Source organism: Haloarcula sp. JP-Z28 (assembly GCF_011440255.1).
Lineage (GTDB): Archaea > Halobacteriota > Halobacteria > Halobacteriales > Haloarculaceae > Haloarcula > Haloarcula marismortui.
The window spans coordinates 1-52,671 of the sequence record NZ_JAAOHT010000020.1 but is presented as its reverse complement, the minus strand read 5'-3'; the positions used below and the strand labels follow the sequence as shown (position 1 = coordinate 52,671).

The following is a 52,671-nucleotide window of genomic DNA, read 5'->3' as shown; positions in this document are numbered from 1 at the left end:
GGCTCCGCGAACCACGCCGCGCCGACGAGTTCCGATTCGTCCACATCAAGGCTTCCCTTCTTGTACTCCGCTTCGAGGTAGATGTCTAGCGTGTGCACCGACCCCTGCGTGTCAGTGTCGGGATAGTACTTCGAATGGACGACTTCCGCGACGCCGGTAACTGTGCAGCGGATGCCAGTCTGTTCGTTGACACGGCGCACAGCAGTCCCCTGAACAGACTCGTACTCGTCCCCCTTGCCGCCGCCCGGCAGCGCCCACATATCAGCGCCGCGGCCCAGCACCAGCAAGACCCGGTCGCGGGTGTCGCCGGCCGCCTGGTCGGGTATCTGGTCGCTCAGTTCCGGGAAATCGGTGCCATCACGCGTGACGAACACGACACTGTTCCCGGAGTAGCCAGTCCCGCGGGTCGCAGCGAACACATCAGCGTATTCATCGGGCGATAGCTCGAAGGTCTCCTCGGTGACCGGCACCTTGTCGTAGGCCGCTTCCAGACTCGAAATACGTTCATCAACGTTCGTCTGATTGATTTTCTCCGTGAGGTTCACATCTCCCGCTCCAGCCTCAGGGCCGTCAGCGTCGTCAGTCATACGAGGTTGTACTCCGGGCCACCGATAAGTGCCGTGGTCCAGTCGATGAAAAAGAACTTGTATTCTGGTTGTCTCCTTCCGGACATGAAAGCGATTGTCCTTGCAGGCGGGTACGCCACCCGGCTCTGGCCTGTCACTAAGAACCGGCCCAAGATGCTGCTCCCTGTCGGTGAAACAACCGTCATCGACCGGATTCTCGGGGAGTTAGAGGAGGACGATCGCATCACTGACGTGTTCGTCAGTACGAACCAGCGATTTGCCGGCGATTTCCGAGACCACATCGCTGCAAGTCGCTTCGAGAAAGCATCCCTGACCGTCGAGGAAACTGCCGAGGAAGACGAGAAGTTCGGCGTCGTCGGTGCGCTTGCCCAGCTAGTCAACCGGGAAGGACTCGGTGACGAGGACCTGCTCGTCATCGCCGGCGACAATCTCATCAGCTTCGACATCGCCGAGTTCATCGATTACTTCGAGCAGTACGACGACCCCACGCTTGCCGCCTACGATGTCGGGTCCCTAGAAAAGGCCAGCTCCTACGGCCTCGTCGAACTCGACGGCGAGGAAGTCACAGACTTCCAAGAGAAACCTGACGACCCTAACAGCACCCTCGTCTCGATTGCCTGCTACGCGTTCCCAGCCGATGCGATCCGCTTCGACGAGTACCTCGAAGACGGGAACAATCCGGACGAACCGGGCTGGTTCATCCAGTGGCTCGTCAACGACGGTCCCGTTCGTGCGTTCACCTTCGACGACGCCTGGTACGACATCGGGACGCCCGAAAGCTATCTGGAGGCCGTCGCGTGGGAACTTGACGGGGACAACGTCGTCGCGGAGGACGCTACCATCGAGAACACTACGCTCGGCGAGAACGTCCACATCCTTTCCGGGGCTGAGGTCGTCAACTCCAGTCTCGACGGCACCATCGTGTTCCCGGACACGACTATCCTCGATTCGGATATCCGTCAGTCCATTATCGACCGGGATACACAGGTCGAGAGTTTAGACCTCGCCGGCGCGCTCATCGGTGCGCACACGCAGTTGACGGACGAGAGCTGACGGCCGCCGATTCCGCACGCTCCGCAAGTCACGCCAGCCACGCGTCTTCGATCTGTACCGTCCCGCGACTGCCGTCCCACTCCGTCTCGTACTCAATTTCGATCCGGCGGTCCATGTGCGGACCATCGGTGACGAGCGTCTCGAACTCGCCGCCTTCCCCGAGGATGTGGACGCCGTACTCGTCGTTGAGCGCCTCCAGTTCGTCGAGCGCGTCGGCGTCGAGCGTGCGACCCAGCCAGGACTCGTCGAGGCCGTAAGCGGCCACGCGGATGATCTGTATCTCGAAGCCAGCATCCAGCATTGCGTCGGCGAGGTCACGGGGGTTCTCCTGCCACAGCGGCGCAAACACGTTGGCTTCGAGGCGGTCGGCCATCGACTCGATGCGAGTCGTCTGGTACTCGCTTTCGACAGCCCCGGCGGTGACACCGCTGATACCGCCGTCAAGTTCGGTGTCGAGTTCGTGCAGTGCTGCTTCCAGCGGTTCGAGTTCGGCATCGCCCTGCTCGCCCGAGTCAGGCACGTCGTCGGCCTCGAAGTCATCGGGCTCGATTTCGACCAGTTGGATGCCGATACTCTCGGCGGCCAGGCGGGCTAACCGGGTCGCCGGAACGTGGTACATGTAGGAGTCGCCCTCTGGGTGGACCGTCACCAGACGCTCGACGGGGTGGCCCCGCTCCAGTGCCCGGTACAACGCCCACGAAGAGTCTTTGCCGCCGGAGAACAGCGAAACCCACGCGCCGTCTGTCATAGCCGCCGGTAGCCGTCGGCGGCGTAAATCGCTGTCTATTCCACCAGTTCGTCCTCGATATCGGTGTGGCTGACGTAGGTCGCCACCCGGACGCCAACGAGGCTGATGAGAATGCCTGCGAGGATGAACAGCGCGAGACGGGTGCCAGCCTCCAGCGAGAACCCCTGAATCTGTACGATGCCGAGGTTCGTCTCCGGCACCTGAAACGGCTCGAACACGCCACCGCGTTCGAGGAAGTACGCAGAAAAGCCGCGAACGACGAGCCCGACCGCGACCGCACCGAACGGAAGGTTCACGTACGCGCTCCGGACCCCCTCTTGCTGGATGAGTTCGTCCAGCAGGCGGCCCAGCGAGGCGGCCAGTGCCGCGCCGGTCAGCCACGGGACGGACGCGAAGGCAAAGCGGTTCGCAAGCAAGAAGGGACTGATATCGCCGACCGCAGAAACGCCCAGCACGCCGGCGAAGACGCCGACGAGCGAGAGGCCGGCCGCGACGACGTAGGTCACAAGCGACACCTGCCCCGAGTACAGCGCTTCCCGGGTCTGACTGGGGAGTCGCGACAGGTACGCGTCGATACCCAGTCCCTTGTAGATGAGGAAGACGCCGATGGCGGCCGCGATAGCGCCGACGGCGATGGTCGGGCTGGTGACGACGAGCAACAGCGGGAACGCGAGCATGATGATGCCGACGGGGACCAGCACCGTCTTGCGCAGTTCCTCGTCAGCCAGAAACTGCTTGAGCAGGTAGTACGTAGATTCGATGTCACGGGCCTGGCGAACGACAACGCGGTCGACGGCATCGACCTGAACGCGGCTCTCGATGATGGGAACCAGCCGCTCGTCGTCGGCGCTATCGACGACGACGACCGCGGAGTCCGGGTTGTGCTCGGCGACCAGACTGTCGATCTGGCTGGCGATCTCCCGGTCCGAGCCGACGCTGTCACTCCCGCCACCGACGACGGCGAGGACCGGCGCAGACTCCTCGGCTTCGAGTTCATCCGCGACTGCGAGCCCTTCGAGGAGGCAGTTGACCCGGCTGTCTTCCGGGTCAACGACTCCTGTCTGCGTGATGAGTGACTCGACGGCGTCGCGGCCGACGACGGGACACGCGGCTGTGGCCGGACTGTCCCTGTCGATACACACCACCAGCGTGGTCACACTACCGCGAAGGCGGTCCCCGGATAAAAAACCTCCCGAGGCTATCGACGGAAGGAGAGGCCCTCGACATCGCCGTCAGCGACGCCGGCGATACCTGCTCCCAGCGCGAACGCGACCTGCTGTGCGCCCCCGCGGAGCTTGCCCGTCAATCCGCGCTCGGGCTCGTACTCCTTGATCGTCACGTCCTCGCCAAGGCGTTGCTCCAGGCTCGCCTCGACATCGTCTCGCGTCCCGAGTCGGTCGACGAGCCCACGTTCTTCCGCCTCATCGCCGAGGAAGATGCGCGCTTCGGTGTCTTTGAGCGCCTCGGCGTCCATCTCGCGGCCTTCGGCTACGGTGTCGATGAACTGGTCGTAGTAGTCGTCGACAATACTCTGGAGATACTCGCGCTCGTCCGCAGTCATCTCCTTTAGCGGGACGCCGGCGTCTTTGTACTCGCCGGCGGTGAACTGCTCGTAGGAGAGGCCCAGGCGGTCGGCCAGTTCCTTGGCGTTGACCCGCGAGCCGACGACGCCGATAGAGCCGACGATAGAGCCCTCGCGCGCCCAGAGCTCGTCACAGCCGGCGGCGATGTCGTAGCCGCCGCTGGCACAGACATCCGTCGCGTAGGCGATAGTCGGGCCGTCGAACTGCTCGGCGGCGATGCGGATGTCCTCGCTGGGGACGATCTGGCCACCCGGTGTGTTCAGCTTCAGGAGCAGCGCATCGGAGCCGCGGTCGCTGTCGGCGCGTTCGATCTGTTCGACGATGTCGTCGGCCGACGCACCGACTGGCGGACTGGTGATGCCGCCACCGCCGTCACGACTGATCGGCCCTTCGACGGCGACTTCCGCGACGTTGTGTGCTGGGAGGAGGGAGCCGGCGATGTTGCTGCCGATACGGGCTGTAGCAACGGCGACAGCAACGACCAGCAGAACGCCGAACAACTGAGCAAGGTTGTCGGGTGTTCTGACAAACAACACCCACCCCAGGACCGTGCCGATACCGACGACAAGCACCACCAGCAACCCACGAACGATGTCATCTGCGCCCGCCATTACTGATACATCCCGAGCGGCTGTGCGCTCGTGCTTTCCTCCTGGTTTTCCTGGAGTTGCTGTGCGAGCTGTGCCTTGGCGCGACCGATTTCTTCGGCCTGCTCGACCAGTGCCTCGGTATCGATATCAAAATCGGCCAGTGGGCTGATCGCTGTCTGCAGCAGGGCTCGCGCCGCTTCGGGGTCGGGGAACCGCTGGTCGGCTTCGACGATGAGTCCGACACTCGTCAACCCGGTTCGCTGTGATTCATGGACTAGCGCGCCGGTCGGCCCGGTAATCGCGCCGTTCTCCGAGGGCGGATCTACGTCCGCCTCCGCAAGCATTGCCGCCCCGTCGCCCGTCGAGATGCCGTACACGTCCGGAACGCCGTCTTTCTCGGCGGGACGGCCGCTGAGGTAGACCGGCGTTGCATCGTTGGCCTCAAACCAGCCAACCATACAGCCGGCGAACTCCGTCGCGCCGGACGGGGAGATCGGGGCATCGCTCTGGAGGACGAGCAGGTCGCGGTCTTCGTCCGCGTACAGCCGGACCGGCGGGCGAACCTCTGGGTCGTCCGTTCCGTACACGGCGATTTCTGGCAACCCTTCGCAGTGGGCCGACGCGTAGTACTCCATGTCGTAGACATCGACAAGATGGTCAGCGGCTATCTTGCCGACGAGTCCGACCCCTGGGAGTCCCTCGATCAGTGTCGGTGAGTCGAGGGACATATCCTCGCGGTGGACCTGTATGTGTGCCATACCTCGGATATCGTCCGCCGACGGCTTGAAAGCCATGGGCCGATGCCGTTCGAAACCCACAAACCGACCGCCAGCGAACGCCGGACAATGGAACCACTCGACCGCTACCGGCCCATCATCGACGACTTCGAGGCGTTCATCGACGCGTGTGAACGCCCGCTGCCGTCGGCTATCAGGGTCAACACGATCAAAGCCACCGTCGAGCGGGTCCGGACGGCGCTTGCGGATGCAGACATCGCCTACGACCCCGTCGACTGGCACGACGGCCTGTTCGTCCTGCCCGAGGACTCTCCCGGCGCGAACTGGCCGTACTTCCACGGCTGGATTCACGGTCAGGAGGAAGTATCCGTGATTCCAGCGACCGTACTGGACCCCCAACCCGGCGAACGAGTCTGGGACGCCTGTGCGGCACCGGGGAGCAAGACGACCCAGCTCGCCGCCCTGATGGAGGATACCGGCGAAGTCGTCGCAACCGACAACAATCTCGGGCGGATTTCGGCGCTGCGGACCAACACTGAGCGGCTGGGTGCGACGACGGTCGCCGTCACCCACGAGGACGGGCGCAACCACTCGCTCAAGCCCTTCGACGGCGAGGGATACGACCGTGCGCTCGTCGACGTCCCTTGCTCCTGTGAGGGGACCATCCGCAAGAACCCGGATACGCTGGAAGACTGGTCGCTCTCGCACGTCGAGGGCATCTCCGGCGTGCAGAAGGGTATCCTCAAGCGGGCCGTCGAAGTGACCGAGCCCGGGGGAACCGTCGTCTACTCCACCTGTACGTTCGCCCCGGAGGAAAACGAGGCCGTGCTGGACTACGTGCTTGACGAGGTGGCCTGTGAAATCGTGGACTACGACCTCCCGCTCAACCACGCACCGGGAATCACCGACTGGGAAGACGAGAGCTTCGACCCCAGCGTGGCAGACGCCAAGCGCATATACCCGCATCACAACGACACGGGCGGGTTCTTCTGTGCGAAACTGGAGGTGCCCGCAGAATGAGCGACCAGAGCACGGAGTTCACGCGGCTCCCGGAGACAGATGAAGAGCGAGACGACCCCGAGCGAGCGACCCGCGAGGAAGTGCTCGACTTCTGGGCGGACCGCTTTGGCGTCCCTTCGGAGACGTTCGAGGGGTGCACCTTCTGGGAACGGGGCGCTGGCAAACTGTGGCTGTATCAAGGCAGCCCGCCGTCGCCGGTAGACATCGAAGGGCTGGGAATGACGTTCCTGCGAACGCGACAGGAACACTGGAAACCGACGCTGGAGGCCGTCCAGCGGTTCGGCGAGCACGCCAGCCAGAACGTCATCCATCTTGACGAGGACGCTGCCCGGGCGTTTGTGGCCGGCGAAGACCAGGAACTCGACTGGGACGGCGACTGGGGGTATCTGGTCGTCACCCACGATCTTGCTGGTGCGGCTGAACCGGTCGGCGTCGGCCTGTACGTCTACGGCGAACTCAGGTCACAGGTGCCGAAAGGGCGCCGTCGAGACGTCTAACCCGAGGACCCACCCGTCCCACTGAGAACCGATTAGCCACTGGAAGACTGTGCGGCTGCCGTTCCCTGCATCGCGTACAGCTCCGCGTACGTCCCGTTGTCGTTGAGCAGCTCGGCGTGGCTGCCTCGCTCTGTGACCTGCCCGTCCTCAACAGTGTAGATCCGGTCGGCGTTTGAAACCGTCGAGAGTCGGTGGGCGATCGCGATCACAGTCTGGTCCCCGTCAAGCGTCTCAACGGTTCGATGGATTTGCTGTTCCAGATTCGAGTCGAGGTCGCTGGTGGCTTCATCAAGCACGAGTACCTCCGCATCGGCCAGAAGCGCGCGGGCTAGTGCGACGCGCTGGCGCTGCCCGCCGGACAGTTTCACGCCGTCGTCGCCCAGTACCGTGTCGAGTCCCTGCGGAAGGTCGTCAAGGAATTCGAGGATGAGTGCCTTCTCAGCGACTCCATAGAGCGTTTCCTCGGTGATATCCCGACCGGCAGTGAGATTGTACCGCAGCGTATCGTTGAAGATATGCGGGTCCTGTCGAACCATCGCAACAGCCTCACGCCATTCCTCAAGCGCATAGGCCGAAATTGGCGTCCCGTTCGTCAGAACCTCACCGCTATCCGGGGTATAGAGTCGCGTGAGCAGTGAGACGACCGTCGATTTGCCGCCGCCGGACTTGCCGACGATGCCGACGAACTCCCCTCGGTCGACGGCCATCGAAAAGTCCGCAAGCACTGGCTCGTCCTCGTAGGCGAACGAGACGTTCTCAAACGCGATTTCCTCAATGCTGTCCGGGACCGACTGCCCGTCAGTTGGTTCCTGCTGGGCTTCGAGGCGGTCGATGAACTGGTGAGTTCGGACCAGATGTGGGAGTTCTCCCTCGATCGCGTAGATGGTGGAGCTGAGCGAACTCAGCCGGGGGGCGAGTCGGAGCATCGCGAACAGGAACACGCCGAGTTCCGCGATAGACAGCGCCCGGAAACTGATGGCGACGTAGACGAGGCCAAACAGGAGCAGCGAGACCGAGAGCCGATAGAGGCTTCCGATTGCAACCTGGTTCCGGCGAACGGCGACGCTAGTCGAAGTGTACCGGTCGAGTGTGGACCGGAACTCGGCAAGCAGCCCGTCGCGCATACCAAACAGCTTCACGTCACGGATGCCTTGCGTCCCCGCCTGTGTTGTCTCCTGTAGCTGTTCGTTTGCCGTCGCCACACGGTCGCCAACGGCGTACCCGGGCTCGATGCCGTATCTGATGATCGCCGTGACACCGCCGAGAGCGACAGCTGCACCGACTGCCAGCACCGGAGCGATAGTGAGTGCGATCCCGATATACACCAGACAGAGGATTGCCTGCTGGAAGAACTGGATAATCCGGCCGATGACACGCCCGGCGTAGCGGGTCTGTGTCAGAATCGTGTTCATGATGTCATCGGACCCTTTGTCGTCGTAGTAGGCGACCGACGCGCCCATCGCCAGTTCGTAGGCCCGGTCTTTGAGGTCACGCTCGTACGTCTGTGTGAGTTTCGCTGCGAGCCATTTCACCGCAAACGACGCCGTAAACCGGATGACCATCACGCACGCGAGGCCGACCAACAGGAATTCGAGTGTGAGCGGCAGCCCTGCAGCGACGTACACGGAAAGAAACCGGCCGGTGACGCCGTTTGCCTGAAGCGGAAGGCTCTGCCCGGCCTGTGCGGCGTCGAGTATCGGAAACAGGAACGAGAGGCCAACACCTTCGAGTAGCATTACAAAGAGGCTGGCGGCAACGATACTCCCCGTCAGCGCCGGCCGATACAGCGCCACGCGGCGCAACGATGCGTATTTTTCACTGACGGAAGGAGTAGCAGCCATTGTTCGGCATGCGGTTTCTATGGGGCATAGTTACCGACTTACTACGGTCGGTTCGTTCTGGAACGAAGGGCACGTCTAACGGCAGTCAGAGTTACCACGGGGGCGAAAAGAGGCTATAACAAATAGTACGAGTATCGCCGATAGCCACATGGTCGCGATAGATTTCGAATCGGCTGTTGTCGCAACTGAGGACTGTGTCACTACGACTATCGACGGGGAGATCGTGTTGCTCAACAACGAGACGGGGCGGTATCAGGGCCTGTCAGGGGTCGGCCCAGATATCTGGGAGCGAATTCAGGAACCGACTGAGCCAGTGGACATCGTCTCGGCGCTGGTCGGGGAGTACGATGTCGAGAGAGACCGAGTGGCAAATGATGTGGAACGCTTTCTGAAAACGCTTGCCGCGGAGCAACTCATCAAGGTCGATGCGAACCCGACTCCGTGAGTTCAGGGCGTTGTCACGGGCGCAGAAGCTATTACTCTGTGAAGCAGTGGCACTGATCGTTGCGAGCAAAGTACTGCTTACAGTCGTTGGGCTGGAGGACGCAGAGCGCTGTTTCGGCACGCTCTCTCAGTTCCTCCCGTGTCATCGTCAGCCTGAAGCACCGAAGTCAGTACGCTGGGCGGTTTTAACAGCAGGGTCGCGTCTTCCGGGCACTTACGATTGTCTTGAGCGAGCACTCACCGGGAGTACCTTGCTGGAGGCGAGTGACTTCCCACATTGTCTCCGCTTCGGTGTGGATACACAGTCCGATACGTTCGAGGCTCATGCTTGGGTCGAGTCAAACGGTGATGTCCTTATCGGGGATGTCGACGACTTTGGGCGTTTCCGTGCACTCACGGAACGCGAAGTACGTGGCTAACAGATAGTAAACACCACATTCTGTGGAAATTCAAGAGTAATAGATAATATAACAAATACAATGATATCTGAAAGCAGGCGTGGAGGTAACCAATGAAGGAATACGAAACGCCGTCGGTCGAAACGTACGGAACTGTTGAAGAGAAGACGAACTGGTGGGACCACGACGACGGATACGGGAAGTGGAGTTAACCTCCACAGCCGGTTCACACATCTAACTGATCCCTCTTTTATCGGTCCTCGACACTGGTACCGTGCAGTGGATACATCGCGATGGTTTCGTGGCTGTGTGATGGAAGTAGAGAGCGCATTCTTATCCACCACAGCAGTCAAGCGCTCTGGTATGAATCAGGGGTGTCGTAGATGGGCTGTGTTTCAGGATGGACGGAATAGATGGACAACTACGCAAGGGGGAAACTAGCAGGATGGCGACGGCAAACACAGCCACGTACGAAGCCTTTGGATTGACAGTCCGCTCGGCCTTCGACGTACCAGAGCTTCCGTCCGCTGAGACAGCGCCTGACGGGCGGGCTGATGTCACCATCACTGAGGAACGGATTCCTCGCCCACTGTCTGCTGCGTCCGGGTCGACCTTTCACGCGGTAACCGAGCGCGAATACTACCTTCTATACGACGCCGCAACGGTCAGAATTCTCGACGGCAAATCCATCGCTGTAGACCCGGCTCCGGACGTGCCAAGCGAAGTCCTCCGCCACGTACTGGTCGGCCCGGCGTTGAACCACCTGCTGGATCAACGGGGCTACTTCGTGCTGCACGCCAGTACCGTCAGTATCGACGGGCGTGCAGTTGCCTTCGTCGGAGAGTCGGGGGTCGGAAAAACGACGACTGCGATGGCCTGCCTGCTCGACGGACATCGTATCCTGAGCGACGACGTGGCTGCGATAGCGCTGGACGATTCGGGGCCGGTCGTCCGGAGCGGCTACCCGTCGATGAAACTCGATCCGGAGGCAGTTGAAGCATTTGACCCTCCGGTTGAACCGCCGGAACAGGTCCACAGCGGACGCCCTCGACACTTCTACGGACTCAGGCACGACCAGCCCGCAACCCCGGTGCCGCTAGAACGGATTTACCTGCTCGAAGACGGCGAGACAATCGAGGTGGACGCAGTCAGGCCGGACGAGCAGGTCATGGCGCTCGTGGATAATACGTACACGCTGGGCGCGCTGGAGGCCGACGGCCAGGCCGTATCGAATTTCACTGCCTGCGGTGAGATTGTCGATATGACCGAAATAAAACGGCTCCGCCGGCCGCGCACTCTCGATATGCTTCCGGATGTCGCAGCCCGAGTTCAGTCTGAACTCAAGAGTGAGTCATGCTGACGGAGGCTGAACCCGAACTTCAGGTGGTGGCCGACTGTGCTCGTACCGCGATCGTCACCGACGCCGCTCCCGACCCGCCCCCGCTTGATGACGCGCCAGACTGGGACCGTGTCGTTGCACTCGCCCGGTATCACGGCGTCGTGCAACTCCTCTACGAGGGACTGGAAGCAATGGCACGCGAGAGTGGTGATGAGTTCACCGTGCCGGCAGCCGTGTTGACACGACTTAGCAGCATCGTACAGGGAAAACGGATGCGGAATCTCGCGTTCACGACCGAGCTACAGGAGATACTAGAACGCTTCGAGACACGTGGTGTGCGTGCGGTACCGTTCAAGGGACCGGCGCTGTCCGCCGCTGCTTACGACGACGCAACGGTGCGTGAATATAATGACCTGGATCTGCTCGTCCATCCGGAAGATATCCCCGCCGCTGCGGATATTCTTGAAGAGCGAGGATACGAGTGGCGCGGGGGCACGCCGCGGTTGGATGACGCCGCGCTGTTAGGCGGTCCTGTGACGAAGGCTATCGTTCACGAGTACGAAATGCGCGGTCCGGAGTTCGACGTGGAACTTCGCTGGCGCGTTGGCGATGCCGAGCGACCGTTCTCCACATCCTTCGGTGAACTCTGGGACCGCCGCGACACCGTATCGGTCGGCGGCCAACCGCTTCCGGCGCTTGCACAGCCAGATCGGCTACTCGTATTAGCGTTCCACGGCACCAAGCACCGCTGGTATCTCCTGAAGTGGCTCTGTGATTTCGTTGCGGCGCTGGAGTCGACGGAAGCCGACTGGTCACACGTCCTCGCTCGGGCGCGGGAAACTGGCGTCCAGCGGAACCTACTGCTCGGGGCCGCGCTCGCCCGTACTGTCTTCGGGTATGCCCTCCCAACGCCGATACTGGATCGCCTTCGCACGGACGGCCGCATCTCCGAATTAGCTGAGGCCGTCGTTGAGTCGCTGGCCGCTGGGACGCCACAGGCACCCACGCAGTTTGAGGCCGCTCGGTTTTACCTAGCGGCCAGCGATTCGATGACTGCGCTGGGACCGCTCCTACTGTTGCATTCGTCACTTCACCCGACCTACTCGGAGTACCAGTTTTGCCCGCTTCCCGGCCCGATGCACCCGCTGTACTACGTCATCTGGCCGCTCCGACTCCTCCTCGAAACACCACAGTGGCGGCGACAGCTTTCCGAGGAGCGACGTGACGAAGCGACCTGAACGACGATTGCTCGTTTGATAGCGATGTGGAGATGCTGTATCTGAAACCGGGTTCCCCACCGTTTCTCACAGACCACTCACTCCCGTGGCTGGATTGTCCCCTTCCCAAGTCCTTCCCAGGCGACGCGGTAGCCAAGGTGTGCGAGCGCAGCGCTGTCGTCCTCGATTCCGTGCGCGGAGAGTCGGTCAATCGCCGCCTGATACGCCATTTCGGGTTCAATCTCCTCGGCCAGTTCGTCCAGGACAGCTGGGTCGATAAGCGTGCGGCCGACGCGCTCGTGCGCCGGAAAGGCCACGTCTTCCAGCGCATCCTCGCTGACACCGTGCTCCGCGGCGAGGTCGGTGAGCGAGATAACGTCAGCGTCCGGCCGCAGTTCGTCGGGTATCTCCGCAACGCTCTCACGCACGAGTCGCTCCTCGTAGGGTCGCAGGGCGTCCCGCACATCTTTTACTCTGACTGTGCCGGAGTACGGAATTGCCCGGTTGTCTGTCGCCTCGATTTCCTCGCCGACGCCAAGCGATTCGTCGACGGCGACCAGCATCTCGACATCCTCCAGTGCGTCGAGGCGGGTGAGTTTCTTCTCGACATACTCCGGCGTCCAGAACCCCATAATTTCGAAGAAGATGCGGAAGGGTGTGTCGCCGTCGGTCCGGTCTGTGCTCTCTCCACGTCCCGTGTCTTGAACACCGGTGTCAGCGCCGGGCCGCCACTCAAATGCGAAGTCCGGAATGACGACGTGTTCGCCGGCCGCCAGCGGCTCCGGTTCGCGTATCAGGTCCCAGTCGAGGTCCAGCGCGGCAAACCGGCCGGCGAAGTCGGCTTCGACGCCGCTATCGTAGCTGACCTCTGTTACGGGCTCGACGCCCGGCACGGAGACATCTCCATCTGAGAGCGTGAGGTTCCGCTCGGTGCCCCGGTCATCGACGGTCGCCGTCAGCTCCCACTCGTTCGCGGTCGCGACTGTTCGCAGGAGGCGAGCGAAGCGGGTGCCGTACCGGCGCGTGTTCGAGAACAGCGCGTCGGGTCCTGTAACGACGACTTCCCGGCCGTTCCCTGTCCGGCGAATCTCGTACATCAGCCGGCAGCGTTTGACCGCCGAGACGAGCGCTTTCGGGTCCGACGAGCGGACTCGTACCTCGGTGGCATCGAACAGCGCTGTCTGCGCCAGTGAGAGGTTGTACTGGGTCCGCAGTTCGGCCGGCCCCCAGCGAGAGTCCACCGCAGTAAGGACCTGTCGAGAGTCCCGGTCGGCGTACAGCGTGTCGGCTAGCGACGCGGCGTCCGTTCCGAAGTGATCGGCTGCCTCGGCGAGTGCCTGCTCGCGTTCGGCTTCGGTCACGACGCCAACGTCCGAAGCGGCTTCGAACACCCGCCGACGGGCTCGAACAGGGTCGATCGGGGCTTGTGTCTCAAATGTTGCCTCCCGTTCGACGAGTTTCGCCAGCCCGCGGACCAGCTTGAAATCGTCGGCCTCCCGTTCGACATCCGCGAGTGCCGTTTCCAGCATCTCTCGGGACTCACCGACGTGGCCCTGATAGATACCGAGCACGCGGGCCGCCAGTCGCTCCGCGTCGGCGTCGGCGAACTGCAGGTGATAGCCGCCGCCAGCGCGGGACACCCGCAGGAGGTCTTTCGTCAGCACGCGCCTATCTCCGCCACGGAGCAACAAAAACACGGGGAGTGACGACGCCCCCGGTCGAGACGCCCGTAGCAGCCAGCATCATTCCGTCGGATGTCTGTCCTCGAAAGTGACTTCGACAGTTGTGTCGTCCGCTATCGACCGGTCAACGGCACGTTCAAGGTCGGAGACCAGAGCCGGATACGGCCGGTCGGCGGGCCGACTGACCGTAACGGTGACCACCCGGTCAAGCCGGTACACCGAGACGCCGCCGAACCGGGTCTGGACCGACTGTAATCGGAGCCGTTCGTATGATTCGTCGGATAATGCTTCGGTAACAGCGTTGTTTACGGACGTTTCGACCTGCATCTGTTGGGCGGTGACCGTCCCGGCACCGGCGAACGCGACCAGCAGCGTCAGGACGGCGACGACGGTCGGTGCGTACGTCCGGACCGTCTCGCTCGGCGGGCGGTCAGCCGCCCAGTTTAGCGGACGGAATCCGAGCCCCCAGAGGACGAGAACGCCGGTGAGGTTGATTGACGCGACGTTGACCAGCAGGAGAATACCCGCCCCAAGTGCGACGGCCGGCAGTCCCCAGGCGATACCGACCCCGATGGCCGCGGCGGCAGGAATGAGCGCGGCGGCAATCATCACACCGACCAGTGAGACCGGTAGCGCCGTTGCCAGTCCAAACGCCCCGGCGGCTCCCGCACAGAGGCCGACCACAAGCGAGAGAAACCCCGGTGAAATACGCTGGGCGATCTGCTGGACTGTCGTGACACGGAGCTGTCCGGGGACAAACCCGCTGTACCGGATGAACAGTCCGAACAGGGCCGCGCTCCCGATGGCGACAGCGAGCCCGAGCAACTGGTCGCGGACGCCATCGACAATGAGCCGGCGGTCGCTGAGCGTCGTCCCGACGCTGGCGATGAGCGCGGATCCGACCTGTGGTGCGATGACCATCGAGCCGACGACGATAGCCGGAGAATCGAGGAGCAGACCCGCCGTTGCGACGATCGCACTCAGGACAGTCATTCCGTAGTATGTCCCTTGTCCGGGGTTCATGCCGACCGCACGACCGCGGAGTTCGTCGTGGGAGATGCGGTCCTCGTGGCGGCGGGCGGAGTTCGACTGGTCTGGCCGGGCGGTCTTGGCGTTCCCGACAACAGTGTACCGGTCGGCGTCGAGCCCGGTCGCTTCGAGGTCGTCGAGTACCTCGTCGACGGCTTCCGGCGGGAGCGGAAACTGCAACAGCCACGCCGCCTCGTCGTCGCTCGTCTCCTTGGTCTGAACGTAGCTGATGTCACGGTCGTCCAGCACGTCGCGGACGCTGTCGAGGACGGAATCGGGAACACGGATGTGTATCAACCGCACTTGGACGCACCTCGCGACCCGCAACACTGGCGATTAGCATCGAACATTTCTCCGCTTCTCGCCGGGGAGAGCCATAGTTATCAAGGAGGTAATCCCGCTCAGCGTGGGAGAACGCTTGGACAACGACGGACCGCCTGCTATCTGCGTCGCCTGGCGACTCGCTCCTCCGCGGTTTCCTCAGTCACAAGTTCGTACAGCAGTGCCCGCCCGCCGTCGGCTTTCGGTCGGAGAACACGGCCAAGTCGCTGGGTAAACTCCCGCTCCGAGCCGCTCCCAGAGAGGAGAACGGCGACGTTCGCGTCGGGCACGTCCACTCCCTCGTCGAGGACGTTCGCGGTTACGACCCGGGAGTACGTCCCGTCGCGGAACCGCTCTAGTATCTCCCGGCGCTCGCTCGCGCCGGTTTCATGCGTTATCGCCGGAATGAGAAACCGCTCGGAGAGGCGATACACGAGGTCGGTGTGGGCGGTGAAGACGATGATCCGGTCCTCGCGGTGGCGGTCCAGAATCGTCGCCAGCCGGTCAACCTTTCGCTGGGCATTCATCATCACCTCGCGGGCGCGCTGTTTCGCCAGCAGCGCCTCGCGGGCCGCCGGGTCGTTGCCGGACCGCTTGACGAGTTCCTGATAATCGCTGCCGGACCGGAGCTGGATGTTGGATTGTTTGAGGTAGTCGGTGAACGTCCCCTGATGCTCTTCGTAGCGGTCCCGTTCGTCTGGCGTGAGTGAAACTTCGAGTCGCTTGATATCGTAGTCAGCGAGGTGCTCGCCAGCCAACTCGTCGACGCTGACCCGCTGGACGAGCGGTCCAACGAGGTCCGCAATGGCTTCGTGGGCCCCGTCCGGCCGCTCGAACGTCGCTGTCAGTCCGAGCCGCGACGGCGCAGCGAGCAGTCGAGCGATATCCCGATACCCTTTTCCACCAAGATGGTGGACCTCGTCGAAGACCACGAGTCCGAAGCGGTCGCCGAGTTCGTCGGCCCGCAGGTACGCCGAGTCGTACGTCGACACCGTGATATCCTCGACGCGCTGCTCGCCCCCTCCCATGCAGCCGACGGGCCGGTCGAACTCCCGCTGTAGCTCGCGCTGCCACTGCTCCAGCAGGTCGATGGTCGGGACGACGACCAGCGTTGGCGTCCCCAGTGCGACCATCGCCGCGATGCCGATGACGGTCTTGCCGCTCCCGGTCGGTAGTTCGAGACAGCCCCTGTCCTCGGCTTCACGCCAGGCGTCCAGCGCTGCCTGCTGGTAGTCTCTGAGGTCGTACGCCGTCGAGAGCGACAGTGACGGGAGCGAACAGACGTGGTCCTCATACGCCACCTCACGATCGTCAAGCGCGCTTCGGAGGTCGGCGTACCGGTAGGCCGGCGCTCGCCCTGTCTGTGAACGCCGGTCGTACTCGACGCCGGGCAGGTCCGACGGCAGGTCTCCCGACACGCGAATGGTCCCTGACTCGTACGTCAGCTCCAGCACACTCCGGGGTTCGCCGGTCCGGCCGATAACGCTTTCGCGGGCTGTATCGCTGTGTGTCGCCGGGACTCTCAGCTTCATCTCAGCGTCACGTCGCCAGCAGGTGAATAAACACTACAGTTTACATCTATTCGCCCCCTACACCTCCAACTATGGACGACGCCCGAACGACATTGCCTGCCCTCTTGCTGTCGCTAGTGTTGACGCTGGCTGTCGTGCCAGCCGGCGTGGCCGGAACACAGACGGCGCAGGACACACTGACCGTTGATAAAGGCGGGAGTGCCGAGTACCAGTCAATACAGGCCGCTGTGAACGCTGCCGACAGCGGTGACACCGTCGAGGTCCGGCCGGGCACCTACCGCGAAGAAGTCCGAATCAACGAGAGTATTACCCTCGCCGCACCCGACCGGGCGATACTGGACGGTTCGCGGTTCGTCAACGGAACCGGCGTCACGGTGGCCGGCGCAGCCGACGCGAACGTCACCGGATTCACCGTGCGTAACTACCGCTTTGGCGTCGCCGCCAACGAAACCAGCGGCGACTGGACCATCACTGAGACGACTGTTATCGCTGCCAATGTCGGGGTCTACGCGCCGAATACGGCTGGAAACTGGACTATCGAGGACGCCGCCGTCGCCAGCACAACCTACAGCGGCGTGTTCGTCCGCGGCACCAGCGGCGACTGGACGATTCGCGACACCCGATTCGTCAATGTCGGTGGCGACGGCGTCGATGTCCGCAAGTCCTCCGGTGACTGGACAGTCGCAACGGTTGTCGTCGACCGGTCCGGCGCAGACGGCGTCGACGCCTCCGGGACAACTGGCGACTGGACGGTCCGGAACACAGAGGTCCGCCGAAGCAACACCGGCGTCAAAGCCATCGACAGTGGCGGCAACTGGACGGTGACTGACCTGACGGTCCACCGAAGCGACACCGGCCTCGTAACCGCCTTCTCTGGAGGTGCGTGGACAGTTGAAGATTCTACCCTTGAAACCCGAGACATCGGTGTCTTCACCGCTCGAACGACCGGAGCATGGACTATCCAGAATACGGCCATTGAGAGCCAACAGCAGGGAATCCACGCCGTCAACACGAACGCGTCATGGACTGTCTCCGAGTCGACTATCTCCGTGACCGCAGAGCAAAATGCCATCGGTGTCGACGCCCGGTCCGCGACCGAGGGCTGGTCGCTGACCGAGGTCACCATCGAAAGCCCCGGTATCGAAGTCGCCGAGTGACGGGACCACGCTGGCAGTGTCTTCCCCGTCACAGGCTGCCAATCTCGTCACCAAAGCGAAGCCCTTAATTAAAACACCCCCCTCTCCCAGAGTGCGGGACCGTGGGGTAGCGGTATCCTCGGCGCATGGGGTGCGTCGGACCTGAGTTCGAATCTCGGCGGTCCCACTCAAGCTTTTACCAGATGCCGACACCTGTACGCTTAGGTGTGCGAGCGGTCAACTTCCTTCGCGGATTCGGCTGAAATTTAGTCGTTCTTTAAATACCGCTGAGAACCATAAGAAGTCTGTCAAGAAGCTACGGCTTCTGATCGAAATTCGGCGTCGTCAGCAGTGGCCGTATCCACCCTGTGCGTTTGTCCCTGCAAGCCGACTCGTCGAGGATGGCGCGACTGATGCAGAGGTGCGCCGTGCAGTCCAAGAGGTCGACGACGAACTCGCGCGAGGTGGTTCCGATGAGTGACGCTGAGCGCCACGTAGATCCCGCTGAGGAAAGCGACGAGAGCGAGATACCGAACTCTGGTCCAAGTCCAGCAAGACGTGGCTCAACTCCTGAAAACCTGCCAGAGGAACACAGGCCGGACCTCCCACACGTCGCGGATGGCGAGAGTACCGACTGGTCGCAGTACACGGCCTATCGGTGCTGCATCTGCCAAGACAACTGCATCAACAAGATCGACTCGGATTACGCCCGGGCGAGAGAGTGCCGCCACTGCTACGCAGTTCCGGTACTCGACCGACACAGCGTCGACGATCCGGCGCTTGATCGGTAACTCCTCTGTCCGACGATGTGCCGAGGAGAGGACAGGGGAGTACCCGCCGTAGGTAGCCGACCCACCGTCCGACCAACCCAGTGTGTCGGCGGCTCGACCCCACAGGTTCGCGTTCCGGGAGAGGAAACCCCCCTTGCGGGGGTTGACTCGACCTCTCAGCCGCGCGTCTCTGCCAGCCCCCACAGCCCACCGAAAGCGAGGGCGCGGGAGAGCTGGCACGCCCGGCAGCGCAGCGGAGCGAGCAGCCCGGACCGGGCCGCGAGCGCCAATCGCGGCCCGCACCTGCTCGACCAGCCGGAAGCGACCCTTCACGGGTCGACCCGGAAGCCCGAGCGTTTCCCCCGAACCCGGCGGGTGAGGGGAATCGTTACCGCGTTCATCTGTCCGACCAATGCTGTTCCTGCCTGCGCGGGGTCCCACGCATGACGAGCCGCGTGGAGCCGCCGGGACACCTGGGCGGCCTCGACCTCGCTGATAGATGTAACACTCCCGTCTTAGCGGACCTTCTGGAAGAGCGTGATCTCCTCGGCCACGGCCAGTTGCTCGACGGAACACTGACCGAACGGGACGAAGATCGCGTACGCATTGCGAAGTTCATCGCGGCGCATCCAGAGGGTACGCCGCTGTCGCACGTCGTTTCGTACGCAGTGAAGGGAGTGTCACCTGAGACGTGCGAGCGCGTCGACGGTTCGGATCCGGACTACCAGTTTGCATACCGCTTCGTCGACGACCTTGTAGCCGATGACGACCCGTACGTGCGGAAATCTCGGTCGTCAGGCGTTCTTTTCGTGACCCCGACACTGCGGCTTCTTGACTTGATTACAGAAGGCATTACTCAAACAACCCAGACAGAGGGCCTGACGTATGATCGTGAGTTCCTGCGTAATTACCTCTCTCGTGTCGATTCTGTGGGTGATGACCTGCGGGAGCTACTGAAAGACGGTTTTACATCCTACCTGAACCGCATCAAAGATTACAAACTGCTGTTCGATGTCCACTTCGTCGACCGACGCGGCGGCGAGTCCACACAGCGGATGACGAAAGACTACAAGACCCGCTTCAACGACCAAGGCCGCGTTTCCAAGCAGTTTGCCCGGTTCAATGACGCGCTGGAATACGGTTACGAGAACGCTGAAAACGCCGTGCTGGTGACGTTGACGACCGACCCGAAGCGCCAAGACTCGCTGCTCGACGGGATAGATTCGATAAACGAGAACTTCAACCGGTTGTTGTCGTATTTCGACTCGGACCCGTCGACGAAAGCCGATACCCGCGACCCGAGCGTTCCCGGCTGGCGTCCCGACCTCGACGACGACGTGACCGGGCGACCGCGCGACCGACCGGACTACATCAAGGCGCTGGAGTTCACCGAGAAAGGATACCCGCACCTGCATGTGCTGTTTTTCGACGTGCCGACCCGCCAGCAAGACGGATTGCCGTGGCTGTGCGATAAACCCGAAGTAGCCGCGAAATGGGCCGACTACGGCCAAGGCGAGATCGTCGACGTGTACCCACTGACATACCGCGACGACCTCGACGAGCTGGAACCAGAGTTCCAGAGCGACGAGGGCTTCGTCGACTGGTACAGGTTCGGCGACCACGATCACGGCGAAGAGTGGGTTCGAGAACGGACCCGCTCGCACGAGTTGATCGAGTTCGGCGACGACGGCCATGAAATGGAGTCGACGGCTGGCGCGTATCTCGGGAAGTACCTGAGCGCGACGTTCGGCTCACTGCTCGACGCGACGGAGTCCTTCGAGCAGGGCGATGACGACCGAGAGACGTACGCTGACAAAGCGGCGACGTGGAAGCTCGCGCTGTACTGGGCGACGAACCGACGGTTCTGGTCTTGCTCGGAGTCGATTACGGAAGGAATCGACCCGAACGACCACCTGCAAGACCCGGACGTGCGCGAAGCCGTCCGCTGGTGTTCGCTCGACTCAGTACAGGCCGCGAGCGAGCGAGAGATACGCGACGACCTGGCGCGTCGGCAATGGGACGACCTCGACGATCTCGATGCCGCCGTAGAACGGGCGATTTCTGATGTGGAACAGCCGCAGGTGCGTTCGACGTTGCCCGAAGAAGCCTCATTCAGGTGTATTGTGGATTATATCGGTGCCTATGCGTATTGGGACCTCCCGAGTAGCGAGTTCACTGGTAACTCGTGTAACCTCGAAACTGCTGAAGACAATGTTGTTGGTGTCAATAGTGTACCAGCGGTTGATCGTGAAAACGACCCGCCGATCCTTTCGATATGGAAGTAGAACAATCCATCCGCCGATAATGTAATCTATATTTAATTTTGTGCGTGCGTTATAACTTAAATATCATTTCGGCGTTATTGTCTGGAGTTAGTTAATATCCAAACACGGACAAGATATTTAACCGATGGTTATCATAATTACTGATATGCCAAAACTCAAACTAAGGTTTGGTGAGGTCGAAACGGATGAAAGCATCCCTTCGATGGATGCTATTGCTCAGGAAATTGATAGTAATGGTATCTTCGGATATGAAGGTGAACGACGAGGTGTATCTACTGAAGCAGATGATGCGCAGTATGATGTTGGAGATGACTACATTTTCGCGAGGTTTGTCGGGGAAGTGACGGAGGAAAGAAAGGAGATCTCAGACGGTATAGTTTCAATTGGTGAGAGCAACATCGCCCGTGTAATGCGATTCTTGCTTACAAGAGATGGTTCATATGCTTTTGAAACCACTTCTGGTGTCTATGACGAGGATGCGCTGGATTATCTGATTGGTGAAGATTCGTTCGATATAGACTTCCAGTGTAACCGCTATAATCGATTTACACGAGAGCAAATGAAGGAATTCTATACCTCCTCTTTCCGAGTCCGTGGCGTGCAAATTGAGGAAATTGGGGACCGTCAACCAGATAACCACTCTGTTCAACAGGACGTTGCGGAATACGTAGAAAATGCTGGTGAGAATGCTGTTCGTGCTGTGTTTAGTACTGGGTCGCAAGACAACAATCTGAAAGGTGCTGAGATTGTCGACGGATTTTCTCGACTTTCAGATGTCAATTACATCCGCATGAAAGATTCTGAAGGACAAATCAGCGAAGCAAACAGTTCTGGCCGATATGTGATGAGTCATCCTGCGGACCTAACGATCCCCGAACAAGGCGAAAGAGTTCGTGACGTTATGTCTACGGTAACGTCTGGACTCACTCAGGACGACGAATAGATCAACCGGTTATTTGAATCGGTTCCGGTGAAGCATCCGTTAAATGAGTCTCCGATGTACTGACGGTGACTGGGTCCCCGATAGGAGAACGTTGCTCTTGCTGTGTGAACGTCCGATAAGTGAGTCCCCGACACGCCATCGGTGACCGAGTCCCCGATGGGAGAGTGAATCCCGGCGCTTCGGGTCGTGTCTGTAGAGTGCTCGGTGAACGAGTCCCCGACGTGAAACCGACGACCGAGTACCCGATGGGAGAACGGAACCAGCGATACAAAGCGACCGTCGAACGAGTCCCCGACGTGCTGACGGCGACCGAGTCCCCGACGGGAGAGCGTACTATTCGTCGTCAACCCACCAGACCCAGCTACGACCGGCTTGCTTGCCGTTGATGCGGCCCTCGTCGTGGAGTTCCTTAAGTCGCCGAATCGTGGCCTTATCCTTGATTGGCAACTGCTCCGAAACCTCGATAGTCGATAAAACGTGTTCGGACGTATCGCGTAGGACTTTGACGATCTCGTCGTCAGTTACGTCTGGTTTCCGTCCAGCCATTACCGTATTCAATCGAATGTTTTGCTTATAAAATCCCACTAGAGCCGTTGTACGTATATCCCTCATTACATCTTTAGAAACTATTAATAGATTTCAGTATGACTATCCATTACGGAGGTCACCCGGACTGCTGGAACAGTTCGGAAAACGCGGACCCGGTGCTGGAACACCGGCCCGCTGTGGCTTCCGTGCTGGCTCACGGAAGCATGTTAGCGAACACAACCGCGAGGATTAAACCCCTCGCTCGACCCCGCCGGAGGTTATCCGCCAGTCGTGTTAGTTTCTCAAGAGTGGATTCAGAAAGCCGGATAAACGCAGTAATCAGTGGGCCTAGCCCCACGGTTCCACTTTCACCCTACCGAGACGGTCCGGTTTATACGTGCAATCAGCAGTCAGGAGTGGATGACTGCCCCGTCAAAGCTGATATCGGATTCGCTCGTCCGCCCTCGAAACAGAACCGGATGCCCCATCCGAGAGGGACACCGATGAGTGACGATCTCCAACCGCTTGCCCCGCGGCAAGCACTGGAGATGTGGATAGACCGGCAGAAAGCCGAGAAAGCCGACGAGACGGTCCAGAGCTACTACTACCGCGTTCGGCAGTTCGTCGACTGGCTCGACGAAGAGGGCATCGACAACCTGAACGACCTGACCGGGCGCGACGTGTTCCGGTACGACTCCGAGCGGCGTGCTGACGGGCTAACCAAGAACGCCCTGAACACGCAACTCGGGACGATCAAACTGTTTCTGGACTTCTGCGTCGACGTAGAAGCTGTTCCGCCGGTACTGCCCGCGAAAGTCGACGTGCCGACCCTCTCGAAGGCAGAACGAGCGAACGAAGAGAAACTGACGGCGAACCGTGCCGAGACGATTCTGCACAAACTGGAACAGTTCGACTACGCCAGCCGCGACCACATGCTGTTCGCGCTGGCGTGGCATACCGGCGCTCGACTCGGTGCGCTACGTGCGCTCGACCTGGAAGACTGCTACCTCACCGACGACGATCTCGACCGACTGGCCCACCGGGACGGACTCTCCGACGAGGAACTCGAACAGTTCGACGTTCCGTTCGTCTACTTCTGCCACCGGCCTGAGACGGATACGCCGCTGAAGAATCAGGAGGATGGTGAGCGACCGGTCGGCCTGTCGGAAGAGATCGGGCAGCTGCTCGAAGACTACATCGAGGTGACCCGCGTCGAGGTCGAGGACGAACACGGGCGCAAGCCGCTGTTCTCCAGCAAGCGCGGGACCGGTCGGATGTCGAAGGGCGCTATTCGCTCGCGGTTCAACATCATCACCCAGCCGTGCCGTTTCGGGACGTGCCCGCACGACCGCGATACGGAGACCTGCGAGGCGCTGGAACACGGCTACGAAGCGCGCTGTCCGTCGGCCCGATCTCCACACCGGATTCGGACTGGCTCGATCACGCATCACCGCGATGAAGGATGGCCGCCGGAGGTGCTGGCCGAGCGTGTGAACGCGACCCCGGAGGTCATTCGCACGCACTACGATCAGCCGGACCTCCTGAAGCGGATGGAATCGCGCCGTAGCTACCTCGACTAACAGCAGTTCACAGATCACCCATGAGTCACAACCACGCGTACCCACGGATGAACAGCTCTAGAGACGAATCGCGGCACTCGGCGGTCCCACTTTTCACGAAGCGAAACGAGCGACGGAGTCGTTCAAACAGGCAATCAATGAAAGCTGCCACGCGTCACTTCCAGGTGAAGTACGTCAGCACGCCGATACCAATCGTTTCGAGCATCTGGAGCACCATCATCACCTGAACGGCAATCGCGGGCATCGCCGGTGCGGTGAAGTAGAAGTACAGGGCAACGGCGTTTTCGGCCAGCAGGAACGATGCGAACACGATAGAGCCAAGCGTCAGCGGGGCACGGATCTCCCGGTACGTCTGCACCCAGATGCTGATGAGGACGCCCAGCAACAGGATGTTGACTGCGGCGGCGATACGAGCCCCGTTCAATACAAGACTCATGATGCGGGCTCCTGTCGTTGGTCAGTGGCCAACTGTCGGCGATGTGGTGTCGTGCTCATGTCAATCGTCCACCTGTGTGAGGATTTGTTCGACCGTGTCCCAGTGGGTTCTCGCGCGCTCGCTGGGGAGATAGATAACGCCGTAGTCGGCATCGCTGCTGGTGATGACGCCGTTGTCTTCGAGGACATCGAGATGGTACCGGACTGTGTTGTACGCGAGGTCAAGGTCATCAGCGAGCTGGTTGGCGTTTCGCGGCTGGTCGGCCAGCGCGCGAAGCACGCGGGCACGGTTGGGTCCTCCGCGGGTACCTGCAAGCGTTTGCCAGAGGACCGTCTCCATTCTGGTTCCATTTCCGGACGGGGTGGCAAGAATCCACCGACATGGGGCACGACCGGCCGCGCACGCCCGGAGATTGCGCCCCACGGCTGAGTGGGCGGCAGCCAGGGTGGAAAACACCACCGTTTGGCCCGGGTCTGAGAACCGTCGCCGCACCCAGCGCGAGAAACCTGTTGTCCATGTTGCAAACGTCCGGGAATGTTCGATAAAACAGTTTCGGGAAATTCGAGCAAACGGCGGGCTCGAACTCTCTAGCCGGATTTGAGAGAGAATTGAGAGAGAGTCACGCCCGAGTCACGAAATGTACTATTTAGCTGACAATCCCAGCAGATGATGGATGTCATCAGACACGACCCGACGACGGATCTTGCTCGGTATCGGAACCGGTGTGACAGTCGGCATCGCTGGCTGTAGCGGCGGCGGTAACGGCGGTGCCGAAGAGCCAGACACCGAGACGGACAGCGGCATGGACACGCCGATGGAGACCGAAACAGACACTCAGACCGAAGCGGAAACCGATCCGGGGACTGCGGCGGTCCGAGTGGCGCACATGTCGCCGAACGCCCCGAACGTGGACGTCTATCTTGAGGGCGATGCAGTCCTCGAAGACGTTCCCTTCGGTGCGGTGAGTCAGTACCTCGACGTGCCCGCGGGAGAGCGGTCGGTCGAGATAACCGCCGCTGGTGATCCGGACACGTCGGTGTTTTCGGGGCGTGTTCCGGTGGAAGCAGACACAGCGTACACCATCGCCGCAGTCGGTGAAATCGGCGATGACGCCGACCAGGCGTTCGAACCGCTGGTACTGGAAGACGACAACAGCGACCCCGGCGGCGACACCGCACGCGTCCGCCTGGTCCACGCTTCGCCCGACGCGCCGGCCGTCGACGTGACCCTCGCGTCGAACGGAGATGCGCTGTACGACGGCGTCGAGTACGGCGGCTCCGGCTACATTGAAGTGCCTTCGGGGGACTATACGCTCCAAGTGCGTGGTGACACGGAGAGCAACGACGGCGACGTCGCCGCGGAGTTCGACGTGAGCCTGTCCGGTGGCGAGGTGTACACGGCATTCGCAGCAGGCTATCTCACGCCGGACGACGACCCGGCGGACGCGCCCTTCGACCTGCTCGTGACACAGGACACTGGCGGCAGCGCTACGGAAACTGAAACAGAGTCCGAGCCAGCGAATGTCCGGGTGGCACACATGTCGCCGAACGCCCCGAACGTTGACGTGTACGTCGACGGGTCGGCCGTGCTCGAAGACGTGCCCTTCGGCGCTGTCAGTGACTATCTGGAGGTCCCCGCTGGCGCGCGAACGGTCGAAATCACTGCTGCCGGCGACCCGGACACGTCGGTGTTCGAGGGTGACGTGACCGTTGAGGGCGGACAGGCGTACACCGTCGCAGCGGCCGGCGAAATCGGCGACGATACCGGTGACTCCTTCCAGCCACTCGTGCTCGCCGACAATCTCACCGCACCCAGCAATGGGACAGCCCGCCTCCGACTGGTTCACCTCTCGCCCGATGCCCCACAAGTCGACGTGACAGTCGGATCGAGCGGCGACGTGCTGTTCGATGCTGCCGACTTCCGGGAATTCGACAGCGTCGAGGTGCCAGCGGGTGAGTATACGATACAGGTCCGCGGAGCGACACCTGACAACGACGGGGACGTTGTCGCGGAGTACGACCTTAGCCTGGCTGGCGAAACCGGGTACACCGCCTTTGCGGCGGGCTATCTCACGCCGGACGACGAACCGGCAGACACACCCTTTGATCTGATTGTCGCACAGGACACCGGCGGAATGTAGCGGCCCGCGGGACGCCGTGGGCTCCCCGCAGGTATCGACGCAGTCGACCGTGTCGGAACGAGACCGATTTCCTCTACACTTTTGTGACGCCACTAGCAAGCGGGGGTATGGGAAAGGCAAACGACGTAGACTACGCTGACCTGCACGACCCGAACGCAGAGTACACCATGCGGGAGCTCTCTGCGGAGACAATGGGTGTCACCGCCAAGCGCGGCGGCGGTCGCGACGTGGAGATCACCGACGTTCAGACGACGATGGTCGACGGGAACTTCCCGTGGACGCTCGTCCGAATCTACACCGACGCAGGCATCGTCGGCACGGGCGAGGCCTACTGGGGCGCTGGCGTCCCGGAACTCATCGAGCGGATGAAGCCGTTTGTCGTCGGCGAGAACCCGCTGGACATCGACCGCCTGTACGAGCACCTCATCCAGAAGATGAGCGGCGAGGGGAGCGTCGAGGGTGTCACCGTGACGGCCATCGCTGGCATCGAGGTCGCGCTACACGACCTTGCGGGCAAGATCCTCGAAGTACCGGCATACCAGTTGCTCGGTGGGAAGTACCGCGACGAGATGCGCGTGTATTGTGACTGTCACACCGAAGAAGAGGCTGACCCCGAGGCCTGCGCCGAGGAGGCCCGTCGCGTCGTCGATGAACTGGGTTACGACGCCCTCAAGTTCGACCTCGACGTGCCAAGCGGCCTGGAGAAAGACCGCGCGAACCGACACCTCCGCCCGGGTGAAATCCGACACAAGGCCGAGATTGTCGAGAAGGTCACCGAGGAGGTCAAAGACGAGGCCGACGTGGCCTTCGACTGTCACTGGACGTTCTCGGGAAGCTCCGGCAAGCGCCTCGCCGACGCCATCGAAGAGTACGATGTCTGGTGGCTCGAAGACCCCGTTCCGCCGGAGAACATCGAGGTGCAGGAGGAAGTCACAAAGTCCACAACCACGCCGATCACCGTCGGCGAGAACCGCTACCGCGTCACCGAGGAGCGACGGCTCATCGAGAACCAGGCCGTCGACATGATCGCGCCGGACATGCCGAAGGTCGGCGGCATGCGCGAGACGCGCAAGGTTGCCGACGTGGCGAACCAGTACTACATCCCGGTCGCGATGCACAACGTCTCCTCGCCGATCGCGACGATGGCGAGCGCACACGTCGGGGCTGCAGTCCCGAACTCACTGGCCGTCGAGTACCACTCCTACGAACTTGGTTGGTGGGATGACCTGGTCGAGGAGACCGTCATCGAGGACGGTTACATCGAGATTCCGGAGGAGCCGGGTCTCGGGCTGACGCTCGACCTCGACGCTGTCGAAGAGCACGTTGTCGAGGGCGACACCGTCTTCGACGAGGCGTAAGGTTCGACCCCCATCGTTGGTGTTGACGGGGGCGGCACCGGGTGACGTGGTGGTCACCCGATAGTACTCACGACGGCACAGTTACGCCGTCTCGAACTCGACGCCGGTGATCTCGAAGCGAGCACCGCCGGCGTCGCTTTCTGTGACCGTTATCGACCAGCCGTGGGTATCGACGATCTCATCGACGATTCTGAGGCCAAAACCGGGACCCGACGCCAGCGAGTAGCCACCCTCAAACACAGTGTCGCGCTCGCCGGCCGGAATCCCAACGCCGTCGTCCGCGACGTAGAAGCCGTCGTCCAGTTCGCCAACAGTAAGCGTCAGGTCAGCGGCTGGTCTCTGCGACTGTGAGAGAGAGGTCGTCGCACGCTGTTCGCCGGCGTCGTCTTGTCTCTCGGTGTGTGGCGTCTGTCCGTGTTCCACGCTGTTGCGGATCAGGTTCCCGAAGAGTTGCCGGAGCCGGCTTGGGTCCGCCCGCACCACGGCCGAGGTCTGTAGTTCCAGTGTCGCGTCGCCGGTCTCGACAGTTTGCCAGCACTGCTCGACGACTGTCTGGAGCGGCACCGGCTCGCTGTCGAGCGCTGTCTCGCCGTTCTGGGCCAGCGTCAGGAGGTCATCGATGAGCTGTCCGATACGGCCGTGGGCTCGCTTGACCGCGTCGAGGTGGTCGCTATCGTGCTCAATCTGTGCGAGTTCTAGCTGGCCCCGGGCAACGTCCAGCGGGTTCCGGAGGTCGTGACTGACGACGCTGGCAAACTCTCCGAGGCGCTTGTTTTGCTGTTCAAGCGCCTGTTGGCGGCTTTCGCGGGCGGAGATATCCCGTCCGATACCGACCACGCCGAGCGGCGAGCCGTCAGCAGCTGTTATCCGGCCCCCGGTGAATTCGTACGGCACTGTCGTGCCATCGGCGGTTAGCAGATCGGCCTCGAACGACGTTTCACCGGTCGCAAAAGCCGTCTCGATGCCCTGTCGAACGGTTTCACGATCTGATGGGGCGAAGAGCGCTGTCAGCGACATCGGCCCGAGATCAGCGTCTGTATATCCGGTGGCTGCCGCCAGTGCATCGTTCCAGCGAGCCAGCTCGCCGTTCTCATCGAGTTCATAGAACAGATCCGGCACTGCATCGACCGGTGCGTCAGGGCGGTCTATTTCTGCAATATGTTCGGACTCGCATCGCTTCCGTTCGGTGATGTCACGCGAGGCACCGACGATTCTGGCGACCGTGCCATCTTCAACAATGGGCTGTGCCTTGGCTCGCACCCAGCGCTGTTCGCCATCCGGTCTGGTGATTTGGAATTCGAGTTCGACGGATTCTCCGGCTGAGACGCGCTGCATCGACTGGATGACTCTATCCTGATCCGTGGGATGAATCGCTGTCATGAACTCATCGGGGCTGGTCTGCAACGACTCGACGGAGCGGCCGTAGAGCGTTTCGTATGCCGAATTGACGAACTGTATCTCGGTCCAGTCCCCGGAGAACACCCACAGCAGTTCGCTCGACTGTTCTGCCAGTTCTGTGAGTTGCTGTCTAGTCCGACTCGCGAGTTCTGTCGACCGGTGATGTTCGACGAGTAACCGAATCCGATTGGCGAGAAGGTCGCGACGGGCAACAGCTGTATCTCTTCTGAAAACGTCGGTAACCCCGTTCGAGATTGCGTCGCTGGCGACGGATTCCGGCTCGGTCAGTAGCAACACCGGGACATTACTGTCCCGCTCGCGGACTATCTCAGCGAATTCACGGCCGGACCGGTCCGGGAGGTTGTCGGCGGCAACGATGCCATCGATAGCGGTGCCTTCGAGACGGTCGAGCGCACTGTCTGCCCGGTCGGTCGTCGTCAGCGTCAGCGAGTCCGGGCCCCGACTATCCGGGAACTCGACAGTCTCGTCGAGTAGCGGCCTGTCGTCTACCTGCAACACGTGCATCGAATTCGCAGCCGCATATGTGTCAGACATATTGTGTAAATAGAAATTCATCATCCCTCTTGAAGCTACGCCTGCAGTGATACATTACGCACCGAAGCGGTCTGAAACTGCACCCCGATCAATCTTGTCTGGGCCGCTGGTCGGCATCGCCTCGACGAACGCGATATCGCGGGGGTGTTTGTACCGTGCCAGGCGGTCGTCGAGGAACGTTCGGAGGTCGTCAAGCGTCAGCGGTCGGTCGCCAGCCCCGTCGGTCACAGCAGTGGATGTGGGCTCGATGACAGCCTTTCCGACCTGCCCCCATCTGTCGTCGGGGACCGGAATCACGACGACTTCACCGACCATGGGATGGTCGGCGATAGCGTCCTCGACCTCCGCGGGAAAGACGTTCTCGCCGCCGCTGACGAACATGTGCTTGGTGCGGCCCTCGATGTAGTAGTAGCCGTCCGCGTCGACGCGGGCGAGGTCGCCGGTCGACACCCAGCCGTCGCCAAATGTCTCGGCGGTCGCGTCCGGGTTGTCGAGGTAGCCCGCCGCGGCGTGGGGCGAGCGCAACTGGAGTTCGCCAACGGTGCCGGGGTCGACCGGGTCCCGTGAACCGGCGGGGCTGCCTTTGTTGTCACGGTCTTTGGGTTCGACGACTCTGGCGTCAACGTGCAACACCGGCTTGCCGACCGAACCGGCCTTCTCGTGGAGCCAGCCCTCGGGCATCGCGAAGTTGTTCGGCCCGCACTCGGTGAGGCCGTACCCCTGCGAGAGGTTGACGCCACGGTCCCACCACGTCTCCATCACGCTTTTGCGACAGGGGCCGCCGCCGGATTTGGCGAAGCGGAGCGACGAGAGGTCCGTCTCCGCCCAGCGGTCGTGGTTCGCCATCATCCGCAGGATTGCCGGGACGGCGACAAGGACGGTCCCGCCCTCCGAGTCGATGATCTCCAGTACGTCGCTAGGGTCAAACGCACGGGCGATGACCACTGTCCCGCCCATGTGCCACAGGGGGACGGTGAGAACGTTCCAGCCACCGGTGTGAAACATCGGAAACACCATCGGCGTCACGTCGTCCTCGCGCAGTCCCCAGGCCGTAATCGTATTCAGAGAGTTCCAGACGATGCCGCGGTGGGTTAGTTCCGTCTCCTTTGGCGTTCCAGTCGACCCACCGCTGTGCAGGAGGAGATGTGTGTCGCCGGGGGCCGGCGTTGCTGTCTCGACGGGTGTGTCGTCCTCGGGGAGGGCCGAAGCGTAGGGCGTGCTGTCGAGCGTGGCAGCCGAGGACGCGCTGTCGGCGGCGGTTCCGAGATTGATAAGCTGGGGAGCCGCCGTATCGGCTGTCTCCAGAGCAGTCGAGACAGTCTCGGCGAAGGAAGCCTCGACAACGAGGAGTTCCGGGTCCACGCGGTCGAGGAGTTCGGCGAGTTCCGGGGGCGCAAGCCGGTGGGACAGCGGAGCCAGTCGGCTCCCGGTCTTGGCGGAGGCGAAGAACAGGTCGACGACAGCTGGGCGGTTCCGCGAGACGACGGCGACAGTACCGGTAGACTCACCACTGTCGCCGACGCCGTGCCGCCGAAGCAGGCGAGCGGTCCGGTTCGCTCGCCGGTCCAGTTCGGCGTACGTGAACCGCTCGCCGGTCGTCGCATCCACCAATCCCTCGCGGTCGGGGGTGAGCGCGGCCCGGCGCTCGCTCCAGGCACCGACCCACTTTTGTGGGGTACCGGGGCCGAGTTCAGACATCGTCGATAAACTCCTGTATCTGTGTGTTGACGCGCTCGTACTCCTCGATGAACAGCAGGTGCGGGCCGCCGTGGACGGTGATGAAGTCGGCGTTCGGGAGCCCGCGTGCCAGTAGCTTCCCGTTCTCGTAGGGGACCACCTCGTCGGCGGTCCCGTGGATGACGAGGGCCGGGACTGTGATTTCACCGAGGCGGTCCGACGCGTTGAACGCCTGAACCGCCGCGCCTTGCCAGTCCAGTGCTTGGTCGCTGGCGTCGCTGTCGATGCGCCAGTCGATGATGCGCTCGATGAGGTCCTCGTGGGCTTCTATGAACGAATCTGAGAGCGCCGGCTGCATCTTGTACCGTCGGAGTTCGCGTTCGTCGAGGTCATCAGGGACGGCGAACATCCGCTGCTGTGTCTCCTCAGGGACGGGGACCGCTTCGGGACCACCTGGGGAGGTACACATGAGCGTCAGCGACCTGGCCCGGTCGTACTCCAGGGCGTATTGCTGGGCGATCATCCCGCCCATGCTGGCCCCGACGACGTGGGCCTGCTCGATGCCGGCGTCGTCGAGTACGGCCTCCAGGTCGCTCGCCATCTGGCTCATGGTGTACGGACCTCCGGGTTCGTCCGAATCGCCGGTTCCGCGGTTGTCCCACACGATAGTCTGGTACTCCTCAACGAGCGCTTCCTGTTGCCACAGCCACATCCAGCGGCCGTAGCCGATGCCCTCAACGAAGACGACGGTTTCGGCGTCAGGCGGCCCCTCGCGCTCGTAAGCGAGCGAGACGCCGTCGTTGGTTGCGTAGTGCATACTGACTGGTTCTGGTTGAATATTCTTCAAGTAGTTCGGTTCCGCGTTCATTGCTCTGGCTCTGCGTTCGGGTGGTCGCGCGGCGTATCGTTTCGCCGTCGATACGTCTCTGTCGGGTAGCCGGGCAGTGACCGGCCGCTCCATGCCCAGGTCGTCGTTCTGTCAGGCGGTTCGATTGTCGTTTTTACGGGTTTCATTGGTCGGACTCACCCCAGACCTTCGCCGGCAGCGCCTCTGCGAACGTCCCACCGACACGTGCCCGGAGCGTCCCAAGCAGCCCGTCGGGGACGTAGAGCACGAACAGCACAAACACGATTCCGACGTAGAGGCTCGCGTGGCCGTTCAACAGCAGGTCGATGAGCCCGCCGATGGTCGTCTCGCCGACCAGCGTCGCGTCAAGGGTTTCCTGCCCTAACAGCGCACGGAGATAGGGCAACAGGCCGCCACCCTGCCCGGCCTTCGAGAGGAACTCTCGGACGGTCTCGTCGAATAGATGCCCGTACAGCGAGCCGGCAAGCGTGCCGAAACCGCCGATGATACTCGCAAGCAGGGCGTCGCCAGTCACCAGGAAGTAAAAGGAGTTCTCCGGGCTTGCCGAGCGCTTGAAGCCGGCGAATAAGCCACCGGCAACGGCAGCGAAGAAGCCACTGATGGCGAAGGCCCCGAGCTTGTACAGATACGTGTTGTAGCCGATGGCGACGGCGCGTTCCTCGTTTTCCCGGATGGCGAGCATCACTCGGCCAAAGGGGGAGTGGATGATGCGCTGCATAGCGAAGTAGCAGGCCAGAACGACGAGGCCGATCATGTAGTAGGACACTTCTGTGCCGGACAGCGTCGACCCCAGCAGGGCGACCTCGTCGCCGGTAAGGACGCCGATTGACAGCGAGAGCTGGTCGATGCCGGGAACCCCGATCTGAAATCCCTCGGCGTGGCTTGGCCCGACCGCCGGACCGTCGCGGGGGTTGGTCGCCACGTAGTCCCAGCCGCGGACGAACACGTAGAACACCTGCGCGAAGCCGAGCGTAATCATCGCGAAGTAGACGCCAGAGAGGCGGAACGAGACGAGGCCGACGAGCATCGCCAGCACGACGGCGATGAGACCGCCGACCAGCAGGGACAGCATGAACGGCGTCCCGGGGCCAAGCAGCGGCAGCTTCCCGTTGGCGATGAGGATGACGGTGTACGCGCCAGTACCGTAGAACACCGCGTGGCCAAACGAGAGGTAGCCGGTGTAGCCGCTGATGAAGTCAAACGAGATAGCAAAAAGGCCGAAGTACAGCACGCCGACCATCGTCTCCACCGTCGGCAGGAGCATCTGCGTCTCCGCGCTCACCGCCGAGTTCAACAGCGTGTGATACACCGGCGGGTATAGCGCCAGCAGGGCAATGACGAGGATGTGGGCGGTGTGGTCTCGCAGGTACTCCCGCGGCCATCCCGTTTCCACAGTCGTGGCCGGTGGCTCGGACGCCGCCTCGGCGTCAGCCTCGGGTTCAGCGCTAATGGCCCCCCACCTCCTCGACGCCGAACAGGCCCTGCGGGCGGACGATGAGCGTCACCACGAGGACCAGAAACAGCACGAGTTCCGGCAGGCCCGTGAACTCGATGACGTTCTGGAACCACCAGGTCGTTACCGCGTCGGCCATCCCGACGACCAGTGCGGCGACGACGGTGCCACGGAACGTTCCGAGGCCGCCGACGATGACGACGATGAACGCCGGCAGCAGCGTCTCGGCCGCGAGCGGGACGCTCGCGCCCCACGTCGGGTCCCACATCAGCAGCGTTCCGGCCGCACCGGCAAGGCCGATACCCAGCGCGAACACGACGGTGAACACCTGGCGAACGTCGATGCCGAGCGCCGATGCCATCTCCGTGTCCTCACTCCCGGCCCGGATGTACAGGCCATAGCGAGTCTTGGTGAGGAACGCCCAGATGCCGACCACCGTGATAGTTCCAAGGAGTATCTGGAACAACGACATCCAGCCGACGCTGACGGGACCGAGGGCGACCGGTTCGCGGAGGAACTGCGGCTTGGTCGCCAGCGCGGCCTGCCAGTCCGACAGCGGCTGGAGGCCGTAGACACCCAGCACAATGCGAACGACCTCCTCGATGACGAGCGTCAGGCCGAACGTCAGCAGGATCTGGTATATTGGCGGCCGGTCGTACAGCGGCCGGATGATGGTTGTCTCGATAGCCCCGCCCAGCATCGTCAACAGTGCGAAGACGACGACGATGGCGACGAAAAACAGGCCGAGGCGGGTCAGCGGCGCTGTTCCGCCAGTGACTGTGACCACCATCAGGAGGCCGCCGAGGTACGCCCCGACCATCGTCAGCGACCCGTGGGCGAAGTTCAGCACGCCCATGAGGCCGAAGATGAGTGTGAGGCCGCTGGCGATCATCACGTACAGCGCCGACTTGGCGAGTCCGTTGACGATGACACCGCCGAGTTCACCGAGGGTCAAAAACTCCGCGAGCGCTTCGACAATCATGCCGATAGATACCTCCTGAACCGCTCGTCGTCAGCCGTCACCGCCGCTGTCTCGCCGTCGTCGACGACGCGGCCCTTGTCGAGGATGTAGAACCGGTCGGCGAGGTCGAGCGCCAGCGGAAGGTTCTGCTCGACCAGCAACATCGTCACCTCTTCGCTCGCCTTCGACAGCGCCTCGGCCACGTCGGCGACAATCTGGGGAGCTAGCCCCTCGCTCGGTTCGTCGACCAGCAGCAGGTCGTTGTCGCCGACCAGCCCGCGAGCGATGGCGAGCATCTGCTGTTGGCCGCCCGACAGCGTGCCGGCGTCCTGCCCCCGCCGCTCTTCGAGAATCGGGAACGAATCGAACGCCAGTTGCAGACCGTCGCTCACATCGTCGGGGTCCGGTATCGCCGCCCGGAGGTTCTCCTCGACACTGAGTTGGCTGAACATCCGACGGTCCTCAGGAATCCAACCCAGCCCCCGAGTCGCGACCTCGTGTGTTTCCAGCCCGACCAGCGACTCATCGCGGAACGTGATCGACCCCTCACGAGGTGGCGTCAGTTGCAGGATGGTCCGGAGTGTGGTCGTCTTGCCGACACCGTTGCGGCCAGCCAGCGCGACCACCTCTCCCTCCTCGACGGAGAGGTCAACGCCTTCGAGGATGTGGCTGTCGCCGTAGTACGTGTGGACGCCGCCGAGTTCGAGCAGGCTCACGCCGTCCCCTCCTCCGAGTCCGTTTCGGACCCGGCCGCAGTCGTATCGTCGTCAAGACTGCCCGGTTCGTAGCCGCCGAGATACGCCGACTGTACGTCGGGGTTAGCCTGTACCTCTGCTGGCGGTCCGTCGGCGATGACCGCACCCTGATGGAGCACGACGACGCGGTCGGAGACGCCCATCACGATGTCCATGTTGTGCTCGACCAGCAGGACTGGGTAGTCCTCGGCGACCGCTTCGATGAGGTCCCGGATTTCGTCGACGCTCTCCGAGGAGACGCCGGCGTTTGGCTCGTCCAGCAGGAGCACTGCGGGGTCGCCGGCCAGCGCGATGGCGACTTCGAGTTTGCGCTTTGCGCCGTGGCTCAGCGTGCTCGCGAGGTCCTCGGCCCGGTGGGCAAGCCCGACCCGGTCGAGAATCTCGTGGGCGCGCTCCGTGAACTCGTCGTAGTGGTCGACGTTGCGCCAGAACGTCGTGGCGTCGTCGCTGTGGGCCTGCTCGGCGACCCGGACGTTCTCCAAGACCGTGCTGTTAGGGAAGACATTCGTCACCTGATAGGAGCGGTGGATGCCCTTGCTGGCCGTCTCGTGCGGCGACGCGTCGGTGATGTCCTCCCACTGTCTGTCACGCCGGAGTTCGACCGTCCCCTCGGTGGGCGAGAGGGTCCCGGTCAGCAGATTGAAGAACGTCGTCTTGCCGGCCCCGTTCGGGCCGATAAGTGAGCACAGTTCCGCTTCGAGTTCAAAGTCGACGCTGTTGACGGCGGTGAGTCCGCCGAACTCCTTTGTCAGTCCCTGTGTTCTGAGCATCCCTACAGTGAACAGTCCATCTGGTCGCTATCCTGTGGGATAGTCGTCTCGTCGGCACTGATTCGGGCCAGCGGTTCGCCGGGCATGATGGCGGCGCCCCAGTTGTCGGCCCACTCGTCGGTTGTCGGAATCGGGTTCGCGACGGTCATCGCCGAGCGCGCCTGGTTGTTGTACTCTTGGAAAGTGTAGCCGCCCTCGCCTTTCGGCGTGTCGGTGACTGTCATCCCCTTCAGGGCGTCGGCGATGTCCGTACCCTCGGTCGACCCGCTCTCCTGAACCGCCTGATGGATCGCTGACGCGCCGGTGAAGGTCCCCGCTGAGAACAGGTCCGGGACGACGCCGTAGGCGCTGGTGTAGCTGTCGACGAACGCGTCGTTGATCGGGTTGTCGTACTGGTTCCAGTGGTAGCGAGTCGTGAACGGCCCGAGCTGTGAGTCCCTGATCTTCTCCGCTGTCAGGGGCTCGCCGAGCACGCTCTGCATCGTCCCACCGACGACGCTGTTGGTGATTCTGGTGGCGAACCCGCCGAACACCCGATATGAGTACTCACCCGAGAGGAATGCGTTGAACATCGCCGGGAGTGTCGCGACGGTGAACCCGCCGACGACGCCTTCGGCCCCGGCTTCCTCGGCGTTGTCAAGCAGCCCATCCCACTCGGCGTAGCCCTGTTCGACGAAGCGTTCGCCGACGATATCGACGCCTTCGGCCTCCAGCACGTCCCGGTAGTTGTTGACGACCGCACGGCCGAAACTGTAGTCCGCGCCGAACAGATAGACGCTCGATACGTCCGTCTCTCTGGCGACGTACTTCCCGCCCGAGCGGGCGTCCATCGCGGTGTTCTCGCTCGCTCGGTAGACGAGGTCGCTACAGGTCTCGGAGTTGGACGTGATGTCGGCCGACGCCGCCGGACCGAGCATGATGGGGACCTGCGCCTGATTGACGACCGTCGTGACGACCCGGCTGGCGACCGCCGAGGACGCACAGCCGGCGAGCATGTCTACGTCTTCGTTCTCGACGAGGTTCGTCGCTGCCGTCTGTGCCGTGTCCGCCGAGAACTCCGTGTCCCGAATTAGCAGGCGATACTCCGTGTCACCGGCGGTGATCGTAACCTCGCCGCTGCCAGGGTCTGTCGGCGGATCGGTATCACCCTTGTACGCCAGCCCGGAGAGGAACCCCCACAGCGACTGGTCGCCGTAGTACTTCAGGTCACCAGCGCGGGGCTGAAGGACCCCGATACTAACGGTCTGTGCCGAACCACTGCCGCCCGATTCGCCGTTCGTGCTACTGTCCGTCGTCCCGCCGTCCGAATCGTCCTGTTCAGTCATGGATGAGTCGTCACTGACACAGCCGCTGAGCCCGACAACACCAGCACCGAGCGCGCCGAGAACGCGCCTCCGTGTAGCCGTATTCTGCATAACAGATTATTGTAGACTCGCCGACCATATAGTGTGCTGAGTTAACATGTTAACGCAGTTCTCGTCCGGACCGGGATTGGTACAAAAATGGCGGTAGACGGCCTATCTCGCCCCTCGCTTGCGGACTGTCCTCTCACACCGATTTGACTATCTGCTACGTAGCTGATTCAGCGACTGTTGCCCGGTATATCTCAGCGGTCACCCACGTTAGTAACGGGGGAATAATAGAGAGTCCCAGTCCAAGGGCCACCACGAACTGTGTGTCAGACGAAATGGAGTAGATACCTGCGACAAAGGTTCCTTTGACGGCAGCTAGCCAAACGAGTATCACTGTCGGTATCACTGCTCGCTGACGAAATGATGCCCACACTGATACAGCCAGGAGCGTAATTCCGAACAGAAGGTACGCGAGAGTTACGATTTCAGCTAGAAGCCCGAGTTCGTGGCTGGGGTCTATTCGCAGGTGTGCCCAATACCGCTTGATACCCAACCAGCAAACATAGAGGCCAGCTAGGCTGAGACCGACAGACGGCATTTGATCGCGGAGTGTCCTACTGAGTTCCATGGGCAGAATCTGTTCTCCTATCGTGAATTGTGTGGTATATGGTTTCTAGTATGTCTTGTAGCTGATAAGGACGGACGGCGGCACAGTTGGGACTCGATCTTTGCTGGGTAGCACTCTAGGTGGGACGCGATCAAGCCGTCAGAGCCGCAGAATCAGTCCTCGATGTCATCAAGCGCTTCGACGACGCGTTCGATCATCTTGCGCTCGCCGCGCCGGAGGTTCTTCGAGACGGCGGGTTTGGACACGCCGAAGTCCTCGGCCAGCGACCCCAGTGTCGCGTCCCTGGGTGACTCGAAGTAGCCTTCGGAGACGGCGGTTTCCAGCGTCTCGCGTTCGGTGTCCGAGAGGTCCCGACAGCCGTCCACGAGTGTCATCGCCGCGCCGGCGTTCTGCACGAGGTCCTGCAGTTGTGGGAGCGTCGCCGACGTCCGCTCAACCACGTCGTACTCGTTGTCACGGTCAAGTTCCGAGAGCGTCGTGTCGGCGTCTCGGCCACGGTCGAAGCCGACGTGCCAGGTCTCGCTGCCTGCCTCAATGTGGAAGGGCCCGGTGATGTAGCCGCCGTTGTCTCTGATGGTCTGCATCGCCGCCGTTTCCTCGATAGTCGTCCGGATGTGAGCGGCGTTGTTCTCGCGGCGCAACAGCACACAGTCGTTCATGTTCTCGTGGGTCTGCAAGCTGTCCAGCCCCGTATCGAGTACCCCCGCATCCTCAGCCTCAACAACCATCCGTGTCTCCAACTCCCGCGCACGCTGGTCGAAGTCCCAGTGTACCGCTGCAAAAGCGACATCGTGGTCTGCCGTCGTGTCGATGAAGGGGCAGTCGTACTGCTCCATGTCCAGAGCGATATCTATCATTGGCAGTCCACTGTATCACGAACAATTCGTGTGATACGGTAAAGAACCCCACGATTAATAGTAGCTATTTCTCGCAACCGGGTTCTTCACGAACGTCTATCCCTGATACACCGTTTCAATAGTGTTTTAGGGCTCGGTTCTGGATGAAGTGGTATGACTTTGCACGCCAGAGAGATAAACCAGGACGTACGGGAGTTGGGTGCACTCCTGGGCGAAGTGCTGGAAGCACAAACCTCGACCGAGGCGTTTGACACGGTAGAAACTATCCGGAACTCGTGTATCGACTACCGGCGCGGTGACGCCGAGACACGGGACGAGGTCCACCGGGCGCTGAACCGACTGAATCCGGAAACGCAGGACATTGTCGCACGCGCGTTTACGACGTACTTCGAGCTTATCAATCTCGCTGAGGAACGCGAACGGGTCCGCGAAATCCGAGAGGGGAGCGAGGAGGGTGTACTGGCCGACAGCGTCGAGGAAGCCGTCCGGGACCTGGCCGAACGCGGCGCAGACCCGGAGGAGTTCGAGCAGGTGCTCGAAGACGTTCTCATCCAGCCGACGTTCACGGCTCACCCCACCGAAGCCCGCCGGAAGACGGTGAAAGCGAAGCTCCGGTCGGTCGCCCGTGACATCGAACGCCTCGATGAGCGGCGACTCACCGAACGCGAACAGAAGCGTATCGAGCGCAACCTCGACGCCGAGGTGACGAGCCTCTGGCAGACGCCACAGGTCCGGGACCGCCGCCCGGAGGTCACCGACGAAGCGCTGAACGTCCAGTGGTACCTCGAAAACGTTCTGTTTGACGTCATCGACGAGGTGTACGACGAGCTCGAACACACCCTCGAAGACGTGTACGACGAGGACATCGACATCGACACGCTCTACGAGTTCCGCTCGTGGGCCGGCTCCGACCGCGACGGCAACCCGTTTGTCACGACCGACGTGACCGAGGAGACGCTGGAGCGCCAGCGCGAGACTGTACTGCCGCTGTACCGCAACAAGCTCAAGGAACTCTCCGGCGTGCTGAGTCAGGATGCCTCGAACATCGCGACCGACGCGCTGTTCAACGAGCGACTGGACCGTCACAAGTCCAAGCTCCCTGGCGTCGCCAAGGAAGCCGAAGAGCGGTATCCCGACGAGCCCTACCGCCAGAAGCTCCGGCTGATGCGCGAATCCGTCATCCGGGTCAGCGACGTCCGCCAAGGCGGCTACGAGAGCGAGGAAGAACTGCTGACCGACCTCCGCGTCATCGCCGACAGCCTCCGGGAAAACGACGCCGAGGTCATCGCCGAGGCCCACGTCGACCCACTGATCCGAAAGGTCGAGACGTTCGGCTTCACCCTCGCCAGCCTCGACCTGCGCGACCACCGGAAGATGCATACCGACGCCATCGCCGAAGCTGTCGACCGGCAAGGCATCGACTACGCGTCGATGGACGAGGACGAGCGCGTCGAGTTCCTGACCGAGGCCATCCTCCAGGATAACACCGTTATCGACATGGAAGACACCGAGGGTCTCTCGGAGGACGCTACCCGCGTCCTCGACCGCTTCCGTGCGACCGCCGACTGGCAAAACGAGTTCGGCATCGACGCCATCGACACCTACGCTATCTCGTGGTGTGAAGAGCCCAGCCACGCGCTGGAAGTGCTGTTCCTCGCTGACCAGGTCGACATCGTCGACCTGCCCGGCTACTGCGGGTTCGACGTGGTCCCGCTGCTGGAATCGGAGTACGCACTCTCCGGAGCCCGCCGCATCATGGGCACGCTGTTCGAGAACGAGGCCTACTCCCAGGCCCTTGAGGCCCGGGACAACATCCAGGAGATCATGCTTGGCTACTCCGACTCGAACAAAGAGAACGGCTTCCTCGCCGCCAACTGGTCGCTGTACAACAACCAGAAGCGACTGGCGGACATCACCGATGACTACGACGTGGAGATGCGCCTGTTCCACGGCCGCGGTGGCTCTATCTCCCGCGGTGGCGGTCCGATGAACGACGCCATGCTGGCCCTGCCAAACGAGACGGTGACCGGCCAGATCAAGTTCACCGAGCAGGGCGAGGCCATCGCCGAGAAGTACGCCAACCACGACATCGCCGAGCGGAACCTCGAACAGATGCTCAACGCCCAGATACGGGCGCGGCAAAACGCAATCGAGGAGCCCGTCGAGGAGATTCCCGACGAGTGGGCGGAGGCGATGGAGACAGCGGCCGACGCCGCCCGCGACGAGTATCAGGACCTGCTTGAGACCGACGGCTTCGTCGAGTTCTTCGAGCAGGCGACGCCGATCACCGTCATCGAGAACCTCAATATGGGCTCGCGGCCGGCTTCCCGAAGTGAGGACCGCAGTGTCGAGGACCTCCGTGCCATTCCGTGGGTGTTCTCCTGGACGCAGGCCCGCTGTATCATCCCTGGCTGGTACTCGATCTCGACCGGGCTGGACGCCTATCTCGAAAATGGCGGCGACATGGAAACCTTACAGGAGATGTACGAGAACTGGCCGTTCTTCCGGACGAAACTCGACAACGCGTCGCTGGCGCTCGCCCGAACTGACCTCGGAATCGCCGAGGAGTACGCCGACCTCGCTGACCCCGAACTCCGCGAGCGCATCTACCCGCGTATCGTCGAGGAGTACGAGAACACCGTCGCGAAGGTGCTCGAAATCACCGGGCAGGACGGCCTGCTCTCGCGGGACTGGCTCAAGGAGAACTTGGAGCGCCGGAACCCGTACGTCGACCCACTGAACCTGTTGCAGGTCCGTCTGCTCAAGCAGTCTCACCGGACTGAAACTGAGCGCCGGACCCTGCGGCTGACCGTTCAGGGTATCGCGGCCGGAATGAAAAACACCGGGTGAGCCACTGAACGACGCCGGCCAAGGCGTCGTTGTAACGACTTACTACAAAGGTAGTACCCATCGAAGGATTTACGCGTCTGCCCACGGAGTAGCCGGTATGGCACTCGAAACAGTTCTTCTCGCAGTTGGACCAAACGACGCCGACCGAATCGACGAACTCGCTGACGCCGTGCTTGATATCGCGAGCCCGGCCGATGCGACGGTTATCGTCGCACACGTATTCACCGACGACCAGTACGACGGCGTCGTCGACAGGCTCGAATTCGAATCGACCGGCGAAGCCGACCCCGACGAGGTCGCCGACCGCCACACAACAGTCCGGGAGCTCGTCTCACGGTTTGACGACGCCGGTCTGTCCACACAGGTCCGCGGTGCCGTTGGCAACCACGGCGAGCAGATCGTTAGCCTCGCCGAAGTGACGAACTCGGATCTCGCCGTCGTCGGCGGCCGCAAGCGCTCGCCGACCGGGAAGGCCGTCTTCGGCTCCACAGCACAGGAAGTCATGCTGAACGCGCCGTGTCCGGTCACGTTCGTCCGCGGCGACGAGTAGCGAGGAGGTGTACAACTCCATTTCAGGGTCGCTTTTCAGGCGTCTATACCGCGATATCGTTCGCCAGCCGCGCATCTCGTATCCCGAATACTACCATAGTACGTACCAGATACACAAATGTTGAAGTCTGAGCAGTCCTGCGAAACGATATGGCACAAGAGATCGTTTGGTACGGGGCTGGGGCTGGGGCGTTTTTCATGTCAGCTGTTGTCTTCGTGTGGTTCGCTGCAACGAGGGGTAATATCAGGTCCTCGTTCTACTACCTGCCGCCGATACACACCTCAGTCGCGGGAGCGGCATACGTGGCGATGGCACTCACGGCGGGCGGCCAGCTCGGGGACACGGTTAGCATCACGACGCTCAGGTTTGCCGATTGGATCGTCTCGACGCCGATCATCACGTACTATCTCGCACGGCTGGCTGGCGTCGACACGCAGACGCGGCGGCTCGCAGTGGCCGCAAACGTGGTGATGATCGGCGTGGGATACGGCTTCGTCAGTATGTCGGGGTCGCTCCGGTGGATTGCCTTCGCCGTGTCCACGGTCGCATTCATCGGGCTACTCTATTTGTATATCAAAACGTTTGCCCGGAAGATTAAGGCTGCAACAGCGAGCGTCCGCAGCCTGTTCCAGAGCCTCCGAGACTTGACTGTCGTGACGTGGTCACTCTACCCGGTTGTCTACTTCCTGGGTCCTCTCGGGGCGGGGATCATTCAGGTCCCTGACCTGAACTTCCTCGTTGCAGTTCTTGACACCATTGCCAAAGTCGGATTTATGTCGGTTCTGCTTGTCAGATACAATTCGGTTGAGACGTTCGTCGACAGCTGGTCCGTAGCTCCCGCCAAGTGACTGACACTGGTACCTCCATGTATATACCAGATACACCGGTTTTATCCGAGAAAAATCCCTAGGGAGGCTATATGTCGGCAGTAACCAAGCGGAGCGGCTCGTACGGTCGGACCTTGGGGGTAGGAGCGGTGTTGGTTCTTGTGTTGGCTACGCTGGCGGTGGTGAATGTGTACACCAATCTGGCGCCCGAAATGAGCGGTTCACAGCAGTCGATGCTTCTCTCGGGACTCGTGAGTATACTGTTGATCGTCGCAGTTGCGTTGCTGTTCGTGGCGACGATCATCGGCCGGGAACGGACTGCAGCCGTAGAGACACTCGCTGCGCAGGCGCGCCAGATTGAGCAGGGAGAGCTTGACGTCGACCTTGCGACGAACCGGACGGACGACGTGGGGGACATATACCGAGCGCTCGCCGTGTTACGCGATTCAGAGCAGCTAGACCGGCAGCATGGGGTCTCTGCGGAAGTCGTCGCACAGTACTGTGAAACGACTGTCGAAATTTCGAACGGTAACGACGACAGCCGGCTTGAGGAAAACGTAGACGACCCACAGCTGGCGGAGTTAGCGATGCGATTCAACGAGATTCTGGACCAACGTAAACGGGACGCAGAGATCGATTCCCGATAAAGCATCTTATCGTTGAACTGTTACCAGCAGATTTGCCGGCGGCAACTGGCCGCGAGAGTCACGAAAGTCAATGACAGACAAGCCCGACGAAGACGCGTTCGAACCGAACCGTGTGAGAATCTCTGGGGAGACCGAAGCGGACATCGTGGCGCTGTCACTCAGTCTCGACTCCGATACGATTACCATCGACACGCGGACCGGCACAGTGTCGAGCGAACAACTGACGCTTCCGTATGACCGCCTAGAGTCAGTCCACATCGTCCGCGAGGGAACATACACTGTGGTCTTCGAGACGGACCGGTGTGAGTACGCGCTCACAAACCTCGCTGCCGACCGGGCAGCCGTACGGGAGCTCGTCGATTACGCCCGGCAACAGGGTGGACTCAGAACCGAGCGAGAGTCGAGCGACTCGACAGCGGAGTCACAGGCTACAGATGCACCAACAGAGCGGGACGACGGAGAGACAGAACAGGAAGCGGCACCGAAGACGGAACTCGACGAGTGGACCTGGGGAGAGACGTCCGGGACCGACTGACTGTCTCAATCACGGTGGCGGCGGGCCGTGACCTGTCGGTCGGACGTCACTCCACCAGCGCGGCTTCGAGGAGTTCGAGCGGATGTCGGATCTCGTAGCCGCTGCCGTGTTCCATCTGCATCGCGCAGGTCGGGCACTCGGTCATGCCGGTTTCGCCTTCGGCGTGTTCCATGTGCTCGAACATCTCCTCGCCGATCTCCATCGACTTCTCGTATTTCTCCTCTTTCCAGCCGTAGGTCCCCGAGATGCCGGAACAGGAGTCACCCACATCCTCGACCTCAGCGCCGTCGAGGTCGCGGAATAGTTCGACGGCCTGGCGGTCTAGTCCTTGATTGCGCGAGTGACACGGCGCGTGGTAGGCGAATTCCTCGGCGAGGTCGCCGTCCACGTCGGCCGCCTGCACTTCGTCCTTGAGGTCCTCGTGGATGCGAAGGTACTCGACGGCCTCGAAGGTGTTCTCGGCGACCTTGTCGATGCCATCGATGTCGAACAGTTCGGGGTACTCCTGCCGGAGCGCCATCGAACAGGAGGTACACGAGGCGATTGCGTGGTATCCTTCGTCGACGAGTTCGGACATCGACGAGACGTTCGTCTCGGCGTGGCGGCGGGCGTCGTCGAGCATCCCGTTGGCGAACATCGGCGTCCCGGAGCACTTCTGTTCGGGTGCCACAACCTCGTAGCCGAACTCCTCGTACACGCGGACCATCGCCTTGCCGACCTCCGGCGTGTTGTAGTTGGAGTAACAGCCGTGGAAGTACGCCACTTTTTTGTCGGCGTCCTCGGGGAGCCCGCGACGTTTGCGGGCTGCCTTCGCGTTCTCTCGCGACTGGACCTGACCGCCACGGTCGGCCCACCACTCGCGGAAGGTCTGTTTTGCGAATTCTGGGAAATCACGCTCGCTGGTGACACCGAGCGTCTTCTCCATGACCCAGCGGGCCGGCCCGAAGTTCATGGCGAAGTTCGCCAGCCGCGGAACCTTGCTCGCGAAGAACGCGGAGGTGCGGTAGTTCGCGAGGATGCGGTTCCGGATGTACTCGACGGAGAGCTTGTCCATCTGCTCGCTGACGTACTCCCCGCGAGCGGTGTTGTGCATCTGGCTGAGCGGGACGCCCGATGGGCAGGCGTTGTCACAGCGCATGCAGTTCGAGCAGTCCATCACCGAGTCGTCGATCTCGTGGTCGTCGTCGGACTGCTTGAGCCGCCACTGCTCGGGGCCCTGAAACTTTGGGCCGGGGAAGTCGTCGTCGACCTCCGCGACGGGGCAGTTCGTGTCGCAGGTCGAGCATTTGAAACAGGAGTCCGCGCCGGGCCGGAGGTCGAAGTCGTCGCTGTCGGGGAAGACATCAACTGGTTCGAACTCCTCGCCTGTGTTCGGTGCTACCGGGTCAAACTCTGTCTCTGGTGGGGTTTCAGCGTCACTCATCGTGCTTCCTGTGCGGCGCGCTGGCCCGCCGCGTAGCCTGTTGCGATCGAGACCCCGCTACCGGATTTCTCGGCGGCGAAATCATAGCCGCCCAGTACGGAGCCGGCAGCGCGCAGGTTTTCGAACTCGCTGTGCTTGCTCGCATCGAGGGGTCGAAGGTCGTCGTCGGTCGCCACGCCGTAGCGGGCGAACTCGTGGTCGCCGAACAGTTCACCCTCGAACCAGTCATAGCGGTCCGCGGCGTGGGGGATGTGGCAGTCAAACACCGGTTCGTACACGCCCTCGCGGTCGGATTCGACGCCCTTGCCGACGAAGCCACCGGTCGCGAGAACGTACTGGTCGGCGCTGTTGGGTATCTTCGCGCCGTTCTTCTCGATGAATACCTTCTCGATACGGTCCTCGCCGTCGAAATCGACGACTGGATTGCCGGTCTCGATGCTGGCCCCGGCCTCGTCCAGTGCCGAGAACAGCGCGTCCTCCAGTCGGAGGCCGGGTAGCGACGGCGGCCCCATCGGGACCTCGAACACGTCGACGCCGAGGTGGTCGCCCAGTGCGTCGCGAATGGCACCGGGGTTGTCGTCGCCGAGAATCGCCGGGAAGCCGACCCGCTCTTCGTCCTCCAGCAACGGGTTCACGCGCTGGGCGAGCGCCTCGCGGGCCGGGACCATTCGCCCGCGAACTGCCACCTCGCTGTTGGTGTCGAGCAGTTTTGCGTACCGCGTGACCTTCGCGTCCGCGCGCAGGTCGCCCGGGAACCGGATGGTCTCGCCGCGGACATCGAATGGCACGCCCGTTGCGTCGAGATGGGCAGCGACGTGGGGCGCGTCGAAGTCGACCATTTCCTCGATGCCGACCAGCAGCGTGTCGCGGGTGTCGCTGGCGAGACCGGCGCTGGCTCCGGCCGGGTAGCGGGCAGTCGGTTTGATACTTCCGCCGTGGGTCGGCAGGAGTGCGTTCGTGTCCGTGTGCTCACCTTCGTAGGTCGGGACCGCATCGTCGAACAGCGACAGTGCGTCCCGGACCGTCTGGACGCCCACCTTTCGGTAGGGATGTGCCTCCGGCAGCGACGGGATCGCCTCGTACGGGTCGGTTAGCGGGCCGTCGCCGTCCGGTGTGTAGCCGAGCACGTCTACCAGACCCGACGCCTGTCGGAGCGTGGACTGTTTATACGAAACCAGTCGCACGTCGGCTCCCTCGCGAGCGGCCGCCAGTGCGCTGGTCAGCCCGCCGAGGCCGCCGCCGATGACGAGTACCTCCGACTCAATAGCCATTTGTCCCTCCGTCGGCGGCCACGTCTGCGCTATCCACGCTGCCGCCTGTTTGTCCGCGGCCCGAATCGAACGCCGAGAAGTCGACCGGCTCGCCGTCCGCCGGGTCCTGGTCGCGGTTCTGCGTGGTAGCGTGCAGTGCGTAGTTCAGGGCTGCCTGAGAGAGCTGTTCGCCCCAGAGGGCGTGTCGCTGCCCCTTCCAGCGCTCCTGTAGCAGTTCGTCCCAGGCTTCGCGGACGACCGGCTCGTCGTACTCCGAGTGGAGTTCACTCGCCATCCGGTGCGAGCAGAAGCCGCCCTGACAGTTGCCCATCGACGCACGGGTCCGGATGCGGACAGCGTTGAGGTCCGAGCCCGAGCCCCCGATAGCGTCTTGAATTTCGGCGCGGGTAACGCCTTCACACGCACAGACTGTCGGGTTCGGCCCGTCGGTCTTGAGCACGTCATCAGCCCGGGAGCCGAGCCGTTCGACGCTCCGACGACCGATCGGCGACCGGAGCCCGAACTCGTCCATGTAATCCCGCAGCACAGAGAAGTCCTCGCTGCCCGGGAGCGGCTCGTCGGCGGTCCGACAGTCAGCGTCGATGCCGAACTTCCCGCAGACGTGGTCAGCGATCTGCTCACCCATCATTCGGTAGGTGGTGAACTTCCCGCCGACGATGCTGGTCATGCCGGGCAGGTCGTCGCGCTCGTCGTGGTCGAGCAGGAAGAAGTCCCGCGTGATGTCGGTCGGGTCGTCGCTACCGACATCCGGCGGTTCATACAGCGGACGGACGCCCCAGAACGAGCGGATGGTCCGGGCCTCATTGAGCATCGGAATCAGCTCCGAGAGAGTGTCGATCATCATGTCGACTTCCCACTGCTCTTCGGGGTAGTCCTCGGGGTCCTCGACCTCTTCGTCGGTCGTGCCAAGAATCGCGGTCGTCTCGTGGGGCACGACGATGTCGGCGTCGCCCTTGGGCCGACAGCGGTTGATGACGGTGTCGACCTGACGGATGTTCATGATGGTCATGACGCCCTTGGATGGGCGGACCTCAATGTCCAATCCGGCCATGTCGCCGATGCGACCGGCCCAAGCTCCTGTCGCGTTCACGACGTAGTCGGCCCGGATCTGCTCGGTCCCGCCTTCAGTGCCATGAACTCGCTTCCCGGGGCCAGAGTCGTGTTCGACCTCGATACCGACGACCTCGCCGCTCTCGACGAGGAGGTCAGTCACTTTGGTGTGTGTCTCGATGCGTGCGCCGTGCTCCTGTGCGCTCGCGGCGTTCGCGACGACCAGCCGGAACGGGTCGATAGCGCCGTCAGGGACGCTGATTGCCTTGTCGATGTCCTTGGCAAGATGTGGCTCCATCGCGCGGGCTTCCTCGCCGGAGACGACTTCGGCGGGAATGCCGCATTCCTCACAGCCGTTGAGCTTCTTCTGGAAGTACTCCTCGGAGTCCTCAGGTCGCTTGACGAACAGGCCACCGGTCATTTCGACACAGTGGCTTGCGATATCTCGCAGAACTCGATTTTCCTCGATACACTCGGTCGCACTGGCCTGGTCCGAAACGGCGTACCGCCCGCCACTATGGAGCAGCCCATGCATTCGACCGGTGGTCCCGTGGGTCAGATTCCCCTGTTCTACGAGGGTTACGTCGAGCCCGCGCATCGCGAGGTCCCGCGCGATGCCCGCCCCAGTCGAGCCGCCACCGATGACGGCGATGTGTGGTGTCGGTCCCATCTATCTTTCCGTGATTTTGGAGCGCACACACTTCACTTTACCGTTGCTGGTGCTTGGGTAGTAAATTTTCTATGTAATCATGAGGAATACCGACGAACTGTACTGTCAATTGTAAACGCCTGACATGGAATGTTTCGACTGACAGTTGTCCGAGTGATCGTACACAACTACTCGAATGTGGAAAATAAAATCGAATATTAAAATTCTAGAGCTATAATGACGGGCTCTGACAGTATTTTACCCTCTCAAACTTTAATTATCACCGCTACCTACCCAACAGTAACTATTATATATTTTGATAGTTGATTATCCCCGAGACCGTGTTGGCCGTTTGGCCAACGGGAGTGACAATGAGTAAATGGAACCCACTTGATTCAGAAGACGGCCCGCCTGACGGGGAACGCACCGACGGTGGCGTCACAGAGGGGCGGGATGGAAGCGAGTCAGAGCGTGGACGGCCGTCAACAGAAGCCCTCCAAGAAGAACAAGCGGCCGGGGAAACGGAACCCGACCCCGAACGGGCGGAACTGAAAGCACAGTGTGAGCAACTGGCGGCGGAACTCGAACAGGAGCGGGCAGACCGCCGGGCGCTCGAAACCGCTGTCGACCACCTCGCCACTGTTGCCAGAGAAAACGCCGACGGCGACCTCACCGTGAAACCGGGAGAACCGCCGATTGAGACGGCTGCACCGCTGTATGAGGCATACGATGAACTGCTCCGGGAGTGGACAGACACCGTCGACCGGATGGCATCGTTCAGCGAGCAGGTGACCGCCGCAACGGAACAGGTCGACACCCGCCTCGGGTCAGTCAAATCAGCTAGCCGGGACGTGAGCGGTGCTGTCGGAGAGATTTCTACCGGTTCGGACGAGCAGCGAGACGAGATACAGTCGATCTCCGACGAGATGCGGAACCTCTCGGCGACGATTGAGGAGATAGCGAGCGCCGCAAACGAGGTCGCGGACACGTCAGGCAAAGCCAGCGTTCGAGGTGAATCTGCACTGGAGTCGGCATCCTCGGCAATGACGACGCTTGACCAGTTGACCGACAACGCCGAAGCGACCGTCGACAAGGTCGAACAGCTAAACGACCTGCTGTCGGACATCGAGGAGATTGTTGATTTCATCACGGACGTCGCGGACCAGACCAACATGCTGGCGCTGAACGCCAACATCGAAGCGGCCCGAGCAGGGGAATCCGGCGACGGATTCGCTGTTGTAGCCGAGGAGGTCAAATCGCTCGCAACCGAGACAAAGGAAGCGACCGACGAGATCGCGACCTCCATCCAAGAAGTTCACGAACAGGCTGACGCAACGGTTTCGGAGATGCACGACACTCGAGACAGTGTCGAAGATACCCGCTCGTCAGTCGCCAGCGCACTCGACGAACTGGATGCCGTCGTTTCGATGGTCGAAGAGGTCGATTCGAGCGTACAGGAAATCGATGATGCGACGGATACGCAGGCCGATTCCACACAGGAAGTCGTGTCGATGGTCGACGATGTCGAGGGGATAAGCGCCCGGACGGCCGAAGAAGCGGCCGTCGCCGCTGACGCCGCAGCGGACCAGACGACGGAACTCGCGGAGGTCTCGACGCGTGTCTCGACGCTCACTGAGCGAGCCGAGTCACTGGATGCATCACTCGATTCCTTTGAACTGGCGACCGGTGCGGCGGCGGCCAACACGAACGGGACCGTCGTCGAGTTCTGGCACGCAATGGGCGGTGAGAAAGCGTTACTGCTGGAAGAGCTCGTTCGCGAGTTCGAATCACAGACTGACGGCATCAGCCTCGCACTGCGGTCGAAAGGGAGCTACCGCGGGACGCTCGATGCGACGCTAAACGCCGCTGAAAACGGTACTCCACCGGCAATCGCACAGATATTTGAGATCGGCACCACGCGTGCGCGCGACAGTGGGTACTTTAGACCTGTCGAGGAACTCCTCCCGACAGCCCACATCGACTCACTGCTCGACCCGGTGACGAACTACTACCGGTTCGACGGGACGCTCCACTCGCTCCCGTTCAACGCGTCGAACCCGGTGATGGCGTACAACCGCGATGCGTTCAAACAGGCTGGACTTGACCCTGATTCGCCGCCAGAAACTCTCGCTGACGTTCGGAGCGCGGCTGAGACGCTCGTCGACAGGGGTGGCGTGGATGCTGGGATCACGTTTGCGAACTACTCATGGTTCGTCGAGCAGTGGTTTGCCGAGGCCGACCAACTCCTCGTAGACAAGAACAACGGGCGGTCCGGGGCACCGACGGAGAGCTATCTCGATGGCGAGTTCGCCCACAACTTATTCGACTGGTGGCAGGGCCTCGAAGCGGACGGCCTGTACCACGACCCCGGTATTGAGGCCAGAGGCGCGGCTCGCACCCATTTCGCTGAGGAGAACGCCGCGATGCTGATCGGCTCGACATCGTCGCTGAACAGTATCGAAAGCAGCGCCGACTTCGATGTCGGGACCGGCCGATTCCCCGTCCTTGACGACCGGACCGGCGTACTCGTCGGCGGCGCATCGCTCTGGGTCGGTGACGAAGTTTCCGAGGGGGTTCACGAGGCTGTGGGTGAATTCCTCACCTGGCTCACTGAACCCGCTCAACAGCGTCGGTGGCATCAGGAAACCGGCTACTTCCCAGTGCACGCGGATGCGATTCCACAGCTCCGGTCGGCGGACTGGTTCGAAAAGAACCCACACTACAGGACGGCGTTCGACCAGCTCACGGAGACACGTGACACCACGGCGACGCGGGGCGCGCAGATAGGCCCGTTCGACACAGTGCGAACGATCATCGAAGACGCCGCCGACAGTATGGACGGACCCGATTCGGTCCCGTCCGCGCTCAAGCGACTCGACACACAGGTCACAAAACAGCTTGAACGGTACGATTCCGGCCGGTAGCACCGTCAGATTCTTTCTTTACTCGCCAAACATCACCATTAGTAATCTTTATAATGGTTCACTATGTTGTTTACTGGCAAGGTGGTAGCTTTCATAAATAAGCTACCTCCACCACGGAGAACACAACAATGGCAGACACATACGTTGGCGCGATCGATCAGGGAACGACCGGTACCCGCTTCATGGTGTTCGACCACAGCGGCCAGGTCGTTGCGAATGCCTACGAGAAGCACGAACAGATTTACCCGGAGCCCGGCTGGGTTGAGCACGACCCCGTCGAAATCTGGGAAAACACGCAGGAAGTCGTAACCAAGGGGCTGGCGGATGCAGGTGTCGGTGCCGAACAGCTTGAGGCACTTGGCATCACGAACCAGCGTGAGACGACGATCGTCTGGGACAAGGAGACCGGCAAACCGGTCCACAACGCGCTGGTCTGGCAGGACCGCCGAACCACCGACCGCGTCGAGGAAATTCAGGAAGAGGACAAAGTCGAATGGATCCGGGGGAAGACCGGGCTGGAATGTGACGCCTACTTCTCGGCGACCAAGACCGAATGGATCCTCGACAACGCGGAGCCGCTCAAGATGCAGAGTTCGCGCGGCGCTGACCTCCGTGAGCGAGCCGAAGACGGTGAACTCCTGATGGGGACCATCGACGCATGGCTCATCTACAAGCTTACCGGCAACCACATCACGGATGTCTCGAACGCATCACGGACGATGCTGTACAACATCCACGACATGGAGTGGGACGATGAACTCCTCGAAGAGTTCGGCGTTCCGGAGTCCATGGTTCCGGAAGTCCGCCCGTCCTCCGACGAGAGTCTGTACGGGCACACCGACGCGGACGGCTTCCTCGAAGAGGAAGTCCCCGTTGC

46 protein-coding genes and 1 tRNA gene are annotated in these 52,671 nt (G+C 61.9%); 22 read left to right on the top strand and 25 right to left on the bottom strand.

The window, feature by feature from the left end; genetic code table 11:
• On the bottom strand, positions 1 to 587 hold a 587-nt coding region (locus tag G9463_RS10015), incomplete at its 3' end, for an NUDIX hydrolase (RefSeq protein ID WP_165896612.1).
• 84 nt (positions 588 to 671) lie between these two features.
• On the opposite strand from G9463_RS10015, the gene G9463_RS10010 reads away from it, so the two are divergent.
• Positions 672 to 1,640 carry a sugar phosphate nucleotidyltransferase gene (locus G9463_RS10010; protein WP_127013298.1) on the top strand — a complete coding sequence of 323 codons (969 nt, stop codon included), beginning with the start codon at positions 672 to 674 and terminating at the stop codon, positions 1,638 to 1,640.
• Positions 1,641 to 1,668: 28 nt separating this feature from the next.
• Here the strand turns inward: G9463_RS10010 and G9463_RS10005 are convergent, their stop codons facing one another.
• From G9463_RS10005 to G9463_RS09990, 4 genes are read right to left on the bottom strand one after another with little or no spacing between them, the layout of a single operon-like run.
• Positions 1,669 to 2,388, bottom strand: coding sequence for a diphthine--ammonia ligase (locus G9463_RS10005; protein ID WP_004961993.1), 720 nt, complete (start codon positions 2,386 to 2,388; stop codon positions 1,669 to 1,671).
• Positions 2,389 to 2,423: 35 nt separating this feature from the next.
• Positions 2,424 to 3,545, bottom strand: coding sequence for a DUF373 family protein (locus G9463_RS10000; protein ID WP_007189850.1), 1,122 nt, complete (start codon positions 3,543 to 3,545; stop codon positions 2,424 to 2,426).
• A 41-nt stretch (positions 3,546 to 3,586) separates the two neighbouring features.
• Complete coding sequence (sppA, locus tag G9463_RS09995) at positions 3,587 to 4,582, bottom strand: signal peptide peptidase SppA (protein ID WP_127013299.1); 996 nt, start codon at positions 4,580 to 4,582, stop codon at positions 3,587 to 3,589.
• Positions 4,582 to 5,355, bottom strand: a complete 774-nt coding sequence (locus G9463_RS09990) for a proteasome assembly chaperone family protein (RefSeq protein WP_127013300.1) — start codon at positions 5,353 to 5,355, stop codon at positions 4,582 to 4,584. Before G9463_RS09990 ends, sppA begins: the two co-directional genes overlap by 1 nt.
• A 51-nt stretch (positions 5,356 to 5,406) precedes the next feature.
• On the opposite strand from G9463_RS09990, the gene G9463_RS09985 reads away from it, so the two are divergent.
• On the top strand, positions 5,407 to 6,318 hold the full coding sequence (locus G9463_RS09985; RefSeq protein ID WP_049939138.1) for an RsmB/NOP family class I SAM-dependent RNA methyltransferase: 912 nt from the start codon (positions 5,407 to 5,409) through the stop codon (positions 6,316 to 6,318).
• Positions 6,315 to 6,815, top strand: a complete 501-nt coding sequence (locus G9463_RS09980; RefSeq protein WP_007189853.1) for a hypothetical protein — start codon at positions 6,315 to 6,317, stop codon at positions 6,813 to 6,815. The genes G9463_RS09985 and G9463_RS09980 overlap by 4 nt, the downstream gene beginning before the upstream one ends.
• A gap of 32 nt (positions 6,816 to 6,847) precedes the next feature.
• Here the strand turns inward: G9463_RS09980 and G9463_RS09975 are convergent, their stop codons facing one another.
• Positions 6,848 to 8,656, bottom strand: coding sequence for an ABC transporter ATP-binding protein (locus tag G9463_RS09975; RefSeq protein WP_165896611.1), 1,809 nt, complete (start codon positions 8,654 to 8,656; stop codon positions 6,848 to 6,850).
• A 148-nt stretch (positions 8,657 to 8,804) separates the two neighbouring features.
• Here G9463_RS09975 and G9463_RS09970 point away from each other — a divergent pair, with 148 nt between their 5' ends.
• The 4 genes from G9463_RS09970 to G9463_RS09955 all read left to right on the top strand — a co-directional run bounded on the left by G9463_RS09970 (position 8,805) and on the right by G9463_RS09955 (position 12,075).
• Positions 8,805 to 9,101 carry a PqqD family peptide modification chaperone gene (locus tag G9463_RS09970; protein WP_165896610.1) on the top strand — a complete coding sequence of 99 codons (297 nt, stop codon included), beginning with the start codon at positions 8,805 to 8,807 and terminating at the stop codon, positions 9,099 to 9,101.
• Positions 9,082 to 9,519: a lasso peptide biosynthesis B2 protein gene (locus G9463_RS09965; protein WP_165896609.1), complete on the top strand. Its 438-nt coding sequence runs from the start codon at positions 9,082 to 9,084 to the stop codon at positions 9,517 to 9,519. Before G9463_RS09970 ends, G9463_RS09965 begins: the two co-directional genes overlap by 20 nt.
• A gap of 424 nt (positions 9,520 to 9,943) precedes the next feature.
• Positions 9,944 to 10,858: a hypothetical protein gene (locus G9463_RS09960; RefSeq protein WP_121302965.1), complete on the top strand. Its 915-nt coding sequence runs from the start codon at positions 9,944 to 9,946 to the stop codon at positions 10,856 to 10,858.
• Positions 10,852 to 12,075 (top strand): nucleotidyltransferase family protein, encoded by a 1,224-nt coding sequence (locus tag G9463_RS09955; protein ID WP_165896608.1) that lies wholly within the window; start codon positions 10,852 to 10,854, stop codon positions 12,073 to 12,075. The genes G9463_RS09960 and G9463_RS09955 overlap by 7 nt, the downstream gene beginning before the upstream one ends.
• Before the next feature lie 77 nt (positions 12,076 to 12,152).
• Here the strand turns inward: G9463_RS09955 and G9463_RS09950 are convergent, their stop codons facing one another.
• The 3 genes from G9463_RS09950 to G9463_RS09940 all read right to left on the bottom strand — a co-directional run bounded on the left by G9463_RS09950 (position 12,153) and on the right by G9463_RS09940 (position 16,540).
• On the bottom strand, positions 12,153 to 13,718 hold the full coding sequence (locus tag G9463_RS09950; protein ID WP_165896607.1) for a DUF790 family protein: 1,566 nt from the start codon (positions 13,716 to 13,718) through the stop codon (positions 12,153 to 12,155).
• Between the two features lie 78 nt (positions 13,719 to 13,796).
• Complete coding sequence (locus tag G9463_RS09945; RefSeq protein WP_165896606.1) at positions 13,797 to 15,068, bottom strand: TIGR00341 family protein; 1,272 nt, start codon at positions 15,066 to 15,068, stop codon at positions 13,797 to 13,799.
• A 137-nt stretch (positions 15,069 to 15,205) separates the two neighbouring features.
• Positions 15,206 to 16,540: a DEAD/DEAH box helicase family protein gene (locus G9463_RS09940; RefSeq protein WP_165896614.1), complete on the bottom strand. Its 1,335-nt coding sequence runs from the start codon at positions 16,538 to 16,540 to the stop codon at positions 15,206 to 15,208.
• 149 nt (positions 16,541 to 16,689) lie between these two features.
• On the opposite strand from G9463_RS09940, the gene G9463_RS09935 reads away from it, so the two are divergent.
• From G9463_RS09935 to G9463_RS09915, 5 genes are all read left to right on the top strand, one after another.
• Entirely contained in the window at positions 16,690 to 17,775 is a 1,086-nt protein-coding gene (locus G9463_RS09935; protein WP_165896605.1) for a nitrous oxide reductase family maturation protein NosD, read from the top strand.
• Between the two features lie 95 nt (positions 17,776 to 17,870).
• Positions 17,871 to 17,941 (top strand) — tRNA-Pro (locus G9463_RS09930).
• A 286-nt stretch (positions 17,942 to 18,227) separates the two neighbouring features.
• A complete protein-coding gene (locus tag G9463_RS09925; RefSeq protein WP_165896604.1) occupies positions 18,228 to 18,545 on the top strand; it encodes a hypothetical protein in 318 nt (105 codons plus the stop codon).
• 422 nt (positions 18,546 to 18,967) lie between these two features.
• Positions 18,968 to 20,809, top strand: coding sequence for a hypothetical protein (locus tag G9463_RS09920; protein WP_165896603.1), 1,842 nt, complete (start codon positions 18,968 to 18,970; stop codon positions 20,807 to 20,809).
• A gap of 145 nt (positions 20,810 to 20,954) precedes the next feature.
• On the top strand, positions 20,955 to 21,752 hold the full coding sequence (locus G9463_RS09915; protein WP_240150002.1) for a hypothetical protein: 798 nt from the start codon (positions 20,955 to 20,957) through the stop codon (positions 21,750 to 21,752).
• 333 nt (positions 21,753 to 22,085) lie between these two features.
• Here G9463_RS09915 and G9463_RS09910 read toward each other — a convergent pair whose 3' ends face one another.
• A complete protein-coding gene (locus G9463_RS09910; RefSeq protein ID WP_121302957.1) occupies positions 22,086 to 22,298 on the bottom strand; it encodes a hypothetical protein in 213 nt (70 codons plus the stop codon).
• Positions 22,299 to 22,783: 485 nt separating this feature from the next.
• On the opposite strand from G9463_RS09910, the gene G9463_RS09905 reads away from it, so the two are divergent.
• Entirely contained in the window at positions 22,784 to 23,860 is a 1,077-nt protein-coding gene (locus G9463_RS09905) for a site-specific integrase (RefSeq protein ID WP_165896602.1), read from the top strand.
• A 154-nt stretch (positions 23,861 to 24,014) separates the two neighbouring features.
• Here G9463_RS09905 and G9463_RS09900 read toward each other — a convergent pair whose 3' ends face one another.
• Both G9463_RS09900 and G9463_RS09895 read right to left on the bottom strand, forming a co-directional pair.
• Positions 24,015 to 24,296 (bottom strand): hypothetical protein, encoded by a 282-nt coding sequence (locus G9463_RS09900; RefSeq protein ID WP_011223101.1) that lies wholly within the window; start codon positions 24,294 to 24,296, stop codon positions 24,015 to 24,017.
• A gap of 60 nt (positions 24,297 to 24,356) precedes the next feature.
• Positions 24,357 to 24,635 (bottom strand): winged helix-turn-helix domain-containing protein, encoded by a 279-nt coding sequence (locus tag G9463_RS09895; protein WP_004516907.1) that lies wholly within the window; start codon positions 24,633 to 24,635, stop codon positions 24,357 to 24,359.
• Between the two features lie 334 nt (positions 24,636 to 24,969).
• Here G9463_RS09895 and G9463_RS09890 point away from each other — a divergent pair, with 334 nt between their 5' ends.
• Both G9463_RS09890 and G9463_RS09885 read left to right on the top strand, forming a co-directional pair.
• Positions 24,970 to 26,436, top strand: coding sequence for a DUF4397 domain-containing protein (locus G9463_RS09890; RefSeq protein WP_165896601.1), 1,467 nt, complete (start codon positions 24,970 to 24,972; stop codon positions 26,434 to 26,436).
• A gap of 107 nt (positions 26,437 to 26,543) precedes the next feature.
• On the top strand, positions 26,544 to 27,794 hold the full coding sequence (locus G9463_RS09885) for a mandelate racemase/muconate lactonizing enzyme family protein (RefSeq protein ID WP_004962036.1): 1,251 nt from the start codon (positions 26,544 to 26,546) through the stop codon (positions 27,792 to 27,794).
• 81 nt (positions 27,795 to 27,875) lie between these two features.
• On the opposite strand, the gene G9463_RS09880 is transcribed toward G9463_RS09885, so the two are convergent.
• From G9463_RS09880 to G9463_RS09835, 10 genes are all read right to left on the bottom strand, one after another.
• Complete coding sequence (locus G9463_RS09880) at positions 27,876 to 29,747, bottom strand: PAS domain S-box protein (RefSeq protein ID WP_165896600.1); 1,872 nt, start codon at positions 29,745 to 29,747, stop codon at positions 27,876 to 27,878.
• Between the two features lie 54 nt (positions 29,748 to 29,801).
• A complete protein-coding gene (locus tag G9463_RS09875) occupies positions 29,802 to 31,445 on the bottom strand; it encodes an AMP-binding protein (RefSeq protein ID WP_165896599.1) in 1,644 nt (547 codons plus the stop codon).
• On the bottom strand, positions 31,438 to 32,292 hold the full coding sequence (locus G9463_RS09870; protein WP_165896598.1) for an alpha/beta fold hydrolase: 855 nt from the start codon (positions 32,290 to 32,292) through the stop codon (positions 31,438 to 31,440). Before G9463_RS09870 ends, G9463_RS09875 begins: the two co-directional genes overlap by 8 nt.
• Entirely contained in the window at positions 32,289 to 32,438 is a 150-nt protein-coding gene (locus G9463_RS09865) for a hypothetical protein (RefSeq protein ID WP_007189867.1), read from the bottom strand. Before G9463_RS09865 ends, G9463_RS09870 begins: the two co-directional genes overlap by 4 nt.
• Entirely contained in the window at positions 32,435 to 33,601 is a 1,167-nt protein-coding gene (locus tag G9463_RS09860; RefSeq protein ID WP_079890973.1) for a branched-chain amino acid ABC transporter permease, read from the bottom strand. The genes G9463_RS09865 and G9463_RS09860 overlap by 4 nt, the downstream gene beginning before the upstream one ends.
• Positions 33,602 to 33,737: 136 nt before the next feature.
• The gene (locus G9463_RS09855) at positions 33,738 to 34,727 is read right to left on the bottom strand and encodes a branched-chain amino acid ABC transporter permease (protein ID WP_004962050.1); all 990 of its coding nucleotides are present in this window, start codon (positions 34,725 to 34,727) and stop codon (positions 33,738 to 33,740) included.
• Complete coding sequence (locus G9463_RS09850) at positions 34,724 to 35,422, bottom strand: ABC transporter ATP-binding protein (RefSeq protein WP_007189869.1); 699 nt, start codon at positions 35,420 to 35,422, stop codon at positions 34,724 to 34,726. The genes G9463_RS09855 and G9463_RS09850 overlap by 4 nt, the downstream gene beginning before the upstream one ends.
• Entirely contained in the window at positions 35,419 to 36,231 is an 813-nt protein-coding gene (locus tag G9463_RS09845; RefSeq protein WP_165896597.1) for an ABC transporter ATP-binding protein, read from the bottom strand. The genes G9463_RS09850 and G9463_RS09845 overlap by 4 nt, the downstream gene beginning before the upstream one ends.
• 2 nt (positions 36,232 to 36,233) lie before the next feature.
• Positions 36,234 to 37,646 (bottom strand): ABC transporter substrate-binding protein, encoded by a 1,413-nt coding sequence (locus G9463_RS09840; RefSeq protein ID WP_165896596.1) that lies wholly within the window; start codon positions 37,644 to 37,646, stop codon positions 36,234 to 36,236.
• A 717-nt stretch (positions 37,647 to 38,363) separates the two neighbouring features.
• A complete protein-coding gene (locus G9463_RS09835; protein ID WP_011223091.1) occupies positions 38,364 to 39,068 on the bottom strand; it encodes a helix-turn-helix domain-containing protein in 705 nt (234 codons plus the stop codon).
• A 153-nt stretch (positions 39,069 to 39,221) separates the two neighbouring features.
• On the opposite strand from G9463_RS09835, the gene ppc reads away from it, so the two are divergent.
• The 5 genes from ppc (at position 39,222) to G9463_RS09810 (ending at position 44,477) form a co-directional block, all read left to right on the top strand.
• On the top strand, positions 39,222 to 41,918 hold the full coding sequence (ppc, locus tag G9463_RS09830) for a phosphoenolpyruvate carboxylase (RefSeq protein ID WP_165896595.1): 2,697 nt from the start codon (positions 39,222 to 39,224) through the stop codon (positions 41,916 to 41,918).
• 97 nt (positions 41,919 to 42,015) lie between these two features.
• A complete protein-coding gene (locus G9463_RS09825; RefSeq protein ID WP_007189875.1) occupies positions 42,016 to 42,468 on the top strand; it encodes a universal stress protein in 453 nt (150 codons plus the stop codon).
• A gap of 149 nt (positions 42,469 to 42,617) precedes the next feature.
• A complete protein-coding gene (gene xop2, locus G9463_RS09820; protein ID WP_165896594.1) occupies positions 42,618 to 43,316 on the top strand; it encodes a sensory rhodopsin III in 699 nt (232 codons plus the stop codon).
• Between the two features lie 167 nt (positions 43,317 to 43,483).
• Positions 43,484 to 43,942 carry a HAMP domain-containing protein gene (locus tag G9463_RS09815; RefSeq protein WP_241244072.1) on the top strand — a complete coding sequence of 153 codons (459 nt, stop codon included), beginning with the start codon at positions 43,484 to 43,486 and terminating at the stop codon, positions 43,940 to 43,942.
• Positions 43,943 to 44,012: 70 nt separating this feature from the next.
• Positions 44,013 to 44,477 carry a hypothetical protein gene (locus G9463_RS09810; RefSeq protein ID WP_007189878.1) on the top strand — a complete coding sequence of 155 codons (465 nt, stop codon included), beginning with the start codon at positions 44,013 to 44,015 and terminating at the stop codon, positions 44,475 to 44,477.
• Positions 44,478 to 44,523: 46 nt separating this feature from the next.
• On the opposite strand, the gene G9463_RS09805 is transcribed toward G9463_RS09810, so the two are convergent.
• Genes G9463_RS09805 through glpA form a run of 3 tightly spaced genes read right to left on the bottom strand, consistent with a single transcriptional unit; the run spans position 44,524 to position 48,891 of the window.
• Positions 44,524 to 45,900 (bottom strand): anaerobic glycerol-3-phosphate dehydrogenase subunit C, encoded by a 1,377-nt coding sequence (locus G9463_RS09805; protein ID WP_007189879.1) that lies wholly within the window; start codon positions 45,898 to 45,900, stop codon positions 44,524 to 44,526.
• Positions 45,897 to 47,171 carry a glycerol-3-phosphate dehydrogenase subunit GlpB gene (glpB, locus tag G9463_RS09800; protein ID WP_165896593.1) on the bottom strand — a complete coding sequence of 425 codons (1,275 nt, stop codon included), beginning with the start codon at positions 47,169 to 47,171 and terminating at the stop codon, positions 45,897 to 45,899. The genes G9463_RS09805 and glpB overlap by 4 nt, the downstream gene beginning before the upstream one ends.
• Positions 47,161 to 48,891 (bottom strand): anaerobic glycerol-3-phosphate dehydrogenase subunit GlpA, encoded by a 1,731-nt coding sequence (glpA, locus tag G9463_RS09795; protein WP_165896592.1) that lies wholly within the window; start codon positions 48,889 to 48,891, stop codon positions 47,161 to 47,163. Before glpA ends, glpB begins: the two co-directional genes overlap by 11 nt.
• Positions 48,892 to 49,241: 350 nt before the next feature.
• On the opposite strand from glpA, the gene G9463_RS09790 reads away from it, so the two are divergent.
• Both G9463_RS09790 and G9463_RS09785 read left to right on the top strand, forming a co-directional pair.
• Positions 49,242 to 51,794: an extracellular solute-binding protein gene (locus G9463_RS09790; protein ID WP_165896591.1), complete on the top strand. Its 2,553-nt coding sequence runs from the start codon at positions 49,242 to 49,244 to the stop codon at positions 51,792 to 51,794.
• Between the two features lie 128 nt (positions 51,795 to 51,922).
• Positions 51,923 to 52,671 (top strand): FGGY family carbohydrate kinase (locus tag G9463_RS09785; RefSeq protein WP_255458686.1); only part of this gene is annotated, 749 nt, incomplete at its 3' end.

Excerpts from the sequence above, each read along its gene's own strand:
- G9463_RS10010 (WP_127013298.1), top strand. The coding sequence starts at position 672 with ATGAAAGCGATTGTCCTTGCAGGCGGGTACGCCACCCGGCTCTGGCCT.
- G9463_RS10005 (WP_004961993.1), bottom strand. The coding sequence starts at position 2,388 with ATGACAGACGGCGCGTGGGTTTCGCTGTTCTCCGGCGGCAAAGACTCT.
- sppA (WP_127013299.1), bottom strand. The coding sequence starts at position 4,582 with ATGGCGGGCGCAGATGACATCGTTCGTGGGTTGCTGGTGGTGCTTGTC.
- G9463_RS09990 (WP_127013300.1), bottom strand. The coding sequence starts at position 5,355 with ATGGCTTTCAAGCCGTCGGCGGACGATATCCGAGGTATGGCACACATA.
- G9463_RS09985 (WP_049939138.1), top strand. The coding sequence starts at position 5,407 with ATGGAACCACTCGACCGCTACCGGCCCATCATCGACGACTTCGAGGCG.
- G9463_RS09980 (WP_007189853.1), top strand. The coding sequence starts at position 6,315 with ATGAGCGACCAGAGCACGGAGTTCACGCGGCTCCCGGAGACAGATGAA.
- G9463_RS09975 (WP_165896611.1), bottom strand. The coding sequence starts at position 8,656 with ATGGCTGCTACTCCTTCCGTCAGTGAAAAATACGCATCGTTGCGCCGC.
- G9463_RS09970 (WP_165896610.1), top strand. The coding sequence starts at position 8,805 with ATGGTCGCGATAGATTTCGAATCGGCTGTTGTCGCAACTGAGGACTGT.
- G9463_RS09965 (WP_165896609.1), top strand. The coding sequence starts at position 9,082 with ATGCGAACCCGACTCCGTGAGTTCAGGGCGTTGTCACGGGCGCAGAAG.
- G9463_RS09960 (WP_121302965.1), top strand. The coding sequence starts at position 9,944 with ATGGCGACGGCAAACACAGCCACGTACGAAGCCTTTGGATTGACAGTC.
- G9463_RS09955 (WP_165896608.1), top strand. The coding sequence starts at position 10,852 with ATGCTGACGGAGGCTGAACCCGAACTTCAGGTGGTGGCCGACTGTGCT.
- G9463_RS09935 (WP_165896605.1), top strand. The coding sequence starts at position 16,690 with ATGGACGACGCCCGAACGACATTGCCTGCCCTCTTGCTGTCGCTAGTG.
- G9463_RS09925 (WP_165896604.1), top strand. The coding sequence starts at position 18,228 with ATGAGTGACGCTGAGCGCCACGTAGATCCCGCTGAGGAAAGCGACGAG.
- G9463_RS09920 (WP_165896603.1), top strand. The coding sequence starts at position 18,968 with ATGACGAGCCGCGTGGAGCCGCCGGGACACCTGGGCGGCCTCGACCTC.
- G9463_RS09915 (WP_240150002.1), top strand. The coding sequence starts at position 20,955 with ATGCCAAAACTCAAACTAAGGTTTGGTGAGGTCGAAACGGATGAAAGC.
- G9463_RS09910 (WP_121302957.1), bottom strand. The coding sequence starts at position 22,298 with ATGGCTGGACGGAAACCAGACGTAACTGACGACGAGATCGTCAAAGTC.
- G9463_RS09905 (WP_165896602.1), top strand. The coding sequence starts at position 22,784 with ATGAGTGACGATCTCCAACCGCTTGCCCCGCGGCAAGCACTGGAGATG.
- G9463_RS09900 (WP_011223101.1), bottom strand. The coding sequence starts at position 24,296 with ATGAGTCTTGTATTGAACGGGGCTCGTATCGCCGCCGCAGTCAACATC.
- G9463_RS09895 (WP_004516907.1), bottom strand. The coding sequence starts at position 24,635 with ATGGAGACGGTCCTCTGGCAAACGCTTGCAGGTACCCGCGGAGGACCC.
- G9463_RS09890 (WP_165896601.1), top strand. The coding sequence starts at position 24,970 with ATGTCATCAGACACGACCCGACGACGGATCTTGCTCGGTATCGGAACC.
- G9463_RS09885 (WP_004962036.1), top strand. The coding sequence starts at position 26,544 with ATGGGAAAGGCAAACGACGTAGACTACGCTGACCTGCACGACCCGAAC.
- G9463_RS09880 (WP_165896600.1), bottom strand. The coding sequence starts at position 29,747 with ATGTCTGACACATATGCGGCTGCGAATTCGATGCACGTGTTGCAGGTA.
- G9463_RS09875 (WP_165896599.1), bottom strand. The coding sequence starts at position 31,445 with ATGTCTGAACTCGGCCCCGGTACCCCACAAAAGTGGGTCGGTGCCTGG.
- G9463_RS09870 (WP_165896598.1), bottom strand. The coding sequence starts at position 32,292 with ATGAACGCGGAACCGAACTACTTGAAGAATATTCAACCAGAACCAGTC.
- G9463_RS09865 (WP_007189867.1), bottom strand. The coding sequence starts at position 32,438 with ATGAAACCCGTAAAAACGACAATCGAACCGCCTGACAGAACGACGACC.
- G9463_RS09855 (WP_004962050.1), bottom strand. The coding sequence starts at position 34,727 with ATGATTGTCGAAGCGCTCGCGGAGTTTTTGACCCTCGGTGAACTCGGC.
- G9463_RS09845 (WP_165896597.1), bottom strand. The coding sequence starts at position 36,231 with ATGCTCAGAACACAGGGACTGACAAAGGAGTTCGGCGGACTCACCGCC.
- G9463_RS09840 (WP_165896596.1), bottom strand. The coding sequence starts at position 37,646 with ATGCAGAATACGGCTACACGGAGGCGCGTTCTCGGCGCGCTCGGTGCT.
- G9463_RS09835 (WP_011223091.1), bottom strand. The coding sequence starts at position 39,068 with ATGATAGATATCGCTCTGGACATGGAGCAGTACGACTGCCCCTTCATC.
- ppc (WP_165896595.1), top strand. The coding sequence starts at position 39,222 with ATGACTTTGCACGCCAGAGAGATAAACCAGGACGTACGGGAGTTGGGT.
- G9463_RS09825 (WP_007189875.1), top strand. The coding sequence starts at position 42,016 with ATGGCACTCGAAACAGTTCTTCTCGCAGTTGGACCAAACGACGCCGAC.
- xop2 (WP_165896594.1), top strand. The coding sequence starts at position 42,618 with ATGGCACAAGAGATCGTTTGGTACGGGGCTGGGGCTGGGGCGTTTTTC.
- G9463_RS09810 (WP_007189878.1), top strand. The coding sequence starts at position 44,013 with ATGACAGACAAGCCCGACGAAGACGCGTTCGAACCGAACCGTGTGAGA.
- G9463_RS09805 (WP_007189879.1), bottom strand. The coding sequence starts at position 45,900 with ATGAGTGACGCTGAAACCCCACCAGAGACAGAGTTTGACCCGGTAGCA.
- glpB (WP_165896593.1), bottom strand. The coding sequence starts at position 47,171 with ATGGCTATTGAGTCGGAGGTACTCGTCATCGGCGGCGGCCTCGGCGGG.
- glpA (WP_165896592.1), bottom strand. The coding sequence starts at position 48,891 with ATGGGACCGACACCACACATCGCCGTCATCGGTGGCGGCTCGACTGGG.
- G9463_RS09790 (WP_165896591.1), top strand. The coding sequence starts at position 49,242 with ATGAGTAAATGGAACCCACTTGATTCAGAAGACGGCCCGCCTGACGGG.